At 72.5% G+C, this 57,671-nt stretch carries 26 protein-coding genes (2 of these 26 cut by a window edge); 10 read left to right on the forward strand and 16 right to left on the reverse strand.

The features are described 5' to 3' along the window. Together ACZ6JY_RS25365 and ACZ6JY_RS25370 are read right to left on the reverse strand one after the other, a co-directional pair. A protein-coding gene (locus ACZ6JY_RS25365; protein ID WP_469199131.1) for a non-ribosomal peptide synthetase crosses the window boundary here: on the reverse strand, nt 1-2,268 show its 5' portion. The gene continues 1,692 nt to the left of window position 1, outside the view; 2,268 of the gene's 3,960 nt are visible here — the first part of the coding sequence; its start codon is at nt 2,266-2,268; its stop codon lies off the left edge, out of view. Nucleotides 2,269-2,331: 63 nt separating this feature from the next. Beyond that, nucleotides 2,332-4,947, reverse strand: a complete 2,616-nt coding sequence (locus ACZ6JY_RS25370; RefSeq protein WP_469199133.1) for a non-ribosomal peptide synthetase — start codon at nt 4,945-4,947, stop codon at nt 2,332-2,334. A gap of 349 nt (nt 4,948-5,296) precedes the next feature. On the opposite strand from ACZ6JY_RS25370, the gene ACZ6JY_RS25375 reads away from it, so the two are divergent. Then, on the forward strand, nt 5,297-6,046 hold the full coding sequence (locus ACZ6JY_RS25375; protein WP_469199135.1) for an SAM-dependent methyltransferase: 750 nt from the start codon (nt 5,297-5,299) through the stop codon (nt 6,044-6,046). A gap of 17 nt (nt 6,047-6,063) precedes the next feature. On the opposite strand, the gene ACZ6JY_RS25380 is transcribed toward ACZ6JY_RS25375, so the two are convergent. From ACZ6JY_RS25380 to ACZ6JY_RS25400, 5 genes are all read right to left on the reverse strand, one after another. Continuing rightward, complete coding sequence (locus ACZ6JY_RS25380; protein WP_469199137.1) at nt 6,064-7,266, reverse strand: cytochrome P450; 1,203 nt, start codon at nt 7,264-7,266, stop codon at nt 6,064-6,066. Nucleotides 7,267-7,279: 13 nt separating this feature from the next. Beyond that, nucleotides 7,280-11,137: a non-ribosomal peptide synthetase gene (locus ACZ6JY_RS25385; RefSeq protein WP_469199139.1), complete on the reverse strand. Its 3,858-nt coding sequence runs from the start codon at nt 11,135-11,137 to the stop codon at nt 7,280-7,282. Continuing rightward, nucleotides 11,134-19,233 (reverse strand): amino acid adenylation domain-containing protein, encoded by an 8,100-nt coding sequence (locus tag ACZ6JY_RS25390; protein ID WP_469199141.1) that lies wholly within the window; start codon nt 19,231-19,233, stop codon nt 11,134-11,136. The genes ACZ6JY_RS25385 and ACZ6JY_RS25390 overlap by 4 nt, the downstream gene beginning before the upstream one ends. Nucleotides 19,234-19,296: 63 nt before the next feature. Further along, nucleotides 19,297-20,358 carry a MupA/Atu3671 family FMN-dependent luciferase-like monooxygenase gene (locus ACZ6JY_RS25395; RefSeq protein ID WP_469199143.1) on the reverse strand — a complete coding sequence of 354 codons (1,062 nt, stop codon included), beginning with the start codon at nt 20,356-20,358 and terminating at the stop codon, nt 19,297-19,299. A gap of 109 nt (nt 20,359-20,467) precedes the next feature. After that, on the reverse strand, nt 20,468-26,734 hold the full coding sequence (locus tag ACZ6JY_RS25400; protein WP_469199145.1) for an amino acid adenylation domain-containing protein: 6,267 nt from the start codon (nt 26,732-26,734) through the stop codon (nt 20,468-20,470). 297 nt (nt 26,735-27,031) lie between these two features. Between ACZ6JY_RS25400 and ACZ6JY_RS25405 the strand changes: the two genes are divergently transcribed. Then, nucleotides 27,032-28,357 (forward strand): MFS transporter, encoded by a 1,326-nt coding sequence (locus ACZ6JY_RS25405; protein ID WP_469199147.1) that lies wholly within the window; start codon nt 27,032-27,034, stop codon nt 28,355-28,357. A 50-nt stretch (nt 28,358-28,407) separates the two neighbouring features. On the opposite strand, the gene ACZ6JY_RS25410 is transcribed toward ACZ6JY_RS25405, so the two are convergent. The 4 genes from ACZ6JY_RS25410 to ACZ6JY_RS25425 all read right to left on the reverse strand — a co-directional run bounded on the left by ACZ6JY_RS25410 (nt 28,408) and on the right by ACZ6JY_RS25425 (nt 32,100). Continuing rightward, complete coding sequence (locus ACZ6JY_RS25410) at nt 28,408-29,043, reverse strand: amino acid kinase family protein (protein ID WP_469199150.1); 636 nt, start codon at nt 29,041-29,043, stop codon at nt 28,408-28,410. A 9-nt stretch (nt 29,044-29,052) separates the two neighbouring features. Beyond that, on the reverse strand, nt 29,053-30,744 hold the full coding sequence (locus ACZ6JY_RS25415; RefSeq protein ID WP_469199152.1) for a carbamoyltransferase N-terminal domain-containing protein: 1,692 nt from the start codon (nt 30,742-30,744) through the stop codon (nt 29,053-29,055). 59 nt (nt 30,745-30,803) lie between these two features. Then, nucleotides 30,804-31,232, reverse strand: a complete 429-nt coding sequence (locus tag ACZ6JY_RS25420; RefSeq protein ID WP_469199154.1) for a GNAT family N-acetyltransferase — start codon at nt 31,230-31,232, stop codon at nt 30,804-30,806. Between the two features lie 73 nt (nt 31,233-31,305). Beyond that, on the reverse strand, nt 31,306-32,100 hold the full coding sequence (locus tag ACZ6JY_RS25425) for an SDR family NAD(P)-dependent oxidoreductase (protein WP_469199157.1): 795 nt from the start codon (nt 32,098-32,100) through the stop codon (nt 31,306-31,308). 663 nt (nt 32,101-32,763) lie between these two features. Between ACZ6JY_RS25425 and ACZ6JY_RS25430 the strand changes: the two genes are divergently transcribed. From ACZ6JY_RS25430 to ACZ6JY_RS25450, 5 genes are all read left to right on the forward strand, one after another. Then, nucleotides 32,764-33,576, forward strand: coding sequence for a thioesterase II family protein (locus ACZ6JY_RS25430; RefSeq protein WP_469199159.1), 813 nt, complete (start codon nt 32,764-32,766; stop codon nt 33,574-33,576). 120 nt (nt 33,577-33,696) lie between these two features. After that, entirely contained in the window at nt 33,697-35,388 is a 1,692-nt protein-coding gene (locus ACZ6JY_RS25435) for an ABC transporter transmembrane domain-containing protein (protein ID WP_469199161.1), read from the forward strand. Between the two features lie 49 nt (nt 35,389-35,437). Then, nucleotides 35,438-37,225, forward strand: coding sequence for an ABC transporter ATP-binding protein (locus ACZ6JY_RS25440; protein WP_469199163.1), 1,788 nt, complete (start codon nt 35,438-35,440; stop codon nt 37,223-37,225). A gap of 22 nt (nt 37,226-37,247) precedes the next feature. Further along, complete coding sequence (locus ACZ6JY_RS25445; RefSeq protein WP_469199165.1) at nt 37,248-38,336, forward strand: ornithine cyclodeaminase family protein; 1,089 nt, start codon at nt 37,248-37,250, stop codon at nt 38,334-38,336. After that, entirely contained in the window at nt 38,333-39,943 is a 1,611-nt protein-coding gene (locus ACZ6JY_RS25450) for an amino acid adenylation domain-containing protein (RefSeq protein ID WP_469199167.1), read from the forward strand. Before ACZ6JY_RS25445 ends, ACZ6JY_RS25450 begins: the two co-directional genes overlap by 4 nt. Here ACZ6JY_RS25450 and ACZ6JY_RS25455 read toward each other — a convergent pair. Beyond that, nucleotides 39,919-40,755, reverse strand: a complete 837-nt coding sequence (locus ACZ6JY_RS25455; RefSeq protein WP_469199168.1) for a putative nonproteinogenic amino acid hydroxylase — start codon at nt 40,753-40,755, stop codon at nt 39,919-39,921. The genes ACZ6JY_RS25450 and ACZ6JY_RS25455 overlap by 25 nt on opposite strands. A gap of 198 nt (nt 40,756-40,953) precedes the next feature. On the opposite strand from ACZ6JY_RS25455, the gene ACZ6JY_RS25460 reads away from it, so the two are divergent. The 3 genes from ACZ6JY_RS25460 to gntD are packed head-to-tail and all read left to right on the forward strand — an operon-like array spanning nt 40,954 to nt 50,831. Then, on the forward strand, nt 40,954-48,111 hold the full coding sequence (locus ACZ6JY_RS25460) for an amino acid adenylation domain-containing protein (protein ID WP_469199170.1): 7,158 nt from the start codon (nt 40,954-40,956) through the stop codon (nt 48,109-48,111). A 33-nt stretch (nt 48,112-48,144) separates the two neighbouring features. Beyond that, the gene (locus ACZ6JY_RS25465; RefSeq protein ID WP_469199172.1) at nt 48,145-49,758 is read left to right on the forward strand and encodes a condensation domain-containing protein; all 1,614 of its coding nucleotides are present in this window, start codon (nt 48,145-48,147) and stop codon (nt 49,756-49,758) included. A 35-nt stretch (nt 49,759-49,793) separates the two neighbouring features. Continuing rightward, nucleotides 49,794-50,831, forward strand: coding sequence for a guanitoxin biosynthesis L-enduracididine beta-hydroxylase GntD (gene gntD / locus ACZ6JY_RS25470; RefSeq protein WP_469199174.1), 1,038 nt, complete (start codon nt 49,794-49,796; stop codon nt 50,829-50,831). Between the two features lie 88 nt (nt 50,832-50,919). On the opposite strand, the gene ACZ6JY_RS25475 is transcribed toward gntD, so the two are convergent. The 4 genes from ACZ6JY_RS25475 to ACZ6JY_RS25490 all read right to left on the reverse strand — a co-directional run. Beyond that, the gene (locus ACZ6JY_RS25475; protein ID WP_469199176.1) at nt 50,920-53,412 is read right to left on the reverse strand and encodes a non-ribosomal peptide synthetase; all 2,493 of its coding nucleotides are present in this window, start codon (nt 53,410-53,412) and stop codon (nt 50,920-50,922) included. A 228-nt stretch (nt 53,413-53,640) separates the two neighbouring features. Continuing rightward, nucleotides 53,641-54,696 (reverse strand): ribosome small subunit-dependent GTPase A, encoded by a 1,056-nt coding sequence (gene rsgA, locus ACZ6JY_RS25480; protein ID WP_469199179.1) that lies wholly within the window; start codon nt 54,694-54,696, stop codon nt 53,641-53,643. A gap of 444 nt (nt 54,697-55,140) precedes the next feature. Further along, entirely contained in the window at nt 55,141-56,895 is a 1,755-nt protein-coding gene (locus ACZ6JY_RS25485; RefSeq protein WP_469199181.1) for an NAD(P)/FAD-dependent oxidoreductase, read from the reverse strand. Beyond that, on the reverse strand, nt 56,892-57,671 hold the 3' end of the coding sequence (locus ACZ6JY_RS25490; RefSeq protein WP_469199182.1) for a non-ribosomal peptide synthetase. 1,116 nt of this gene lie beyond the right edge of the window; 780 of the gene's 1,896 nt are visible here — the last part of the coding sequence; its start codon lies off the right edge, out of view; the stop codon is at nt 56,892-56,894. Before ACZ6JY_RS25490 ends, ACZ6JY_RS25485 begins: the two co-directional genes overlap by 4 nt.

The raw sequence follows: 57,671 nt of genomic DNA on the forward strand, positions 1-57,671 counted from the left end.
GTCCCCCCGGCGGAAGAAGTCGGCCAGCCGTTCGGAGAGCGTCAGCGCCTCACCCGCCTGTGCCACATGGCGCAAGGCCGGCACGGTGCTGCCCACCGTTCCCGCGGCCTCGCACAGGGCGTCGATGACGAGGTTGGGGGCGAACAGCGCCTCCACGCGGTGCCGGTCGAGCCAGCGCACGAACTCCTCGGGCCTGACGCGCGTCTCGTCGTCGGGCACGCACAGCGTGCCGCCGGCGGCGAGCGTGCCCAGGATCTCCTGAGCGCAGACGTCGAAGCTGATCGCCGAGTACTGGGCCGTGCGCGTCCCTGGCCGCGCCCATGGGGCGCTCGTGTGCCAGGCCAGCAGGTTGGCCAGGGCGCCGCCGGGCATGACCACGCCCTTGGGGCGCCCGGTCGACCCGGACGTGTAGATGACGTACGCCGGGTGGCCGGGCCGCAGCGGGGTGCGGCGGTCGGCGTCGGTCACCGGCGTCGCGGCCACGGATGCGAGCGGGAGCTCCTCCATCAGCAGCGGCTCGGCCCCCGTGGAGGGCAGCTCCGCCAGCACGTCACGGGTGGTCAGGAGCACCGTGGGCGCGGCGTCGTCGAGCGTGAAGGCGATGCGGTCGGCGGGTGACCCCGTATCGACCGGCAGATAGGCGGCGCCGGACTTCAGGACCGCCACCACCGCGACGACCAGTTCGTGGGAGCGCGGCAGTGCAAGGGCCACCAGGGACTCCGGCCCCGCGCCCCGCGCGATCAGCAGCCGGGCCAGCCGGTTGGACTGCCTTTCCAGCTCCGCGTACGTCAACTCGATGCCGTCGAAGACCACGGCGACGGCGTCGGGGGTACGGGCCGCTCGCGCGCCGAGGATGTCCGGCAGGGTGCGTGCCGGAACCGTGGTGGCCGTACCGGCGGCCTCGTCCAGGAACCGCGCGCGTTCCTCGGCGGTCAGCACCTCGATCCGGTCCAGAGGGATGTCCGGTTCGGCGGCGATCTGGTCGAGGACGCCGACGAAGCGTGCGGTGAGCGCGTCGGCCGTACCGGGGTCGAAGAGGTCGGTGGCGTATTCGAGCGCTCCCGTCATCCCGGCCGGACGGCCGTCCGGGCCGCGGTGGAGTTCGACCGCGAGGAGCAGGTCGAACTTGGCGGTGCCGTTGTCGTCCACCGCCATCTCCTCGCACCGCACCCCGGGCAGCTCGAACCCGTCGGTCCCGCCGCCGTCGCCGACGTTGAGCATGACCTGGAACAGGGGGTGGCGGGCGGGGGAACGGTCGGGCTTCAGGAGCTCCACCACCCGCTCGAAGGGCAGCTCCTGGTGCCGGAAGGCCGCCACGTCCGCCGCCCGCACCCGGCCGAGCAGCTCCCTGAACGTGGGCCGTCCCGACGTGTCGGTGCGCAGCACCAGTGTGTTGGCGAAGAAGCCGACCAGGTCGTGGAGGGCGGGTTCGGCGCGGCCCGCGGTCGGGGTGCCGATCGGGATGTCCGTACCGGCGCCCATCCTGGTGAGCAGCGCCGCGAGGGCGGCCTGAAGCACCATGAACGGCGTCGCGCCGGACTGCCCGGCCAGTTCGGCCAGGCGGGCGTGCACCCGTTCGTCCACCTTGAAGGCCGAGGTCCCGCCGCGGTGGCTCGCCACCGCCGGGCGCGGGTGGTCCGTGGGCAGGGCCAGCTCCTCGGGTGCCCCGGCCAGCGCCGCCGTCCAGAAGGCGGACTGCCGGGCGAGCAGGCTCTCCGGGTCGTTCTCGTCGCCGAGCAGGTCCTGCTGCCAGAGCGCGAAGTCCACGTACTGGATGGGCAGTTCGTCCCAGGTGGGGGCGGTTCCGTCGCGGCGGGCCGTGTACGCGGTGGCCAGGTCACTGCCGACCGGCCCCATGGACCAGCCGTCGCAGGCGATGTGGTGCATGAGCAGGACGAGGACGTGCGTACGGGCCCCCGCCGACAGGAGCTCGGCGCGCAGGGGCAGTTCGGTCTCCAGGTCGAAGGCGTGGCGGCATGCCCCGGCGATCCGTGCGCCGAGTTCGTCGGCGGTCACCGACCGGCGCGTGAAGTCGAGCTTCCATTCGTCCGCCGCCAGGATCTTCTGGAAGGGCTCGCCCTCGCGTACGGGGAAGACCGTGCGCAGGGTCTCGTGGCGCCGCACCAGATCCTCCAGCGCGCACCGCAGCGCGTCCGCGTCGAGGTCACCCGTCAGCCGCAGCACCAGCGGCACGTTGTACGTCGCCGCCGATCCCTCCAGCTGTCCGAGGAACCACAACCGGCGCTGCGCGTACGACAAGGGGAACACCAGGACTCCTCGTATTCGACCATTCGGCGGGACGGGCGGGACCGGCGGACGCGGGGCGACGTGTCACGCCGGGGTCCCGCCGAAACGCTCTCGTCGGCCGGCGTCAAGGCGCGGCCGGGGGGCGGGCGCGGGAGCCGACGTGCGGACGAGTTCGGCGACCTTGCGTACCGTGGCCGTCTCGAAGAAGTCGTCGAGGTCGACGCTGACCCCGAGCCGCTGCTCGATCTCGACCAGGACGGTCATGGCGAGCAGGCTGTGCCCGCCTTCCATGAAGAAGTCGGTGTCGGGCCCGGAGGGGCCCCGGCCGAGGACTTCGTCGAAGATGGCGGCGACCGTCGCCGTCACGTGGTCGGCGCTCTTCAGGGCGACGACCGGGGACGTGGCCGGTGTCTGGACCGTGGACCGTGCGGGCCCTGCGGACCTGGCGGCCAGGGCCGCGCGGTCGGTCTTGCCGCTCACCAGCTCGGGCAGGCTCTCGATCAGCTCGATGCGCGCCGGGACCATCGCGGGCGGCAGCACGTCGGCGGCGCCCGAGCGGATGTCCGCCGCCGTGCGGCCCGGCGCCTCCAGCCAGGCCGCGAGCGCCTGCGCGCCATCGGCCTCCCGTACGGTGACGACCGCTGCCCGGCGGACCCCGGGGAGCTGTCCCAGGGCGCTCTCCACCTCGCCGAGTTCCACGCGGTGGCCGCGGATCTTGACCTGGTCGTCGACCCGGCCGGCGAACTCCAGCATCCCGTCCGGCCGCCACCAGGCCAGGTCGCCGGTCCGGTAGGCGCGGCTGCCGGGCATGCCGGGCGCGTCGACGAACACCGCAGCCGTCAGGTCGGGGCGGTTGCGGTAGCCCGCCGCGAGCCCGTGCCCGGCGAGCCGGAGCTCCCCCACGAAGCCGGGTGGCAGCGCCCGTCCTTCGGCGTCGGCCACCGTCACCATGGTGTTCTCGATGGGGTGGCCGATGGGGAAGCCGGGCCCCGCGTCGGGCCGGTGGGTGAACGCCGTGGCACCGACCGAGTTCTCCGTCGGCCCGTACTCGTTGATGAGCCGGACGTGGCCGAGCACCGCGTGATGGCGGTTCACCAGCTCCGCGGGGACGGCCTCACCGGCCACGGTGACCAGCCGCAACGACTCGGCCGCGCCCGGCAGTTCGCCCAGCAGGACCTGGTACAGGCTCGGTACCGCCATCAGATGGGTGATGCGGTGCCGTGCCACCATCTCGGCGAGCTGACGGGGCAGTGTCCGGTGCGGGTCAGCCAGCACCATGAGGCCACCGGACGCCAGCACCGGGAAGAGGTCGGCCACCGAGCTGTCGAAGGCCAGGGACGGCAGTTGCAGCAGCCTCGTCGCGGTGTCGAGCTCGTCGTAGCGGACCTTCCACCGCAGATAGCTCGCGACGGCACGGTGCTGGACCTCCACACCCTTCGGCGTTCCGGTGGACCCGGAGGTGTACACGATGTAGGCGAGGTCGTCCGGGCGCGGGGCGTACGGGACCGTCTCCGGCCCGGTCGCCGTCTCCGCTCCCGTCGCCGCCGCGGGGGGAGCTGCTTCGTGGCGGACCGCGGCTTCATGGCGGACCGCGGCGTCGATGCCGATCACCGGCGTGGAACTGCCTGCGGGAAGTTCCTCGATGAGGTCGGGTGAGGCGAGCACGGCGGCGCACCCGGCGTCGGCGAGTATCTCGGCGAGCCGGGCGGCCGGTGACCGCGGATCGAGCGGTACGTACGCCGCTCCGGTCAGCAGAACGCCCAGGATCGCGGGCACGGCGTGCGGCGTCTTGCCGGTGAGGAGCGCCACCCGGTCGCCGCGGCCGACGCCCCGGCCGCCCAGCAGGGACGCGACCGCCTCGGCCGCTCGCCACAGCTCGCCGTAGGTCAGGGTTTCCTCACCGGCGACGATCGCCGTGCTGTCGGCGCGCTCCCGGACGGTGCGCTCGATCGCGGCCGTCAGCGTCAGCTCCGCGGGCTCCGGCCGGAAACCGCCGCGCGCGAAGCGGTCCACCGTGGCACGGTCCCGCGCGGCACATACGGGCAGTTCGGCGAGGGCTCGCCCCGGCTCGGCGAAGGCGGCCAGCGTCTCGGCCACGGCCCGCAGCATCACGTCGAGGAACCAGGGCTCCGTCCGCCCCGGGTCACCCTCGGCGTACAGCTCACGTCGGCCGCCGGGATGGGCCTCGCCCAGCGTGAACGTGACGGCGGCGGAACCGGACGGCACGGCGGCGGGATCACTCGCGGGGGTCTGATCGTCCGCCGGGGCCTGATCGTCCGCCGGCGCCGGATCGCCCGCACCGGCCGAGTCGCTCACCCGTACCGACCGAACAAGCACCGCTTCGCGGAAGGGGTGGCCGGTGTCGGCCGCGAGGGGCGCCGACCGCAGCGAGGTGTCGGCCGCGCGGATCAGTTCCGCGACGGTGCGGTGCGCCGTGGTGTCCACCGCGAAGACCACCGGGCCCCGCGGCCCCCGCACCCCGATCACGGGCTCCTCGGTGTGCTCCACCCTGGCGGTCACCAGCGCGGTCGCCGCGGCGAGCACGACCAGTTCCTCCAGTGGCCGGCCGCCGGAAACCCGGGCCAGGCCCCGCTGGGAGTCCTCGGTGAGCTCCAGCCGGGCGCGAGCGGGCCCTGCCGGGGTGAGGCTTGTGCGCCGCGAGCGGACCCGCGTCGGCGATGCAACGGCTCTGACGTTCATCAAGTCCTCGATCCTCAAGGGGTGGGCGGGGTCAGCGCCCGGCGGCTCCGGTGGCGGGCGCCGTGGGCGGGGAGTCCGATGGCCCGGCCGGCCGCTGCGGCGGTGACGAGCGCATGCCTGTCCTTGCGCAGACGCGTGGCCGCGTCGCGTGTCGCGTGTCGTGTGTCGCGTGTCGTGTGTCGCATGTGGTTGACGTGGATGGCCGGGATGACGCTACGACAGGCATCTGTTGCCCCACAACGGGTCCAGCGGTATGCGGCGGCCCCTCCGGCACACCATCGGGTTGTCCGGCCGGGTGTCCCGGAGTGCCTCGGGTTCCGGGAGACTTGTGGCAGGCAGGATGGCGTTCATGCACCGCAGACAGATCAGCTCCATCGCTCACACCCATCACCCCATCGCCGCCCCGCTGAACGACGCTTCCGTGCAGGCGCTCCTCGGCCGGGCCCTGTCGGACGGCGACGCCCGGATCCTCGACCTCGGATGCGGGTCGGGAACCTGGCTGACGCGGGCGCTGGCCGCTCGCCCGGACCTGCGTGCCGACGGCGTCGACAACGACGCCGGGACCGTCGCCGACGCGGCTCGCGCCGCCAAGGCCGCGGGGCTCGGCGACCGGATCGCCTTCCACGCCGCGGACGCCGCCGACTTCAGCTCCCCGCACCGCTACGACCTGGTGCTCAGCATCGGTGCCACCCACGCCTTCGGCGGTCTCCTCGCCACCCTGAAGGCCGCCGACAGCCACCTCGCCCCGGGCGGCCGCGTGCTCGTCGGGGACTGCTTCTGGGAGCGTGAACCCGACCGGCGGACCCTCGACGCCGGGTTCGCCGCGGACGAGTACGACGACCTGGCGACCACCGTCGACAGCGTCATGGCCGACGGCTGGGTGCCGCTCCACGGGCACGTCAGCAGCCTTCAGGAGTGGGACGAGTACGAGTGGTCCTGGACCGGGTCCCTCTCCCGCTGGGCCCTCGACCACCCGGAACACCCGGACCACGGCCAGGCCCTGGAAGCAGCGGCGGACCACCGCGACGCCTGGCTGCACGGCTACCGGGGCACGCTCGGCTTCGTCACCCTGCTGCTGCGCCGGGCACCCCGTACCTGAGCCGCCGGGCCCGGGGGCTAGCACCGGGCCCAGGTGAGCGGCAGTGAACCAAGGCCGCCCAGGAAGTTGGAGTAGATCCGCCGTGCCGGCCCCGCCGGGCCCATCTCGGCGACCAGCTCACGCATGTCGCCGAGTACGGCACCGATCTCCGCCCTGGCCAGGAAGGCTCCCAGACAGAAGTGGGAGCCGTGGGCGAACGTCAGGTGCCGGTTCGGTGTCCGGCCGGCACGGAACAGGTCCGCTTCGTCGAAGGCGGCGTCGTCCCGGTTGGCCGAGGCGTTCCACAGGGTCACGATGTCGCCGGCCTTGATCGCGTGGCCGCGCACGGCGAGTTCCGTGCCGGCCGTGCGTGCGACGTGCATGGTGGGTGAGGTCCAGCGCAGCACCTCCTCCACCGCCGACGCGGTGGTGACGTCGCCGCGCCGGTAGGCCGCCCACTCATCGGGGTTCTCCAGGAACGCGGCCACTCCGCCGACAAGGGCGAGACGGGTGGTCTCGTCGCCGCCCAGGATCAGGCTGTAGCAGTTGAGGATGACTTCCTCGTCGGTGAGGGGCACGCCGCCGACCCGCACCTGCGCGAGAAGGCTGACGATGTCGTCCCCGGGGTCCGCCCTGCGCCGGGCCGCCAAGTCGGAGAAGTAGAACAGGATCTCGCTCCTGGAGACCCAGGAGTCCGTCTCCAGGCCCCGCTCGCTCTCCGAGCCGAGCGCCGACGACGTCATGTCGAGCAGGTGCTGCCGGTCGGCCCGCGGCACGTCCAGGAGGTCGCAGATGGCCCGCAGCGGGAGCTGCCCCGCCACGTCGTGGGCGAAGTCGCACTCACCCTTCGCAAGCGACTCGGTGAGCAGCTCGCGCGCCGCCGCCCGGATACTGCTCACCACTTGTGCCAGGGCGCGGGGCGAGAAGGACTTCATGAGCGCGCCGCGCAGTTCGGCGTGGCGCGCCCCCTCCATGAGCGGCAGCATCTGCCCGGCCGCGGCGTCCCCGCCGCCCAGGAGGGTGTCGAGGACGTTTCCCCGGTCGGAACGGAAGCGGTCCGCGTCGCGGTAGGCGGCGGCCACGTCCTCGTACCGCGTCAGCACCCAGAAGCCGGGGCGGGTGCCCCTGGGCGGCTGCCAGTGCACGGGTTCCTCCGTGCGCAGGCGCCGCCACACCTGTGACAGGTCATCCCGCGCGTGCAGAGCCGGGTCCGCGAGATCGATCTCCGAGAGAAGTCGCACGCCGGGCCCCCTTTCAGTCTTCCGCGATGTGGTCGGACAAGGCGCCGCAGAGGGCGGCGAGCGGCTGCGGGTCCAGCATCCGGAAGTGGCCGCAGTCGATGTCGTACGTCGTCAACCGGCCGCCGCAGTACGCCTTCCAGTCGTCAGGGGCGACGTCGGCGCGCGGGCCGTCGGCCGTGGCGCGGAAGTGCACGACGTCGATGTCCGCGGCGCGCGGGGGCGCCGTCCGCAGGACCTCGACCACGGTCCGGGCCGCCAGCCGCACTCCTTCGACCGCCCGCTCCCCCAGGGTCTCGAGCCCTTCCGACAGTGTCCCGTCGGCCGAGACGCCGACATCGGCAAGGACGCCGTCCAGCATCTCGTGCGGGCCAGGCAGCAGGGCCGGGTCCGGCGGAGGGTACGAGTCCAGAAGTGCCACGAAGTCGACCTGTCCGCCCTCTTCGGCCAGCAGCGCCGCGACGGCGAAGGCGATGTTGCCGCCGACCGACCAGCCGAGCAGCCGGTACGGTCCTTCGGGCTGGACCGAGCGGATCCGGTCGGCGTACTCCCGGACCATGGCGTCGAGCGTCCACACCCCGGTCTCGGGGGCGCCCACGCTGGGCGCCTGGAGTCCGTGGACGGGTATCCCCGCGCCGAGGTGGGGCAGCAGCCGCGCGTACGGCCAGGCGAGGCCACCGGCCGCGTGCACGCAGAACAGCGGGCGCCGCCCGCCATCGCGCCGCAGCGGCAGCAGCACGTCGAGCCCCGCCCCGGGACCGGCGTCGTCGAGCCGGCTCGCAAGCGCGGCCACGGTCGGCGCCTCGAACAGCATACGGACGGTCAGGCCGAGACCCAGCGCCGTCCGGACCCGGCTCACCAGCCGGGTCGCCAGGAGCGAGTGGCCGCCCAGATCGAAGAATCCGTCGTCGACGCCGACGCCGTCCACCCCGAGCACCTCGGCGAACAGGGCGCGCAGCGCCTCCTCCCTGGCGCTGCCCGAGGCCCGGTCCGACCGTTCGTACACGGGAGCGGGCAGTGCCCCGCGGTCCAGCTTGCCGTTGGGCAGCAGCGGCAGGCGGGGCACCGGCACGATCGCCGCCGGAACCATGTACTCCGGCAGCGTCCCGCCGAGCCGCTCGCGCAGCTCCCGGGCGTCCGGAGCGGTGCCGGGCGCGGCGGGCACCACGTAGGCGACCAGCCTCCGGTCGTCGGCCCGGTCCTCCCGTACGACCACTGCGGCCTGGGAGAACTCCTCGTACCGCACGAGGACGGCTTCCACCTCCGCCGGTTCGATCCGGAAGCCCCGTATCTTCACCTGGTCGTCGAGGCGGCCGAGGAAGTCGAGGCTGCCGTCGGGCCGCAGGCGTGCCCCGTCGCCGGTCCGGTACATCCGGTCGCCCGGAGGACCGTACGGGCAGGCCACGAAGCGCTCGGCGGTCGGCCCCGGGCGGTTCAGGTAACCGCGGGCCACGCCCGCGCCCGCGATGTACAGCTCACCCGGCACACCGACGGGCACCGGCCTGAGCCGCCGGTCGAGGACGTACGCCCGGGTGTTGGGCACGGGGCGGCCGATGGGCGGGGGGCCGTCGGCCGGCCCGTCCGAGGAGCGCCAGGACGTGCAGTACGTGGTGGTCTCGGTGGGCCCGTAGCTGTTCGTGACGACGCACCCGGGAACGCGCGCCTGGACGTCGCGCACGAGGTCGCGCGGGAGCGCCTCGCCGCCGATCACCACGTGCCGCGCCGCCAGTTCGACACCGCCGCTCGCCAGCACGCTCGCCACCGCCGAAGGGACGCCGACGATGAAGCTGCCCTCCCAGCGGCCCCGCTCCAGGAGCGAGAAGAAGTCGTCGACGAGTTCCAGGTGCCCGCCGAGCGCCAGGGTCGCGACGATGTCGAGTACGGAGACGTCGAAGCTCAGCGAGGTCGAGGCGAGGACGTCCGACATCCCTTCCTCGCCGAACTGCTCGCGTACCGCGGCGACGAAGTTGACCGTGTTGGCGTGCTCGACGACCACGCCCTTGGGCACACCGGTGGAGCCGGAGGTGTAGATCACGTACGCGGGGTGACGCGGCGACAGCGGGCGCGTCCGGTCGGCGTCCGTGAGCGGGCCGTCGTCACGGTCCATGATGTGCCGCGCCACCGCGTCGTCGTCCATGACGATCCGGTGGGTGCCCTCCGGCAGGACGAAGCCGGCCGTCGCCGTCACGACGGCGATCCCGGGCCGGGCGTCCAGCAGCATGTGGGTGACGCGGTCCACGGGATAGCGCACGTCGAGGGGGACGTAGGCCGCACCGGACTTGAGCACGGCGAGCAGCGCGACGACCATGTCCGGGGTCCTTGGCAGGGCGAGGGCCACGAGCGTGCCGGGCCCGGCGCCGTGCTCGACGAGCAGCCTCGCGACCCGGTTGGACCGCGCGTCGAGTTCGCCGTGGGTGAGCGTGCCGCCTTCGTACGTCACCGCGGGGGCGTCGGGGGTCCGCGCGGCCTGTGCCGCGAACAGGTCCGGGAGCGTCACCGGGTCGACCGGGTGGTGGGTCGCGTTCCACTCCACGAGGATGCGCCGCCGCTCGTCGTCGGTCAGCAGGGAGAGGTCCGCGACCGCCTGGTCCGGGTCGTCGACGATCGCGTCCAGCGTCCGTACGAACCAGTCGCAGAACCGCTCGGCCTCGTCCCTGTCGAACAGATCGGGCCGGTAGTCGAGGCGGATTCCCAGCTCCTGTCCCGGCGTGCAGATCAGCGACAGCGGGTAGTGCGTGGCGTCGAAGCCGCCGACGGCGAGGCAGCGCGCGCCGCCCAGGGAGACCTCGCCGCCGGTCGGGTAGTTCTCGAACGCGGTCGTGGTGTCGAAGAGCCGCCCGATCCCGGCCCGGCGCTGGATCTCGGTCAGTCCCAGATGGTGGTGCTCGAACAGGTCGAGCTGTTCGTCCTGCACCCTTTCGAGGAGGTCGGCCGGCGTGTCGCCGGGCTCGACGCGCACGCGGGCCGGGAGCGTGTTGATGAGCAGCCCCACCATCGACTCGATGCCGTCGACGTCCACGGTGCGGCCCGACACCGTCATGCCGAAGAGCACGTCGTCCCTGCCGGTCAGCCGGCGCAGGACCAGCGCCCAGGCCACCTGTACCAGGGTGTTGAGCGTGACGTCGAAGCGCCGGGCGCACTCGGCGAGCGCCGTGCTGCGGCCGGCCTCCAGCGTCCGCACCACGCGCCGCGGCACCACCGCTTTCCGGCCTGCCGTCTCCGGGGCGACGAGTGTGGGCTCCTCGACGCCGGCCAGCGCCTCGGCCCACGCGTCGCACGCCTCGTCGAGGTCGGTGTCCGCGAGCCATGCGAGGTAGTCGGTGTACGCGGGCGCCGGGTCCATCTCGCTCCGCGCCGGATCGGCGGCGTACAGCCGGACGAGCTCGTCGAGGAGGACCGAGGTGGACCAGCCGTCGAGGATGATGTGATGGTTGGTCAGCACGAACCGCCAGCTCTCCTCGGCCATCCGGATCAGCAGGAAGCGGATCAGCGGCGGCCTGGCCAGGTCGAACCGCCGCAGGCGTTCCTCGCGCGCGATGCGTGCGGCTTCCGCGCGGCCGGCTTCCACGTCGTGGCCGGACAGCTCGACCACGCGCCGGCTCAGCGGCGGGTCGTCCAGCACGAACCGTACGGGCTCTCCGGCCGCGTCGGTGCGGAACCCGGAGCGCAGACTGTCGTGCCGACGCTGCAACACACGACAGGCGTCGAACAGCGCCTCGGGGTCGAGGGGGCCCTCGAAGTCGAGGGTGAGCTGGGTGGTGTAGATGTCCTGCCCGTCCGCGTCGAAGGCGGTATGGAAGAACAGGCCTTGCTGAAGCGGGGCGGGCCGCGCCTGCCACCCGGCGGCGGCCGCGTCGCCGTCCGTGCCCGTCATGTGGGGTCTCCCTGGGCGGTTGTGGGGGTTGTGGGTGCGGTCATCGTGGTCAGGGCCTCTGCCCACAAGTCGGCTAGGTCGGCCACCCGCTCCCGGGGGAGCAAGGCGGTGGGGTATGCCCACGTGACGTGCAGTTCCGGGCCGTCGTCCTGGTCCATCGTGACCGCGGAGACTTCCAGCAGGTGCGTCTGCGGCAGCTCCGGGTCGCCTCCGCCGCCGACGGCTCCGGTCCCCGGGACGAGCCCCCAGTCGGCGCCGTCGGGGCGGGCGAACCTGCCGAGGTAGTTGAACATGACGTGGGCCCGGGGCAGCCGCGCCAGGACCGGAGCCGTCCGCGGGTTGAGGTACCGCAGCAGGCCGTAGCCGAGGCCCTTGTCCGGCATGGCGCTGAGCTGTGCGTCCACGGCTCGCAGAGCACCGGCCGGGTCGCCCCCGCCTTCCCCGACCCGTACGGGGAACATGCTGGTGAACCACCCGACGGTCGCGGACAGATCGAGGTCGTCTGCGATCTCCTCCCGACCGTGGCCCTCCACGTCGACCAGGAACGGTGCGTCCGGGGCGGAGGAGGCGTGCCCGGCGCGCCGCCACCGCCGCAGTGCCTCGCCGAGGGCGGTGAGCAGGACGGCGTTGATACCGGTGCCGAGCGCGGCCGGCACCTGGGTCAGGAGGCGTTCCGTCGTGGCCGCGGGCAGGACACGGGTGACGGTGTCCTGCGTGCTCAGGACGTCGCGTACGGGGTTGAGCGCGACGCCTTCGAGGAGGTCTTGGGCGCCCTCGGCTAGGCCGGTCCAGAAGGGGAGTTCCTCGGTACGTTCGAGCGCGTTCCGCGCCAGGAGGCCGCCCCACTCCGCGAAGGAGATCCCGGACGTGTCCGGGACGGGGGTCTGCGTCGCCTCCCACGCCGTACGCAGGTCTTGGAGCAGGATCCGCCACGAGACGCCGTCGACCACGAGGTGGTTGATCATCAGCAGCAGCCGTCCGGGACGCCGCGGCCCCGCGTCGAACCAGACCGCTTGGAGCATGTTTCCGTGCCCCGGTGCGAGCCGCCGGCGCGCCGCGCCGGTATCCGAGCGGACGATGCGCGCCAGCTCCGCGTCGTCGCGGCCGGCGACGTCGACGCGCACCATGCGCTCGGCGGCACGCACCGCGCCGCGCGGCAGTACGTCGATGCGCCAGTCCGCGCCGCGTGCCAGCCGCATCCGCAGGGCGTCGTGGTGGTCGAGCAGGCCTTGGAGCATTGTCCGCAGCCGCGCCGCACGCAGACCGGCCGGGGTCCGGACGACCACGAACTGATGAAACCCGTCGACCGGACCACCCCGCTCACGCTGCCACCGAATGATCGGCGTCAGGGTGACCGGGGCGGGAGCGCCCGACGCGGAAGCGCTCGGGGTGTCGGCGACCGGAGTGCGCTCGGTCGGCACGTGGGCGCCCGGCTCGTGGGCGCCGGGACGCTCGGGCAGCGCCTCCGGGGGCGAGGTCCGCGTCGGCGGCACGTCCGAAGTCGTGGGCGAAGTCCGCGTGGGCGGCGCGTCTGGGGTGATGGGTGAGCCCTGCGTCAGCGGCGCGTCCGCGGCCGTGGGCGAAGTCTGCGTCGGCGGCACGTCCTGGGCGATGGGCGAGGTCCGTATCGGCCGCTTGGCCGGGGTTGTGGGCGAGGTCCGCGTCGGCGGCCCTGCCGGGGTTGTGGGCGGAGTCCGCGGACCGGGCGGGGTCTCCGTCCGCGAGGGCCGCCCCGTGCTCTTCGGGGCCCGCTCACGGGCATGCTTGGCCAGTTCCGCGACCGTTTTGCGGCGGAACACGTCGCGGGCGGAGATGACCAGGCCGCGGGCGCGGGCCCGGGCCACGAGACGGATGGAGACGATGCTGTCGCCCCCGAGGTCGAAGAAGCTGTCATCCACGCCGACTTCGGGCAGCCCGAGGATGTCTGCGAACAGCTCACACAGCAACTCCTCCGCCGGTGTAGCCGGTTTCCGCTTCTGCCCACTCACCGCCCCCGCCGCGACATCAGGAACCGGCAGAGCCCCACGATCCACCTTGCCATTCACCGACAACGGCAACCTCCGCGGCATCACCACCACAGCCGGAACCATGTAATCCGGCAACACCCCCGCCGCCCAAACCGACAACTCCCCCGCAAACCCCTCCGACACCCGCCCCACCGGCACCACATACGCCACCAACCGCCGATCCCCCGGACGATCCTCCCGCACCACCACAACCACCCGACCCACCGACCCATGCCCCTCCAACACCACCTCCACCTCCCCCAACTCCACCCGAAAACCACGCAACTTCACCTGATCATCAACCCGCCCCACAAACTCCAACACCCCACCCGACAACCACCGCACCACATCCCCCGTCCGATACATCCGCCCACCACCACCAGCACCACCACCATCACCACCCGCAAAGGGATCCGCTACAAAACGCTCCGCCGTCAACCCCGGCCGACCCACATACCCCCGCGCCACCCCCACACCAGCCACATACAACTCCCCCACCACACCCACCGGCACCAACCCCAAACCCCCATCCAGCACATACACCCGCTCACTCCCCAACGGACGCCCGATCGGCGGGCGCGCGGCGTTGGTCGCGTCGATGCGTGCGGCGATGGACCAGATGGTCGTCTCGGTGGGTCCGTAGACGTTGGTGACCTCGGCGGCCAGATTGTTCAGTTCGGTCGCCAGACCGCCGGGCAGGGCCTCGCCGCCGACGAGGATGCGGAGACCTCGTAGGGCCTTCGGGACGTTCTCGACGAGGCCGGCCCAGAGTGACGGCGTCGCCTGCATCGTCGTGATCGCGTGCTTCCGGATCAGTTCGGCCAGCGCGAAGGGGTCCCCGGCCGTCTCGTCCGCCGCGATCACCACGCACGCCCCGTGGCGCAGCGGCAGCAGCAGTTCGAGGTGCGCGATGTCGAAGCTGACGGTGGTCACCGCGAGCAGCCGGTCGGCGGGGCTCATGGGCAGGTGGTCGCGCACGCCGTCCAGCAGCCCGGCGAGATTGCGGTGGCTGACCGTGACGCCCTTCGGCCGGCCCGTCGAACCCGAGGTGTAGATGACGTACGCCGCGCTGTCGGGCAGGACGGGCCCTCGCGTCTCCGCCGGGGAGAGGTCGCCCCACGGCTGTGCCGCGAGGGCCGCGGTGGTGCGGGGGTCGTCGAGGGCGATCCAGTCCGGGGCCCCCGCCTCGCGGCGGGTGGCGAGGTCGCACAGCACCAGGGCGGGCGCGGCGTCCGCGAGGACGGTCCTGATGCGTTCCTTCGGGTGTCCCGGGTCGATGGGCAGGTATGCGGCACCCGCCTTGTGCACGGCCAGCAGAGCGACGGGCAGCTCCGCGGAGCGGGCCATGGCGACGGCGACGAGCCGGTCCGCTCCGGCGCCGCGCGCGATCAGCTCCCTCGCCAACCGGTTGGCGCGGACGTTCAGTTCGGCGTAGCTGAGCGAGGCGCCCGCGCACACGACCGCGGTGGCGTCGGGCGTCTCGGCGACCTGGCGCTCGAACCAGTGCGGCACCGGGTCCGCGGCCGCGTCGCGCGAGGTGCCGTTCCACTCCTCCAGGACCGCGCGGCGCTCCTCCAGAGGCAGGAAGTCCAGTCGGCCGATGGGCAGGGACGGCTGCTGGGCCGCCTGCGTCAGGAACTTCTCGAAGTGGCGTGCGAGGCGCGTGGCCGTGGCCCGGTCGAACAGGTCCTCGGCGTAGACGAGCCACCCTTCCAGGCGGCCCTCGACCTCTCCGACGTCGAAGAGCAGGTCGAAGGCGGTGGATGGGTAGGCGCCGTCGGTCAGGGGCTCCACGTTCAGGTTGGGGAAGGCTGCGGAGGCCTCCGCGTTGTTCTGGAGGCTGAGCATCACCTGGAAGAGCGGGTGGCGTGCCGCGGACCGCTGCGGGTTGACCGCGTCGACGACGCGCTCGAAGGGCACGTCCTGGTGCTCCATCGCGGACAGCACCGCTTCCCGTACCCGCCCTGTCAGCGCGGTAAAGGTGGGGTCGCCTGTCGTGTCGGTGCGGATGACCAGCGTATTGAGGAAGCAGCCGACGAGGTCGTCCATGGCCGCGTCGGTGCGGCCCGCCACCGGGCTGCCCACGGGGATGTCCGTCCCGGCGCCCCAGCGGGTGAGCAGGCCCGCGAGTCCGGCGTGCAGCACCATGAACAGGCTCGCCCCCTCCTGGCGTGCGAGTTCGGCCAGGCGTCGCCGGGTGCGCGGGTCGAGGCTCACCTTGACGGCTCCCGCCCGCCGCGAGGCGACGGCGGGGCGCGTCCGGTCGGCCGGCAGGCTCAGCTCCTCGGGAAGGCCGGCCAGCGCCTCCTTCCAGTGGTCGAGTTGCCGCGAGAAGAGGCTGTCCGGGTCCTTCGGAGCGCCCAAAAGTTCGTGCTGCCAGAGGGTGTAGTCGGCGTACTGGACAGGCAGTTCGGCCCAGCCCGGCGCGCGTCCGGCGGCCCTCGCCCCGTAGGCCGTGGAGAGATCCCGTACGAAGGGCGCCGCCGACCAGCCGTCGTACGCGATGTGGTGCGTGGTCAGCGCGAGGGTGTGGTCATCGGGTCCGGTGGTGATGAGCGCGGCCCGCAGCGGTATCTCGCGCTCCAGGCGGAAGGGGCGGCGCGACAGCTCGGACACCGTCCGCGGGAGGTCGTCAGGCGCGGCCTGCCGCACCTCCAGCTCGAACCCGGTGTCGTCGGCGTCGAGGACCCGCTGCCGCGGCTGCCCGTCGGTCACCGGGAAGGTGGTGCGCAGGCTCTCGTGCCGTACGACGACGTCCCGCAGCGCCGCTCGCAGGGCCACCACGTCCAGTGGCCCGTAGAGGCGCAGGGCCGTCGTGATCGTATGCGTGTCGTCGTCGTCGGCGGCCAGTTCGTCCTGGAACCAGAACCTGAGCTGCGAGAAGGAGAGCGGCAGCCGCTCGGGCCGCTGCCGCGCGGTCAGGGGGGTTCGCCCGGACTCCGGCTCCGTGAACCTGGCGGCCAGCTCGGCGGGGTTCGGCGCCTCGAAGATCGCCCGCATGCCGATCTGCGTGTTCCACACCGCGCGCAGGCGGCTGACCAGGCGGATGGCCAGGAGGGAGTTCCCGCCGAGTTCGAAGAAGCTGTCATCGACGCCGACTTCGGGCAGCCCGAGGATGTCGGCGAACAGCTCACACAGCAACACCTCCGCCGGCGTACCCGGCTTCCGCTTCCGCCCACTCACCGCCCCCGCCGCGACACCAGGAACCGGCAGAGCCCCACGATCCACCTTGCCATTCACCGACAACGGCAACCCCCGCGGCATCACCACCACAGCCGGAACCATGTAATCCGGCAACACCCCCGCCGCCCAAACCGACAACTCCCCCGCAAACCCCTCCGACACCCGCCCCACCGGCACCACATACGCCACCAACCGCCGATCCCCCGGACGATCCTCCCGCACCACCACAACCACCCGACCCACCGACCCATGCCCCTCCAACACCACCTCCACCTCCCGCAACTCCACCCGAAAACCACGCAACTTCACCTGATCATCAACCCGCCCCACAAACTCCAACACCCCACCCGACAACCACCGCACCACATCCCCCGTCCGATACATCCGCCCACCACCAGCACCACCACCACCCGCAAAGGGATCCGCTACAAAACGCTCCGCCGTCAACCCCGGCCGACCCACATACCCCCGCGCCACCCCCACACCAGCCACATACAACTCCCCCACCACACCCACCGGCACCAACCCCAAACCCCCATCCAGCACATACACCCGCCCACTCCCCAACGGACGCCCCATGGGGAGACGGCCGCCCTCGTGCGGGAGCGAATCGAGGCGGTGGCAGGTGGTGAAGGTGGTGTTCTCGGTCGGGCCGTAGGCATTCGTCACCGCTGTATCGGGGAATTCCGCCCGCATCCGGCGTACGGCCGCGGCCGACGGCTCCTCGCCGCCCACGAGTACGTGGCGCAGTGCGCCCAGGAAGGGGCTTCGCTCCTCCACGAGGGAGTGGAAGAGGGAAGCGGTCAGGAAGGCGCCGGTGGCGCCGTGCTCCACCACCGTCCGGTGCCAGGCGTCCGGGGTGGTCTCCCGGGCCAGGGGCATGACGACCGCGCCGCCGTTGAGCAGCGGGACCCAGAGTTCGTAGGTGGAGGCGTCGAAGGAGTGCGGCGCGTGGGCGAACACGCGTGTGTGGGTGCCGTCGGCCCAGTAGGGGTCCACGGCGAGGCCGAGGATGTTGCCGTGGGTCACGACGACGCCCTTGGGGTGCCCCGTGGAGCCCGAGGTGTACATCACGTAGGCCGCGCTTCCGCCCGGGATGTCAGTCAGGTCCGCGAGTTCTTCGGGCGCCTGGTGCGGTTCGGTTCCGACCATGACGGGGGCCGGCAGGCCCGGGGCCGCCAGCTCGGCGGCGCGCGGGCGGGTCGGTGCGTCGGTGAGCATCAGGCAGGGGCGTGCCTCGTCCAGGATGGTGCGCAGTCGGCTGTCCGGGCTGCGCAGGTCGAGCGGGAGGTAGGCCGCGCCGCTCCGCAGCACGGCGAGGAGCGCGACGACCAGGTCGGCGGAGCGTTCCATCGCGACGGCGACGAGCCCGTCCGGACCCGCGCCCCGGTCCCGCAGGTGGTGCGCCAGTCGCCGTGCCCTGGTGTCCAGCTCCTCGTACGTGAGTCGGGCGTCCCCGCAGATCACCGCGGTGTCCCGCGGCGCCTCGGCGACCCGCCGCGCGAAGCGGTCGACCACGGAACCGGTGGGCAGGGGGACGGTGGCGCCGTTCCACGTGCCGAGCAGTTGCCGCCGCTCCGCCGGCGTCACCACCTCCAGCCGCCCGATCGGACGGGAGGGTGCCGCGGCCGCCTGGGTCAGCAGGCTCTCGAAGGAACGGGCGAGGCGTTCCGCCGTCGTCCGGTCGAACAGGTCCTCGGCGAAGACGATCCGTCCCTCCAGGCCGTCCGGCACCTCGATGAGGTCGAAGATCAGGTCGAAGGCGATGGACCGGTCCTGGGGGTCGCCCTGCACACGCGCGGTCAGGCCGGGCATACGGGCCTCGCCCGCGGCGTTGTTCTGAAGGACGAGCATGGTCTGGAACAAGGGGTGCCGCGCGGCGGAGCGCGCCGGGTTCACGGCCTCGACGACCCGTTCGAATGGCACGTCCTGGTGTTCGAACGCGGCCAGCGCCTCGGCCCGCACGCGGCCCAGCAGTTCACTGAAGGACGGGTTCGCCGAGGCGTCCGTACGGACGACCACCGTGTTGAGGAAGCAGCCGACGAGGTCTTCGAGGTTCGCGTCGGTGCGGCCCGCCACCGGGCTGCCCACGGGGATGTCCGTCCCGGCGCCCCAGCGGGTCAGCAGGCTCGCCAACCCGGCATGCAGCACCATGAACATGCTCGCCCCATGCTCCCTGGCGAGCGCCGCGAGCCTGCCGTGGACCTCCGCGTCCAGCCGGAAGGGAACGGAACCGGCCCGGTGCGACGCGGCGGCCGGACGGGGCCTGTCGGTGGGCAGGGTCAGCTCGGCGGGCAGGTCGGCCAGGCGCCGCCGCCAGTGGGAGAGCTGCTGTGCGAAGAGGCTCTCCGGGTCGTCCGGCGCGCCCAGGAGGTCACGCTGCCAGAGGGTGAAGTCGGCGTACTGTACGGGCAGTTCCTCCCACCCCGGCGCGTCACCGGCCACCCGCGCCCGGTAGGCCGCGGACAGGTCCCGTACGAACGGCGCCACCGACCAGCCGTCGATGGCGATGTGGTGGACCGTGATCACCAGCGCGTGGTCGTCGGGCGCCGTGGTGAACAGGACCGCGCGCAGCGGTGTCTCGCATGAGAGGTCGAAGTCGTACTCCATGGCCGCGGCCATAGCCTGTTCGAGCTCCTCGGCCGCGACGTGCCGCACCGGCACGTCGACGCGCGCCGCGCCGGCCTCCGCGTCCAGGATCACCTGCCGTGCCTGGCCGTCGACGGCCGGGAACAGTGTGCGCAGGCTCTCGTGGCGCACCACCACGTCCCGCACCGCGGCCCGCATCGCCGCCTGGTCCAACGCGCCGGACAGGCGCAGCACGAACGGCGCGACGGGTGACTCGCGGCGCCCGCCCATTTCGCCCTGGATCCAGAAGCGCAACTGCGAAAACGACAGAGGGATCATGTGTTTCTCGGCCTCCCAGCCCTGTGCCCAGCCCTGTTCCAAGCTTTGTTCGCAGCCTTGTTCTCAGCCCTGCAACCGGTCCTGTACCGACGCTTCCCGCAGCGCGTTCACGTGGCGCAGTCCGTCCAGTACGGTCTTCGTGTCCACCCCGAAGTCGATGAGGCAGGCGATCTCGTCGACGCCGATGGCGCGCAGGCGCTCCACCATGCGGGCCGCGTCGGACACCGTGCCGAAGAGGCCGCGCTCGTCGAAGTAGGAGTCGAAGGACCGGGCGACGATGAAGTCGATGTCCTCTTCTTCGAGGTCATTGACGTCGAAGTCGGGGTCGGCCTCCCTGAACGAGCGGGTGATGAGCTCGATCGAGCTCCTGAGGTACTCCTGGAACGGCTCGCGCACGGTTTCCCGCGCCTCCTCCCGGTCCTCGGCGAGGAAGGTGTGCACCATCACCACGACATGCCCGTTCCAGCCGTCGTGCGTCTCCTGGGCGTGCCGACGGTACTGGGCGATCTTGTCGGCGAGTCCGTCGACGTCCTGGTGCAGCAGATGGGTCAGTACCCCGGCCCGTGCGGTGGCCGCGGCCCGGAAGGTGCCCGCGTCACCGGCGCTGGTCATCCAGACCGGCAGTTCGCGCTGGACCGGGGGCGGGAAGACGCGTACGGACGTGGTCAGGCCGGTGCCGTCCACCACGTCGAGGGCTTCGCCGCGCCAGAGCGCCCGCACCTGTTCGACGCTGTCGGCCATGACGCGCTTGCGCTCCTCGTAGGGTGCCCGGCTGAGCGCGAAGTCGACCGGGTGCCAGCCGGAGGCGAAGGAGACGCCGACCCTGCCTCCCGAGAGGTTGTCGACCACCGCCCACTCCTCGGCGATCCGCGCGGGGTGGTGCAGCGGTGACACCACGCTGCCCGCCCTGATGTCGATGCGCTCCGTGGCCGTGGCCAGCGCCGCGCCCACGACGGCGGGGTTCGGGTAGAGCCCGCCGAAGGCGTGGAAGTGGCGCTCGGGGGTCCACACCGCGCGGAAGCCGTGCCGGTCGGCGAACCGTGCCCCTTCGAGGAGCAGCTCGTACCGTCCGCCGTCCCCGTCCGGCGTGCTGTCGTCGGCGAAGTAGAAGAGACTGAAGTCCATGGCACGCCCTCGTGGTTCGTGGTCCGTCGCATCGAGTGGTCCGTCGTGGCGAGTGGGTCCGTGGTAGCGAGTGGGGCAGTCGTAGCGAGTGGTCCGTCGTAGCGAGTGGTCAGTCCTCCCGGCGCATTCTGCGCAGCGCCGGGCGTGCCTTGCGCGCTTCGGTCAGCCGCTCGGCGAGCCCGGCCACGCACGGGGCGTCGAAGACCGTACTGATCGGCACCTCGGCCCCGAACTCCACTCTGATGCGGCTGATCAGCCGCGTCACGAGCAGCGAGTGACCGCCGAGGTCGAAGAAGCTGTCGTCGATGCCCACCTCGGCGAGCCCGAGGATCTCCGCGTACATCCGGCACAGCGCCTCTTCCCGCGGGGTGCGCGGCGTACGGCTCCCCGCGCTCCGGCCGACGTCGGGCGCGGGCAGCGCGGCGCGGTCGAGCTTGCCGTTCGGGGTGAGCGGGAAGCTGTCCAGGACGACGACGGCGGACGGCACCATGACGTCGGGCAGAAAGGTCCTGGCGCGCCGTGTGACGGACTGTCCCAGGCGTACGTCGACGGGCTCGGAGCACGGCACGTTGACGTAATGTGCCAGGTCGGTGACGAGGTCGGCGCGGTCTCCGTCGGGCAGCGGTGCCGTCCCTGTCCCGGCGCCGCGCGAGGTGGGAGCGAGCTCCGCGTCGAAACACCCGGGGCCACTCGTCTCGGACCAGCGCAGCACCGCACGCCGACCCAACTCCTCTACGGCCAAAGCAAGTTGCTCCGGGTCGACGCCTTCAGGCGGGTCTTCCCCCAGCGTCCGCAGATCCGGTGTCAGCCGGGCGTTGGGAATGCCCGTGACGGCGAGCACGCGTCGTCCCGAGGCGTCCCCTCGTACGAGGTCCCGGATGTCACCCAGCGTCCGGACTTCCGCGCCCCAGCCGAACCGCGCGACCGGGACATCGGCGTCCGGTACGGGTGTCGTACGCAGCACCACGTCGTACCGGTAGCGGGTCAGCTCGTTGTGGTGGCTGCCGCGTTTCAGCCGGATGTCGCAGGACGTGAAACGGTCGGACGAGGCGATGCGGGCGGGGAAGAAGCCCGGGTCGACCAGCAGTTCCCGCTCTCTGGCCAGGCTCCGTTCCGTGGCCCGCAGGTGGGCCGCGCTGCCGGGCTCGGCCCCGGTGCGGCGCAGTGCGACCGCGGAGTGGAAGCACCGCAGGAGCCCCAGGTTCCGCAGGTCGCCGACGAAGAGGGAGCCGCCGGGGGCCAGGGCCGCGGCGGCGTGCCGCAGGACGCGCTCGAAATACTCCCCGCCGGGGAAGTACTGCGCCACCGAGTTGAGGACCACGACGTCGAAGCGGCCGTCCGGGACGCCGGTCATGTCGTCGGCCGACTGGGTCCTCAGGACGACGCGCTCGGCGAGGTCAGGGCGGTCGGCCACCTGCCGCCGCAGCCTCCCGATGACCTCCGGCGAGTGGTCCAGGCCCCAGTACTCCTCGGTGTCGTGGGCGAGCCGGGAGAGCAACAGGCCGCTCCCCACGCCCAGTTCGAGGACGCGAGGGGACCGTCCCGGCGCTCCCGGCGCTCCCAACGCTCCCAGCGCTCCCAGCGCTCCCAGCGCCCGGATGCTCCGGACCGTCTCGTCCCGCCACTGCCGCATCTCGCCCACAGGGATCTCGGTACCGTCGTAACTGCTGCGCCATCCGGTGAAGTCCTCGCCGAACACGGCCCCGTCGTCCGGCGCGGGCACCGCATCGTGGACCTGCCGCCAGTCGGCCGCGGACGCGCCGCCCGCCTCCGTGGGGGGCGCGGTGGCGTCCGGTACGACGTAGGCGACGATCCTGCGGTCGCCCTGCCGGTCTTCCCGTACCGCCACCGCGACGTCCGCGACCCCAGGGTGCCCGGCGAGCACCGCTGTGATCTCTCCCAGTTCGATGCGGTGCCCCCGCACCTTGACCTGGTCGTCCACGCGGCCGAGGAACTCCAGCTCTCCCTCGGCGTTGCGGCGCGCCAGGTCTCCGGTGCGGTACATCCTCGTACCTGGCGGGCCGAAGGGGTCCGCCGTGAACCGTTCGGCCGTCGTGCCCGGCCGGCCGAGGTAGCCGTGGGCCAGGCCCGCGCCCGATACGTAGAGCTCGCCGGCCACGCCGGTCGGCGCGGGCCGCAGCCGCTCGTCCAGCACATGGACGCGGGTGTTCCGGATCGGCGCGCCGATGGGGACCGTGCGCCCCTCGGCCAGGGGGCGGCTCATGGTCGCGCACACCGTGGTCTCGGTCGGCCCGTAGCCGTTGATCAGGGTCCGGCCGGGGGCCCACCGGCGTACCTGTTCGGCGCCGAGCGCCTCCCCCGCGGAGATCAGCGTGCCCACGCCGGACAGCGCGTCGGGTGGCAGGGCGCTCAGCACCGCGGGCGGCAGGGTGGCATGGGTGATGCCGTGCTCCTCGACGACCCGGCTCAGCTCAGGGCCCGGCAGCAGCCTGCGTGCCGGGGCCGACGCGAGGGCGGCCCCCGCGGACAGGGCCAGGGACAGCTCCCAGAAGAAGGCGTCAAAGCTGGGGGAGGCGAATTGCAGCACCCGGTCGGACGGCCGCAGGCCCAGGGCCGTGAGCTGGTGGGCGGCCATGTTGGCGAGCCCGGAGTGGGCGACGACCACACCCTTGGGGCGGCCGGTGGACCCCGACGTGTAGATCACGTACGCGGGGCGTCCGGCGGGCAGGGGTCCGCCCCGCTCCGCGTCCGACAGCTTCGTCGACGGGCAGGCACGCAGCGACTCGACGAGGTGCGGGTCGTCCAGCGGCATCCGGGGCAGCCCATGGGTGAGCCCTGCCGGCAGGACGGCTTCCCGGCACGTCAGCAGCAGCGCGGGCATGGCGTCGCCGAGCACGTGGGCGATGCGTTCCGGCGGGTACTCCGGGTCCACCGGCAAGTAGGCCGCGCCGGTCTTCATCACCGCGAGGACGGCCACGACCAGCTCCGCCGACCTGGTCAGCGCCGCGGCCACCACGGCGCCGGCGCCGATGCCGCGCCCGGCGAGCAGGCGGGCCAGCCGGTTCGCGCGGGTGTCGAGTTCTCCGTACGTGACCCGGTCCTGCTCGAACAGCACCGCGGGCGCGTCCGGTCGGCGCCCGGCTCTCTCCTCGAACAGGTCGAGGAGCGTCGGGGTCGGCGCGGGGCTCGACGTACCGGGGCGCTCGGCGGCCTGAAGGCCCAGGTCACGTAGGCCACGTAAGTCACGCAGGTAGCGCTCCTCGCTCTCGGTCGCCACGTCGAAGTCGGCGAGGGGCAGGTCCGGGGTGTCGGCAGCCGTCTTCAGCACGCGATGGAGCCGTGTCAGGAAGTCCCGCGCGGTCCGGGCGGTGAAGAGGTCCGCGGAGAATTCGAGGGTCCCCCGCAGGCCGCCGGGCGCGCCGTCCTCCGTCCGCAGCTCGGTGACCGAGAGCCCGAGGTCGAACTTGGCGGTGCCCACCGCGACCGGCTCGGGGCGCGGCTCCGCCTCACCGAAGTCCCATACGGCCTCGGCGGCGTTCTGGAAGGCCAGCAAGACCTGGAAGAGCGGCTGGCGCCCCGCGACGCGTGCCGGATTGAGCGCTTCGACGAGGCGGTCGAACGGCAGGTCCTGATGCTCGGCCGCCGCGAGGTCGGTCTCCCTGACCCGGGCGAGGAGGTCGCGGAACGCCGGGTTGCCGGAGGTGTCGGTCCGCAGGACCAGGGTGTTGGCGAAGAAGCCGACCAGGTCGTCGAGGGCCGGGTCGGCGCGGCCCGCCGTCACCGCGCCGATGGGCAGGTCCTCGCCGGCCCCCAGGCGCGTGAGGAGGACGGCGAGGGCCGCGTGCACCACCATGAAGAGGGTGCATTCGTGCGCACGGGCCAGGGCGAGCAGGCCACCGTGCAGTTCCGCGTCGCACGTGAAGGCCGTGGTCGCGCCCGGGCGGGCGGGCGAGGCGGTGCGGGGCCCGTCGGCCGGCAGGTTCAGGGCCTCGGGCATCCCGTCGAGCACCTTGGTCCAGTAGGTGAGTTGCTGGTTCAGGAGGCTGTCCGGATCGTCCTGGCGGCCCAGGAGGTCTTCCTGCCACTGGCTGTAGTCGGCGTACTGGACGGGGAGTTCGGGCCACGGGGGCCGGTCGCCGGTGCGGCGTGCGCGGTAGGCCATGGCCAGGTCGCGGGCCAGGGGCCGCAGCGACCAGCCGTCGCTGGTGATGTGGTGCATCACGAGGAGGAGTACGTACGTGTCGGGGCCGGTCGTGAACAGGGCGGCGCGGTAAGGTGGTTCGGCCGCGAGGTCGAAGGGGGCCCGTACCGTGTCGCGCAGCGCGTCGGCCAGCTCCTCCTCCGCCAGCGGACGCACGGGGAGGGCGGGGCGGCCCGCGTCCGGGGTGAGGATGTGCTGGTGGGGTTCGCCGTCGCGGTCGGGGAAGACCGTGCGCAGCGCCTCGTGGCGGGCGACGACGTCCGCCAGGGCGGACCGCAGTGCTTCCGTGTCCAGTGCGCCGGTGAACCGGAACGCCACGTGCTCGTTGTAGGTCGGGTTGGGCCCTTCCAGCCGGTCCAGGAACCACAGCCGCCGCTGGGCCGCGGAGAGAGGCAGCGGCTCCGGGCGGGTGCGGCGGCGCAGCACGGGCCGGGTCGGCCGCCGGGCGCCGGTCCGCCGGGCAAGGTCCATGGGTGTCGGGGCCTCGAACACGTCGCGGACGGTCAGCTCCGTGCCCTCCCGGGCGCGGATGCGGCCGACGAGCCGCATGGCCAGGAGCGAGTGACCGCCGGCCGCGAAGAAGTCGCTGTCGGCGTACACGCGGTCCACGCCGAGCACCTCGGCGAACAGCGCGCACAAGGCTTCCTCGGACGCCGACGCGGGTGCACGCCCCCGGCCCGCGCGGGCCGGGGCGGGAGCCGGCAGCGCCGACCGGTCCGTCTTGCCGTTCGGTGTCATGGGGAAGGCGTCGAGGGGCACGACGGCGGACGGCACCATGGGTGCGGGCAGGCGGGCGGCACAGTGCGCGAGCAGTTCCGCGGGGTCCACGGCGTCCTGGCCCGCGGTCGTGACGTACGCGACGAGCCGCCGGTCGTCGGCCCTGTCCTCCCGTACGACGACGACGGCCCTGGCGACCGAGGGGTGTCCGGAAAGGACCCCTTCGATCTCGCCCGGTTCGATCCGGTGGCCGCGCAGTTTCACCTGGTCGTCCGATCTGCCGAGGTACTCCAGCTCACCACCGGGCAGGTGGCGCACCAGATCGCCGGTCCGGTACATGCGGGTCCCGGCCGGGCCCGTGGGGTCCGCGACGAACCGCTCGGCGGTCATGCCCGGCCGCCCGGCATAGCCCTGCGCGACGCCCGCTCCGGAGAGGTAGAGCTCCCCGGTCTCCCCCTCCGCCACGGGCCGCAGTGCGCTGTCGAGTACGTACGTCTTCACTCCCGGCAGCGGTGATCCGATGTGCGGTGCCGGGCCCGTGATCCGGGCCGCGGTCGAGTCCACGGTGCATTCGGTCAGGCCGTACAGGTTGACGGCGGTGACCCGGCCCTGGTCGGCGAGGTCCACCAGGTCCGTCCAGAGGGCGGCGGGCACGGGTTCGCCGCCGAGGAACAGGCGCAGCGGTCCGGCGCTGTCGGCGGCCCGGGTGACGTGGGGACGCAGGAGCTCCCAGTGCGAGGGCGTCGCGTCGAGATCGGTGACGCGTTGGGCACGGAGGAAACCGGCGAACAGCGCGGGGTCGGCGCGCAGTTCGCCGGTGGGCAGGATCAGGGTGTCGCCGCGGCAGACCCTGGTCCACTGCTGGAGCGAGGCGTCGAAACCGAGCCCGGCGTTCCAGGCCACCCGGGCGGGCGCCGGGGGGTAGACACCGGCCTGTTCCAGGGCCCGCATCAGATGGGCGATGCCGCGCCGGGTGACGACGACGCCCTTGGGCAGGCCCGTGGTGCCCGAGGTGTGGATGACGTACGCCGGGCTCTGGCCGGGGACGGGGACGGGGAGCGCGGGCAGTGGGGCGGCCGTGTCGACGGACGGGCACTCGTGGCCGGGCCCGATGTCCGGTACCTCCAAGGTCATGGAACCGGGGAAGCGCCGTCCTTCGGGCGAGCCGGCGGTGAGTATCAGCCGGGCTCCGGCGTCCCGGGCCAGGAAGCGCAACCGCTCGTCGGGGTGGGCGGGATCGAGCGGCACATAGGCCGCGCCCACGTGCCATACGGCGAGCATCGCGGCGACCAGGTCGGCGCACCGCGGCAGGCAGAGCGCCACCGCCGCTCCCGGCCCGGCCCCGGAGGCGGACAGGGCCGCCGCGATCTGTTCCACGCGGGTCCGCAACGCACGGAAGTCCAGCGACTCCGAGGGCGTGGACAGCGCGACGCGACGCGGGTGGCGTGCCACCGTCGCGGAGAATCGCTTCAGGAGATCGATCTCGCCACTGTCCACAAAGGCTCCTTGAACTGAAGCGGGAAAGCTGAGAGGTTCGCGACCGACCGCGGTCCGCGTGATTCAGTGGCCGACGGCTTTCGGTCGCCGGGTTCGCCGGGTTCGCAAGGTTCGCCGGGTTCGCAGGGTGAGGAAGCGGGAGCACGAGAGAGTCGCGGGTATGGGACCGGCTCGCCAACTGGCCGGGCGGCACGGCATGTTAACAAGTCCACATTCCAACGGCACCTGTCGAAAGGCCACCGAGCCATGAATAATCCGGGGCCCGCCGACGACCGAAAGGCGGAGCCGAATACGGGAATGTCCGGGGCCGGGCAGGCCAAGGGGTTCTGGGGCCTGCTCGCCCGGCGCGACTTCCGCCTGCTGCTGATCGGCGAGACGACCAGCAGGCTCGGCACCAGCGTCACCTCGGTCCTGCTGCCGCTCGTGGCCGTCAGCACGCTCGACGCCTCCCCTTTCACGGTCGGCTTGCTGACCGCCGCTCCCTGGCTGCCCTGGCTCGTCATCGGGCTGCCCGCGGGCGCCTGGGTCGACCGCCTGCCCTGCCGCCCGGTGATGCTCGTCTGCAATCTGGTCTCCGCCGCGCTGTTCGCCAGTGTGCCGCTGTCGTGGTGGCTCGGTGCGCTGGGCATCGGGCAGCTCCTCCTGGTGGCGCTCCTGACGGGAGCGGCGTCCGTCTTCTTCTCCACCGCCTACTCCGCGTACCTGCCGTCCCTGGTCGCCCCGGCCGAACTCCTTGAGGGCAACGCGAAGTTGCAGGTCAGCGACCAGGCCACCCGGGTGGCCGGGCCCGGCCTCGGCGGGTTCCTCGCCCAGGCCGTCGGCAGTGTGCCGGGGCTGCTCCTCGATGTCGTGTCCTTTCTGGTCTCCTCCCTGTGCCTCCTGCGCATCCGGGCCGCCGAGCGGCGTCCCGCCCCGCGCCGTCGGCGCCTGCGGCAGGAGATCGCCGACGGCCTCCGCTTCGTCGCGGGCGACCGGTACGTCCGCCCGATCACCGTCCTCGGTGCGTCACTGAACCTGGCGCTCGCCGCCTACCAGGCCGTCCACGTCGTCTTCCTCGTCCGCACGGTGCGGGCCGAGCCGGGTCTCGTCGGGGTCCTGATCTCCTTCGGCGGCCTGGGCGGTGTGCTGGGAGGGCTCGCCGCCGGGGGTCTCGCGCGCCGCTTCGGCTCGGCTCGTGCGCTGCTGCGCATCCAGTTGGCGGCGGCTCCCTTCGCACTGCTCATCCCCCTGGCGGACCCGGGACCGCGGCTCGCCCTGTTCGTGGTGGGGTCCACCGTGGTGCTGGCGGGCGTCGTGGCCTGCAACGTCATCATCGTCAGCTTCCGGCAGGCCTACTGTCCCTCCGACATGCTGGGCCGCGTCACCGCGACCACGCTGGTGCTGAACTACAGCACCATTCCGCTCGGTGCGGTCATCGGCGGAGCGGTGAACACCCTGCTGGGGTCGCGCGCGACCATGTGGATCGTCGTCGTCTCCCTGATCGTCGCGAACGCTCCTCTTCTGGGTTCCGCCCTCCGCCGCCTACGGGACCTCCCCGCCGCGGCACCCGGGGCCGGGGACGTGACAGCGGCGGACGGCCGGTCTACGGGCGCGCGTACGGGAGACCAGCACGGCGCCTCGTGACGGCCTTCCCGCTGCCCGGGTCCGGGTGTCGGCGCGTCCCTGTGCCGTTCTCAGCCGAGGCGGTGGAGATGCCTCAGCACGGCGTGCGGCACGGACATGTCGACGACGCCCGCTCCCACCGCATTCACCTCCCCGGCTGCGGCCGGCAGCACCAGGGTGCCGTGCAGCGCGGCGGCGAGAGCGGCGCCCACCGGTGCCGCCGCCAGGTGGTGGATGCCGTCGTCCTTCCCGTACGCGATGCTCGACACCACCGGGATGCGGCCACTGTCGAGATACACCCGGAGCACCCCCGGATCGACCACCACGTCCGTCCCGTTGCGGACGACCAGAGTGCGGCCGTCCTCGCCCGTCATGCCGACCGCCAGCGTGGTGTGGTCGTTGAGACTCCCGACCAGCCCCCGCTGCACGTACCCGGCGACATGGCCCCGCAGCGCCGCCGGGTCGTGGTCCGACCACGCCGGTACGTGCGGTCCGCCGTCGTGCACCACGACGGTCCGCACGCCGCTGTACCGCAGGAACCCGATGTCCGCGCAGAACGCCTGCCTCAGTTTCTCGTCCGCGAGCACGTGGTCGCCGGCCACCACGACCACGGTCCGGCCGTGCAGCTCCCTGAGCCGCGGCAGGGCGGCGACGAGGAGTTCGGCCGTGCCGAGTCCGGCCGGGTCGGAGTGCGCCTCCTGTCTCACCGCCTCGGCTCAGCCGTCGGCCCGCCGGTACAGCGTCCCGTCGCTCCAGATCCGGGAGACCCTGCCCCACCGGGCGGCGGACGCCACGTCGGGGAAGAAGCCGTGCCCGTTGAGGTTGGCGCTGGTGTTGCAGAGCACGGGGACGCCGCTGAGCCGGTGGTAGGCGGACAGCACGGTGAAGAGCAGCTCGTCGTCGCCCTCGCCGACCGTCTGGAGCCGCGCGGTGCCGTCGAGGTGGATGACCGCGGGGATGCGGTCGACCCAGTCGGCCCGCACCTCGTGGTCGAAGAGCATGTGGGGGTCGGGCGTACCGGGCGAGAAGATCTCCGGCGCCTCGGCCTCCAGGCAGATGGGGGCGACCGGCCGGTACGGCTCCCGGTCCTTGACCCGGTTCAGCTCGTCCTTCATCGACGCGCTGACGGGGGCGGCCAGGATGCTGCGGCCGCCGAGGGCGCGGGGGCCGAGTTCGGCGCGCCCGTGCAGGACCACCACCGGCTCCCCCGACTCGTGGAGGATGCGGGCGAGCTCCTCGGGCGTGCAGTCCGTCGTCGACCAGCCGTCGGGCAGCTCGGGGGACGGGGCCAGCGCCGGGCCGAGGCGGGGGTTCCAGTCGAGCGGCGCCAGGCCGTCGCGCTGCGCCCTGCCGAGTACGGCCGCCCCGATGGCGGACCCCGAGTCGTTGGGGAACGGCGGCACCCATACGTCGCGGAAGTCCGGCGCCTCGCGCAGCGCGCTGTTCCACTTGATGTTCAGCGCGCAGCCGCCGGCGAAGCACAGGTTCCAGGGGCCTTCGCCCTTGACGGCCCGTACCTTGGCGGTGATCCGTTCGACGAGGAGCTCCTCGAAGAAGGCGTGCACGCCCGCCAGGACGTCCTCGTCGCTGACGCCCTGGGGCGACACCCGGTCACGGACCGCGGAGAAGAACTCGTGGATCGGGGGCACGGACCGCTCGAAGAGGCTGCCGTACCCGCCGACCGTCGCGCGGTACTCCACGGCGGCCGGTTCCTCGCTCTCGAAGACCCGGTGGAACTCCTCGCGCAGCACGGTCAGTACGCCCTCGTCCGGCCGGCCGAGCGCGATGTACGCCATGAGCTTGCCTGCGACCGAGAGGTCGTCGACGGTGGGTGACTGGACGGCCTTGCGGAAGGGCCCGAAGTGGTGCCCCGCGATGGCGTACGCGTGGCCGATGACGGGGAACAGCTCGCCGAGGTTCCGCACCCCCTCGCGCGGGTCGGCCCAGTAGAGGCGGGGGAAGAGCCCGCCGTCCCAGACGAGGACGAAGGAGGGCTCGTCGCGCCGGGCGAAGGGACTGGAGACGTAGGCGCTCGCCACGTGCCCCGCCGCGTGCGGGTAGCTGGTGTACGGGTGGGTCCCGCCGTCCATCGGGAACGTGCCCGAGACGCTGGGCGCGTCGAGCGCCGGGCAGGCCGCCGACTCCCGGTAGGGACCCACCACGACCTCGGTCGGTGTCCCCTGGTCCAGCAGGGAGACGGTGCCGGACACATCGCCGTCCCAGCCGTCGATGACCCATTGGTCCACGTCCTCCGGCTTATAGCCGAAGTCGGAGAGGATTCCGGGGATCAGGCTGAAGTCGGCGACCGTGCTGTAGCGCAGGCCGTTTCCCAGCTTCTCCATCTCGACGCTGAAAACGAGGCGGTCGTCGTCGAGCAGGGCGACGGCACCGTCATGCGTGAGTTTCAACCCGCAGATTATCAACTGTGTCACTCCTTGGTCTGCTTGAGCAAGCACACGGACGTGCTTCAGTCCCCCGACTGCTCGGAGGCGAGTCTCAACTGATAGAGGCTGGATCTCCGGCCGGGACGGAAAAGAGTGCGCCATTCCTGACGGGTCTCGCTCACCGGGACTTTCGAGAACCCCAGCTTCCCGAACCATTCCCCGCCACAACGGGTAAGGGCCAGCAGAGAGTAATACCCTTGTTCCCTGCCGATAGTCGCGGCGACGCCGACCAAATGGCGGCCGATTCCCCGGCCCTGCCAGTCGTCCGCAATGCACAGGTTGTAGACGACGAGGCTCCGGCCGGCCGGCGCCATCCCAGCACAGCCGACCAGCCGGTCCCCTTCGCAGGCGACCACGAATTCCTGTGTCTTCGCGGCCAGTTCGGCCGAGGGGCGGGCTATCAGCAGCCCCTCCTCGACGAAGGGCGCGGAGAGCCGGGAGATCTGCTCCACGTCGTCCGGACGCGCGGGTCTTGCGACGAGGCCGTCCCGCGCGCTCAGGCGCCGGGAGTGGGCCCGCACAGACTCACGCGTCATCCGCGCCGCCCGGTGGGGCGGAAGGCCCGCCGGCGAAGCCGAGCCCGAAGGGCTGCTCGGACGGCATCAGCTCGATCATGTTGACGTTGACGTGAGCGGGCCGCGACAGGCACCACTCCACCGCCTCGGCCACGTCGTCGGCGGTGAGCGGCTCCAGACCCTCGTAGAGCGCGTCGGCGCGGTCCTCGTCCCCGTCGTAGCGGACCTTGGCGAACTCGGTCTTCGCCATCCCCGGCGCCACACAGCTCACCCTGACACCGGTGCCCTGGAGGTCGACACGCATGTTCAGGGACAGCTGGTGCACGAACGCCTTGGTGGCGGCGTAGACATTGCCGCCCATGTACGGGTAACTCGCCGCTATGGAGCCGATGTTCACCACGTGCCCGGACCCGCGGTCGATCAGGCGGGGCAGCACGAGGCCGCTGACGTTGAGCAGTCCGGTGATGTTCGTGTCGACCATGTCGCGCCAGGCATCGTCGCTGCCGTGCTGGAGGGGGCCGAATCCCCTGGACAGGCCCGCGTTGTTGACGAGCACCGAGATGTCACGGAAGTCCGGGGGCAGATCGTCGAGGGCCCGCGCCAGGGAGTCCCGGTCGCGGACGTCGGCGACCACCGGAAGAATCGATCCTCTGGAGTCCTGTTCCGCCAGGACCTTCAGCCGGTCCGCCCTGCGGGCCAGTGCGACCACCAAGTAACCCTGCCGGGACAATACTTGTGCAATTCTCTCGCCGAATCCCGACGATGCACCAGAAATCACGGCTACGCCACGTTCGTCCTGCGCCATGCACACATCCCCTCGACCCCGTCGCGCTGTATCGCCACGAAGACTTCATGCGCTCACCCCGCACCCCGGTCGGGGACAGGGTTCTGGACACTTGTTCGGCCGCAATGGGGTCTCCGTGCGCGCCGGTCGGCCGGAGGTACTCCTCCTTACGTCGCACTACCCCCGCCGGCAAGTTCCAGGTCGGCTCGGCCTCTGACCCGTAATTCCTGGCCAGTGAAGCACGTGCCGACACGGCCCAACCATGTGACGTACAGCACAGTTCACGGGCCTTGATGGACAGTCACTGAACGGGAGCATCTTCCTGTTCGGCCTGGACATGGACACAACGGACGGGCCGATATTTGCCTCCTGCCATTCCAAGTCCATTTCGTGGTAGGAATGTTGACGATGGGGGCAGGAAGCATGCGCAATGAGGATTCGCGCCGCACCCGCGGAGCAGCGTCCGCCGACCCTTCCGTCGACTTCCGATACCGCGTCCGCCGTTGATGTCATGTCCGGCCGCCGAGCACGGACCGTCCCCCACCTCTGAACGTCACCTTCGACCGGCAAGGGAAACAGCGTGTCTGCCATTCAGAAGCGTCACACTCGCATGCCGGTCGCGGCCAGGCCCCCGGCGAACCGGCGGTGCCCCGCCGGGCTCCTCTCCGCGCGGACCGAACGCACGTGGTTCTGAACCCCGCCCCCGTGACCGTCTCCCCGGCGCCGACGACGGGCCGTCCCCACGGCCTGCCGTTCGTGGAGTGGAACCCGCCACGCACCGCGAAGGCCCTGCTGGTGTGCCTGCCCCACGCGGGCTCCGGCGCCTTCCAGTTCCGCCCGTGGCAGGAACTGCTCGGCCCCGACGTGGCGTTGCTGGCCGTGCAGCTGCCGGGCCGCGAGAACCGGTGGCGCGAGGAACCCGCGACCGGCATGGCGCAGGTGCTCGACGAACTGGTCCCGGCGCTCGCCGCCCGACTCGACCTGCCCTACGTCGTCTTCGGCCACAGCATGGGGGCCCTGGTCGGGTACGAACTCGCCCGCGCACTCGGCCGTGACCACGGCCGGTGGCCGCTCGGATTCGTGGCATCGGCCTCCCGGGCACCGGACGAGCAGGGAGAGCCCTCCGGCACTCCCCGGCTGACCGATCAGGAGCTCGTCGCCGAACTGGTCGCGGCCGGCGCCGTACCCGAGGCGGCGGCGGCCAACAGCCGGCTGGCCGCGGCGGTGGTGCGACCGCTGCGCGGAGACAGCGCCATCTGCGACTCCTACACTCCGCCCGAGAAGGACACGCTCCTGCCCTGCCCGCTCAGCGCGTGGCGGGGCAGGGACGACGAAGGCGTCACGGACGACCACATCCGCCGGTGGTCCGAGTGGTCCGCCGGACCCGGCACCGTACGGACCTTCCCCGGAGACCACTTCTACCACCTCGCCGACCCCCACCCGGTGACCGCGGCACTTCGGACGTTCATCGCGAGTCGACTGCCGTCACGCAGCTGACCGGGAGGCCCCGGACGTCCCCCACCACAGACGCACCGAGCACCACCGACCGCAGAGCACCACTCCGTCCCCTGACCGCCCCGGCCGGCCCGGGGTGCGACAACCCCGAAGGAATCCGCATTGCCAAGCAATAATCCGCTGCCCGAGCTGGGAGATCCCGATCTCCGCTCGCCCAGGAGCTATCTCCGATGGCTCATCGGCAGGCAGTCGAGCACGCTCACCCTCGGGGTGTTCTGGGGCTGCCTGTGGATGGCCAGCATGGGCCTGACGCCCTTCGCCATCGGCCGGGCCATCGACGCCATCTCGGACAAGGACACCGACCGGCTGCTGGCCTGGACCGGCGTCATCATCGGCCTGGCCCTGGTGACCACCGTCGGCAGCGTGCTGCGGCACCGCTGCGACACCATCGGCCGGCTCAAGGCGAACTACCTGACGTTCCGCCTCGTGGCCGCCAAGGCCGTACGGCTCGGCGCCACGCTGCCCAAGCGGATCTCCACGGGCGAGGTCGTCGCCATCGGCACGGCGGACATCTCCCGCATCGGAGCGCTGCCCGGGGCCGTCGCCCGTGGCATCGGCAGCGCGGTCACCGTCGTACTCGTCGCCGTGGTCCTGCTCTCCACGTCGGTCAGCCTCGGCCTGCTCGTGCTCATCGGCGTCCCCGTCCTGCTCGCGGTCACGGGACCGCTGCTCAGCCCCCTGCACAAGCGGATCGGCGACTACCGCGACCTCCAGGGCGACCTGACGAACCGGGCCGGCGACATCGTGTCCGGTCTGCGCGTCCTGCGCGGCATCGGCGGCGAGGCCGCCTTCGGCGAGCGCTACCGCAAGGACTCCCAGCGGGTGCGGCACGCCGGCGTCCGGGTGGCGAAGGTCGAATCCGTGCTGCCCGCCGCCGAGGTGCTGCTGCCCGGGATCTTCGTGGTGGCGGTCGTCTGGATCGGCGCCCGTCAAGCCGTCGACGGCGGCCTCTCGGCCGGTGAACTCGTCGCGGCCTACGGATACGCCGCGTTCCTCATGCTGCCGATGCGCACGGCGACCTCGGCGGTGCAGTCGTTCGTCGGCGCCGACGTGGCGGCCAAGCGGGTCGTGCGGGTCCTGGCCCTGGAGCCCGACCCCACCGCCGACACCGCGCGGGCCGGCCTCTCCGAGGCCCCCGACCTGTACGACGCGGCATCGGGGCTGCGGGTCAGGCCCGGCCTCATGACCGCGATCGCCGCGTCCACCCCGGAGGAGGGCGCCGAGATCGCCGAACGGCTCGGGCGGTACGCACCGGGCGAGGTGACCGTCGGCGGCGTACCGCTGGAGACCCTGCCGCTGGAACAGGTGCGCGACCTCATCCTGGTCGCCCGCAACGACGACGCCCTCTTCTCCGGAGTCCTCGCCGACGATCTGGGCGGACGCTCGGACCAGGTACGCGCGCAGGCCCTGCACGACGCCAACGCCGAGGACATCATCGAGGCCCTGCCCGACGGCCTGGACACCGTCGTCAGCGAAGGGGGCTCCACCTTCTCGGGCGGCCAGCAGCAGCGGCTGCGGCTGGCCCGCGCCCTGGCAGCGCGGCCCCAGGTGCTCGTCCTCGTCGACCCGACCAGTGCCGTGGACGCGCACACCGAGTCGGTCATCGCCGAACGGCTCCACACGTCGAGGTCGGAGCTGACCACCGTCGTCGTCAGCAACAGCCCGCTGCTGCTCGACAGGGCCGACGAGGTCGCCTACGTGGAGGACGGCAAGGTCGTCGCGACCGGCACACACCGGGAGCTCGCCTCCGGCACGTCCCCGTACGCCGCCGTCGTCATGCGGGAGGAGACGTGACCGTCACCGTCCCCGCCCCTTTTGACAGCCGCCCTCAGAGGAGTGCCCAGTGAGTCTTCCGGTAGCCGACGCGCAGACGGTCCGCCGTCACGTACGAGGGCTAGTGCGCAGCCACACCGGTCTGCTGACGCGCACCGTGCTCTGGTTCGTCCTCGCCACGGTCTGCGGCCTGGTCGTGCCCGCGCTGCTCGGCGATCTCGTCGAGCAGGTGGAGAAGGGCATCACCACCACCCGCGTGGACGTCACCGTGCTGGTGATCGCGGGACTCCTGCTGCTCCAGGGCGTGTTCACCCGCACCGCGCGCCTCGAAGGGGCGCGGCTCGGCGAGATGGTCCTGGCCGACATCCGCGAGGGGTTCATCCGGCGCGTCCTGACCCTTCCCCTGCACACCGTGGAGAAGGCCGGAGCCGGTGACCTGCTGACCCGCAGCACCCGCGACGTGGACTCGCTCTCCCAGGCCGTGCGCATGGGGGCGCCGTCGATCCTGGTGGCGAGCCTGTCGGTGGCGCTGACGCTGGTGGCTCTGATCGTGACCAGCCCGATCATGGTCCTGCCGTGTCTCGTCGCCGTCCCGGTCATCCTCTGGTCGACCCGCTGGTACCTGGCGCGGGCCCGTGAGGCGTACCTGGCAGAAGCGGCCGGCTACTCCGACCTCACCCAGGGACTGAACGAGACGGTGAGCGGTGCCCGCACCGTGGAGTCGCTGCGCCGCTCGGGTCCGCGCGTGCGCCGCACGGACGAGGACGTCGTACGGGCGAACGGCGCGGAGCGGCGCACGCTGTTCCTGCGCAGCGTCTGGTTCCCGCTGATGGACTTCGGCTACATCCTGCCGGTCGCCGCCACCCTGCTGTTCGGCGGCCTCTTCTACATCGAGGGCTGGGTGAGCCTCGGCGAGGTGACCGCCGCGGCGCTGTACACCCGGGCCGTGATCGACCCGCTGGACGAACTCCTCGGCTGGCTGGACGAGTTGCAGGTAGGCGACGCCTCGCTGGCCCGCCTCATCGGCGTCGGGAAGGGTGCCGACAAGGAGAGCGGCTCCGGCCCGCGGCCCGAGGGCGACCGGCTCACCGCGGACGGCATCAGCTACGCCTACCGCCCCGGCCACGACGTGATCGAGAACGTCAGCCTGAGCACCGGCGCGGGTGAGCGGGTCGCCGTCGTCGGCCCGTCGGGGGCAGGCAAGTCCACCCTCGGCCGCATCCTCGCGGGTATCCACGAGCCACGTACCGGATCGGTGACGCTGGGCGGAGTGCCCGTGCACGAACTGCCGTTGGAGGAGCTGCGCCGGCACGTCGCGCTGGTCACCCAGGAACACCATGTCTTCCTCGGCACCGTGCGCGAGAACGTCGCGCTGGCCGCGCCGGACGCCACCGACGAGCAGGTGATGGCGGCTCTGTCGGCCGTCGCCGCCGAGGAGTGGGTCCGGGCACTGCCGGACGGCATCGACACCGAGCTGGGCACCGACGACGTCCCGGTCTCGCCCGGCCAGGCACAGCAACTGGCCCTGGCCCGCCTCGTCCTGGCCGACCCGCACACCCTGGTGCTTGACGAGGCCACGTCGCTGCTCGACCCGCGGGCCGCGCGCGACCTGGAGCGTTCGCTCGCCGGGGTGCTGCGCGGACGCACCGTCATCGCCATCGCCCACCGGCTGCACACCGCCCACGACGCGGACCGTGTCGTGGTGATGGAGGGCGGCCGCATCACCGAGCAGGGACCGCACGACGAGCTGGTCTCGGCGGGCGGTGCCTACGCCGGACTCTGGGAGTCCTGGCACGGGCGCGGCCCCTCGGCCCCTTCGCCTTCCGCCGCCCCTTCGAGCCCCTTGGACAAGCCCTAACACTGAGCGCCAGGAGAGACCCTTGCAAGCTGAGCGCACGCACATAGTCGACGCCGAAGCCATCTCCACCATCGTCGCGAAGGTGGGACTAGGGCAACTCTACGATCTGACGATCTCCCGCATGGCCACCGTTCTCGCCGGTGGCCCGGACGCACCGGTGGAGATGAAGCAGCGGGACGGATTCCTCCTCAAGACACCCGAGTTGGGCCTTCTGGAGTGGATGCCCGCGGTACGGCACGGCGCCACGGTCTCCATCAAGATGGTCGGCTACAACCCGCACAACCCGGTCAAGAACCAACTGCCCACCATCCTGTCGACCTTGTGCGCCTTCGACGCGGACAGCGGCCACCTGCGGGCGGTCGTCGACGGCACCTTCGCCACGGCCATCCGTACGGGCGCGGCTTCGGCGCTTGCCAGCCGGGTGCTCGCGCGTCCGGACGCCGCGGTGCTCGGTCTGGTGGGCTGCGGCGCGCAGGCCGTCACCCAGTTGCACGCCCTGTCGCGGATCTTCTCCTTCTCGGAGGTGCTGGTCTGCGACGAGGACGTGCGGGCGGAGAACTCGTTCGCGGCCCGGGCCCGGCTGCCCGAGGGACTGGTACGGGTCGCGCCGCTGGCGGAGGTGGAGGAGCGGGCCGACGTGCTGTGCACCGCCACCTCGGTCGCGGCGCACCAGGGCCCGGTCATCCGGGGCACCTCCCTCAAGCCGTGGGTGCACATCAACGCCATCGGCTCCGACATGCCGGGCAAGACGGAGCTGCCCCTGCGCCTGCTGCGCGAGGCGGTCGTCTGCCCCGATCACCTGGAGCAGGCCAGGGCCGAGGGCGACTGCCAGCAGCTCGCCCCGGAGGACATCGGGCCGCCGCTCGCCGAGCTCCTCCTCGACCCGGACGCGCACCGGCGGCTGTCGCCGGTCATGACCGTGTACGACTCGACGGGTCTCGCGCTCCAGGACCTCGTCATGGTCGAGGTGTTCGAGGAACTGGCGCGAGAGCTCGACGTCGGTCACCACATCGCCGTCGAGGCCACCGCCGACGACCCGCAGGACCCCTACTCGTTCCTGCCGGAAGCGGTCACCCGGTCCTGGGACGGGCGTCAGGGAGCGCGGCGGTGACCGCGGCCCCGCCCCCTCCGGGGCACGCCGGGCCCGTGGTGGACACCGGCGTGTCCACGGTCCTTGAGCTGATCGACCGCGAGGTGGCGGCGCATCCGGGAGACCCCGCGGTGCGTGAGCCGGGCCGGGAGGTGACGTACGCGGAACTCGACCGTCTCGCGGACACCGTCGCGGGCCGGCTCGTGGGCGAGTTCGGCATCGGCCGGGGCGACGTGGTGCTCCTGGCCGCGCGGGCGGGTGCCGACTTCACCGCCGCGGTCCTCGGCACGCTGCGGGCCGGCGCCGCGTATCTGCCGGTGGACACGGCGTACCCGCCCGAGCGCATCGCGCAGATCCTGGGGGCGAGCAGCGCGGCTCTGCTGGTCCTGGCCGATCCAGGGTCGGCACTGGACACCGGCCCCGCGGGTACACCGACGACCGGTCTGGCGGGTCTGGTGGCCCCGGAGCCGTCCGGGGGCCCGGTCCCGGCGGCGGCCGTCCGGCGCGGGCCCGCGCCGGAGGACCCGGCCTACGTCATCTTCTCCTCGGGCTCCACCGGCGCGCCCAAGGGCATCGTCCAGACGCACCGCTGCCTCGCCAACTTCATCTCCTGGCAGGTGGAGGGCTCCGGTCTGGGGCGCGGGCGGCGGGTCCTCCAGGTGGCTCCGCTCACCTTCGACGTCTCCGTGCAGGAGATGTTCTACACCCTCGCCTCGGGCGGGTGCCTCCATGTGCCGGAGCCCCATGTGCGGCGCGATCCACGGGACCTGATCGACTTCGTCGTCGACGAGCGCATCGAGGTCGTCGACTTCCCGCAGTCGCTCATCGACGTGGTCATGACGCTGCCGACCACCTTCGAGCACGCCGCGGACCTGCGCCACATCATCAGCGCGGGCGAGACGGTCCGGGTGAACGAGGCCCTTGAGGCGCTGCTGACGCGCCGGCCGGAGATCACGCTGCACAACCACTACGGCCCCGCGGAGAACCACATGGTGGCCGCCCACTCCATGAGCGGGGCGGCAGGCAATCTCGAACCGGGGCCGCCGGTCGGCTCGCTGGTGTGGAACACCTACATCTACCTCCTTGACGAGCAGGGTGCGCCCGTACCCGACGGGGAGGTCGGGGAGGTCTACATCGGCGGTGCCGGAGTGGCCATCGGGTACACCGATCCCGACCTGACGCGCAGGGCTTTCGTGCCCGACCCGTTCCGCCCTGGCGCGCGGCTCTACCGCACCCGGGACCGCGGCGTGTGGCGGGCGGACCGGACGCTCCAGTTGCTGGGGCGGATGGACGACCTGATCAAGATCCGGGGCAATGCCGTGGAGCCCCGCGAGGTGGAGGCACGCCTCACGGGGTTCCCGGGGGTCAGGGACGCGGCGGCCTTCGCGGTGGCGCGGGCCGACGGGGCGGTGGAGCTGCACGCGGCTCTCACCGGTGACCCGCCGTCGGCCCCGGAACTGCGCCGGGCGCTGCTCGCGGCCCTGCCCGACTACATGGTGCCGGTGCGCTGGTGGCTCGCGGACGAGCTGCCGGTCTCACCCAACGGAAAGCTGGACCGCAAGGCCCTCCCCGGTCCCGGGGCGGAGCCCCTGTCCCTGATACCTCACCACTCGAACGCCTCGCGGTAGCCGCGCTTCTCGATGCAGTACGTGCGGAACGCCTTGGCCTTCTCGGCCAGCGCGCCGTCCCCGGTGCGCACGGCGGCCTCGATGAACCAGTCGAACGCCGCCGTCGCATCGGCCCGGCGCGCGAAGTGGACCGCCGCGAACCGCCGGAAGGAGGTCCGCAGGGTGGCGGCGCTCATGCCGGCCGCGGAGGACAGCAGCTCCTCCACCTCGGCCTCCGTGACCGAAGGGCGCGAAATGATGCGTACGGGCAGCTCCGGGGGAATGGAGTTCTTGATTTCGATCGGCTCTTCGGCACCGGCGAAATCGAGGCAGAGAGACAGCCTCGCGAAGGGCGAGACGCTCTGGGCCGAGTGCGGGACCGTCGTGTGGATTTTCCAGACCTCACCGCGTCGGAGGTGATAGACGATGTCGTTCTCGGAGTGCAGGGAATCCTCGTCCGTACGCAGCGGAATCTGGAGCCGTGTCCCCGGCTCCGAGAATTCAAGGAAATCGACGTGGGGCGCGAGAATTCCGTCACTCAGGCTGAATACACGTACCCATTGCAGCCTTTCGAGGGGGAAGTTGTCGTTGACGATGGACATGATCTTGGGGAGCTTCCTGCCCAGCTCCGTCAGAGCGAGCCGACCCTCGTAGGGGCGGAAGGAGGTGTCCTCGTCACTTCCCCCGGAATTGGCAAGGACATGCGCGGACCAGGACCCGAACGTGAAGGCGTCATACTCGCCCCGGGCGTCGTTCGAATCGATGATCGAAAGCTCTTCGTCAAAGTCGTAGGAGTCGATCGGAAGGGTGGCCAGCCTCTGCGACTTGAGCATGCGAGATCCCGTCGGTTGGTGAGTGCACCGTGAAACCGGGCGCCGATGGTCAGTAATCGTAACGGCTGAAAGAAGGGAGGGCAATAATCGATCACGTGCGTCGGATTGCTCATTGACAAGATCTCTTTGCCTTGCGCAGGATCTTACGGTGCCGTCATGTTCGTCGTAATCATCGAAGATATTGGGTGAGCGTGCGAAATGCTGAGTGACAATGCCCTGAGTGAATCCTGGCTCGCGCGGTTGGCGGCCGGCCACCAAGTCCCCTTCCTGGATGTCGTGTCCCCGGCGGGAGGCACACCGGAATGCGTCCTCGACCCCTCGGCCACCGAGCGGCTCGACGCCCTGACGGGCGGCGACCCGACCGGCCTCCTGCTGCTGACCGTCGCGGCGGCGCGCCTCGCCCTCGCCGCTCTCGACGAGGAGTCCCGGCACGTCGTCCTGGTCCCCGCACCCGCCACCGCCCCCCGTGGCGGCCCCGGGGCGGACGCGGACACGGCACCGCGTGAACTCGCGCTCTGCGCCCCGCTCGACCGAGCGGCGCCCGCCTCCGTCTTCCTGACGTCGCTGCACGCCGAACTCGAATCCGCGCTGCCCCTCGCCTGGCACGACCGGGAGGAGATCGCCTCCCGGCTGCGGCTCGCCGGGGTGCCCGCGGCGCACGCCCTCGCCCGGCTCGGCGTCGTCTGCGAGGAGGCGGGCGGCAAGCTGTTGCAGCCGGTCGGCCTCTGCCTGACGCTGCGGCGCTCCGCGGGCCGGCTGGTCCTGACCGCCGAGGCGGGCGGTGAGCTGCCGGTGGCGGCGACGGCGCTGCTGCGGTGTGCGGCCGCCGCCCTGGAGGCCCTCGGCCGCTCCCCCCGGCACGCGGTCGCCGAGCTGGACGTCCTCGGCCCGGCCCAGCGCGCCGAGTTGGAGCGGTGGTCGGGCCTGCCCGTCGTGGCGGAGTTCGCCGACGCGACGCTCACCGGCGTCGTCGACGACGCAGCCGCCCGCTTCCCCGACCGCGAGGCGGTCTCCGACGGCACCGTGGTGTGGAGCCACCAGGACCTCGCGGCGCGCTCCTCGCGCGCCGCGCGGACGCTCGCCGTCGGCCACGGCCTGAAGCCCGGCGACCGGGTCGCGCTGCTGCTGCCCAAGGGCCCCGAACTGGTCCTCGCGGTCCTCGCGGTGCTGCGGGCGGGCGCCTCGTTCGTCCCTCTCGACCCCTCCCACCCGCCGGCGCGGGTCGCGCGCCAACTGCGTCTGAGCGGCGCGGTGTGCGTCATCTCCGCGCGGGACGAGCTGCCCGGCGACCTGGCTGTCCCTGTGGTGTCCCCGCGGGCCTTGAGCGCCGCTCCCGACGCCGCCGCCGGCGCGGGGACACCGTCCGGACCGGCCCCCGACGACGAAGCCATCCTCTTCTTCACCTCCGGATCGACCGGGCTCCCCCGCCCGGTGGCGCTCACCCACCGCCAGCTCGCCCACAAGGTCCTCGCCTCGGGACGGCTCGTCGGTTTCGACGAGGAGAGCCGGTGTGCGCTGCTCTCGGCCGTGACCTCCGACGCCCTGACGTACCAGATCTTCACCACGCTCGCCGCGGGCGGCTGCGTGGTCCCCATGGACTCCCCGCAGACGCTGTCGCCGCAGGAGTTCTGGGCGACGACGCGGCGCCTGCGCGTCAACGTCATCAACTGCGTCCCTTCGCTGCTCGCCGTCATGGCCGAAGGGCTGCCCGCGGGAGCCGCCGAGGACGTACGCATCTGCCTTCTCGGCGGCGACGAGATCCCGGCGGGGTTCCTGCCCCGGCTGGCGGAACGGCTGCGTGTGGGCACCTTCGCCAACCTGTACGGGCCCACCGAGGCCACCATCGAGGCGACCACCTTCACCTGCCCCGGGTCCGCCCTGCCCGCACTGACCACCGTCCCCGTCGGCAGGCCCTCGGAAGGGTTCGGCGTGGTCGTGCTCACCCCCCACGGGGACCACGCGCCGCCCGGCGTACCCGGCGAGATCCACGTCCTCGGACCCGGCGTGGCCCGCGGCTACCTCGACGACGAGCCCACGGGCCCCGGCCGGTTCCACGAGCTGCCCGCGCATCCCGGCGTACGCGCCTTCAGGACCGGCGACTTCGGCCGCTGGAACGACCAGGGGGAACTGGTCTTCCTGGGCCGCAGGGACAACCAGATCCAGATCCACGGCAACCGGGTCGAACTGGGCGAGGTGGAGGCCGCCCTCAGCGCCGTCCCCGGCATCGTCGCCGCCACGGTCCTCCCCGTCACGGCCTCCTCGGGGCCGCCCACCATCGCGGCCGTCTACACAGCGGACCAGGAACTCCCACCGGCCGACGTCCGGGGGCAGTTGGAGCTGCGGCTGCCCGGCTACATGGTCCCGGGCCGCATCCTGCGCCTGGACGAGCTGCCCGTCACGCTGCACGGCAAGATCGACCGCGCGGCCATTCTGGCCCGTCTCGCGAGCCTGGACGGGCAGGTGTGGCAGCCCGTCGACCAGGCCGACCGTACCGCCGCGCGCATCTGGGCCGACGTGCTCGGCACCCCGCCCCGCGCCGGGGACCAGGACCTCTTCGCGGCGGGCGGCCACAGCCTCACCGCCGCCGTCCTCGCCGGTCGGCTCGGCGAGGCGGCCGACGGCGGCGTCATCACCGTCCGCGACGTGTTCACCGCCCGCACCCCCAAGGGGCTCGGCGCGCTGCTGCGGCGCGCCGCGGCCGAAGGGCGGCCGGGCCCCGCCGCCCGGGTGCTGTGGCCCGAGACCCCGGGCCCCGTCCCCGCGAGCAACGCCCAGCGCCGGATGTGGTTCCTCGAACAGTACGAGGGCGGGGAGCTGCGCCCGTACAACATGGTGGAGGCCTTCCGGCTGCCCGGCTGCCACGAGGCGGCCGACGTGGCGGCCGCGCTGGAGCGGACGGTGCGCAGGCACCAGGCCCTGCGCACCGTGTTCCGCACCGAGCCCGAAGGGTTGCGGCAGATCGTGCTGCCTCCCGAGGGGGCCCGGCCCGAGCTGCGGGTCCACCGGGCGCGGGGCACGGACATGGCCGGTCTGCTGCGGCGCGTCGCCGACGCCGAGCAGCGCCACGTGTTCGATCCGGCCACCGGCCCCCTGCTGCGCGCCCACTGGCTCGTCGAGGACGAGGACGAGGGCGGGGACGCGGACGCGGGCGGGTACGGAGACGGGGACACCGGCGGCACGCTCCTGCTCTCCGTCCACCACAGCGTCTGCGACGGCTGGTCGTTCGCGGTGATCCTGCGCGACCTGCTGCGGTTCCTCGACGGCACGGAGGAGCTGCCTGCCCCCACCCAGTACGGTGCCTACGCGCTCGGGCAGCACACCCGCCGGGACGACATGGAGAGCCTGGAGTTCTGGCGGCGCACCCTGGACGGCGCGCCCGCCGTCGACCTCCCGCTCGACCGCCGGCGGCCGCAGGAGCGCGGCTCGGCGGCGGGCACGGTGCGGCTGACCGTCGGCGAGGACACGACCCGGGCCGTCCAGGAACTCTGCCGGGAGCTCGGCACCACCTCCTTCACGGCGATGGTGGCCGCCGTCCGTGTGCTGCTGCTGCGCTGGAGCGGGGCCGACGACATCGTCCTCGGCACGGTCGTCTCCGGGCGCGACCAGCCCGAACTGGCCGATTCCGTCGGCCTTTTCGTCAACACCGTGGCGCTGCGCACACCGGTCGAGCCGGAGCGCGGCTTCGCCGAGCTGGTGGCGGCGGTCGCGGCGCACGCGCGGGAGGCCCGCGCCCACGAGGAGTACCCCTTCGAACACCTCGTGGAGGCGTTGGGGGCCGAGCGGGTCATGGGACGCAATCCGCTCTTCGACGTCCTGGTCGAGGCCTCCGTCTCCGGCACCGACCCGTTGGGCTCCGAGGACGGCCCGGCGGCCGAGCACATCCGGCTGGACAGCGGCGCGGAGGGGTTCGACCTCGCCTTCAGTTTCACCGAGCCCGCGCCCGGCCGTCCGATCGAGGTGGCGATCACCTACCGCGAGGACGTCCTGGACGCGGCGACCGTGGACCGCGTCGCCGGACAGTTGCGCCACCTCCTGACCGCGCTGGTGACCGACCCCTCGGTCCCGGTCGGCGGCGCCCCGCTGCTGCCGCCCGACCAGCGCGACGCGCTCCTGGCGGCGGGGACGGGCCCGCGCGGTCCGGCCCCGCGAACGGCGGGCACGCTGCTCGACCTGGTGCTCGCGCAGGTGCGGCGCGCGCCCGAGGGGCGGGCCGTCGTCTGCGGCGACCGCGTCCTGACCTACGGCGAGCTGGACCGCCGGGCCGACGCTCTCGCGGCCCGGATCGCCGCGGTGGCGCCGACGGGTCCCGACCGCGTGGTCGCGGTGGTCTGCGACCGCTCGGAGTGGATGCCGGTCGCGCTGCTCGCCGTCCTCAAGACCGGTTCGGCGTTCCTGCCGCTCGATCCGGAGCAGTCGACGGCCCGGCTGGTGGCTGTGCTCCGCGACAGCGGCGCGGTCGCCGCCGTGGCGTCGGCGGAGTTCGCGGGGACGACGGCCGGGGCGGGACTCCCCACGGTGACCGCCGGCGCGCCCGAGGACGCTGCGGACCAGGACGCTCCGGTCCGTGACCAGCCTCGGGAAGTACGGGCCGCCGCCGGGTACGCCGATCTCGCGTACGTCGTCTACACCTCCGGCTCCACCGGGGCGCCCAAGGGCGTCATGGTGGAACACGGCGGCATCGTCAACTCCGTACGGTTCCGCGTCGACCACTACGGCCTCGGCGCCGACGGGGCCGTCCTCCAGGTCGATCCGATCCATGCCGACGCGGGCATCGTCGACGTGTTCAGCGCCCTCGCCTCAGGGGCACCCATGGTGATCATCACCCGCGACCAGTTGCTCACGCCGGAGGATGTGGCCGCGGTCGTGCGGCAGCACCCGATCCGCCATGTGCTGCTCGTGCCGAGCCTCTACCAGGTGCTGCTCGACGAGGTGGGGCCGGCGTTCCGCGGGGTGCGCGAGATCGTCCTCGGCGGGGAGCGGGTCACCCGGGCGCTCGCCGCCCGCCACGCCGAACTCCTCCCCGGTGTGCGGCTGTACAACGAGTACGGGCCCGCCGAGGACAGCGTGCTGACCACGGTGGAGCTGGTGGAGCCCGCGGGCCCGGACGGCGACCCCGGTACGCCGGACACGCGGTCCCCGACGGCTTCCGGCGACGCCTCGATCGGCCGCCCGCTGCCGGGCAAGTGGGTGGACCTCCTCGACGACCGGGGCGAGCTGGTGCCGCTCGGCGCCCCGGGGGAACTGTGCGTCGGCGGGGCAGGCCTGGCCCGCGGCTACCTCGGCGACGCGGAGCTGACCGCCGCCCGCTTCGTGACCGGCGCGGTGCGTCCCGGGGAGCGCGTGTACCGCACCGGCGACCTGGCCAGGCGGCTGCCCGACGGGCGTCTGGAGTACCTCGGCCGGGCCGACGACCAGCTGAAGATCCGGGGCAACCGCGTCGAGCCGAACGAGGTGGCCGCCGTCCTCGCCGAAGCCCCCGGCCTGCGCAACGCCGCCGTGCTCCCCGCGCCCGGACCCGACGGCGAAGCGCGCCTGGTGGCCTACGTGGTCGGGGATGCGGACCCGGCGGACCTGCGGCGGCACCTCGCCCAGCGGCTGCCCGCGTACATGGTGCCCGCCGCCTTCGTGCGCCTGCCCGCCCTCCCCGTGGCCGCGGGCGGCAAGCTCGACCGCGGGGCGCTCCCGGCACCGGAGGAGGCGCTGTCCGCCGCCGACCCGCCCGCCGGGGCCCAGCCGTTCACGGAGGCCGAGCGGCATGTCGCGGACGTGTGGTCGCGGGTCCTTGAGCGTCCGGTCACGGATCCGGACGCCAACCTGTTCACGCTGGGCGGGCACAGCCTGGCCGCCGCGCGCATCGCCCACGCCCTGCGGGTCAAGGTGCGCACCGTCTTCGCCTTCCCGAGCGTGGCCGCGCTCACCGCGGCGACGGCCGGGCGGCGCGCCGAGCCCGAGGCGGAGCGGCGCCCCGCGGGCGGGTCCGCGGACGACGGGTTCCTGCCGCTGTCCCGGGCCCAGCGCCGCGTCTGGCTGACGTCACGGCGGGCGGGTTCGGAGACCTTCGTCATCTCCGACCTCGTACGGCTGGGCCGCCGGATCGACGCCGACGCGCTCCGCGGCGCCCTCGGTGCGGTCGTCGAGCGGCAGGACATGCTGCGTGCGCAGGTCCGGCCCCGGGGGACGGAGGCGGAGCTGACCGTCCTCGACCGGTTGCCGGACGGTGTGCCGCTGGTCGTCGTGGAGCTGCCGGGTGCGGACCCCTCGGGCCCGGAGGCCGCCGCCGCGCTGCGGGACGCCCGGCGGACCGGCTTCGCCCTCGACCGGGCGCCGCTGTTCGAACTGCGGCTGCTCACGGGAGTCGTCGGCGGTGATCTGCTCACCGTCACCGCGCACCATCTGATCTACGACGGCGCGAGCGTCGACGTGCTGCTGCGCGACCTCTTCACCGCGTACGAGCAGGCGGTGGCGGGTGAACCGCCCCGGCTGCCCCCGCTCACGTACACCTACCAGGAGTGGGTGCGCGAGGAGCGGGAGTGGCTGGCCGGGCCCGAGGCGGAGCGTGAGGTGGCGTTCTGGCGGGAGCGGCTGCGCGGCCTCGCGGAGAGTCCCGATCCGGTGGACCCCGCCCGGCGCCGCAGCCGCAGGGGCCGGACCGCTCTGGTGCACAGGACCGTGCCCGCGGCCCTGCTCCGCGCCACGGCGGCGACGCCGTTCGCGCAGGTGGTGACCGCGTTCGCCCTCACCGTGCGGCACCACACCCGGGCCACCGACCTCGTCCTCGGTTTCGCAGCGGGGCTCCGTGACCGGCCGGAGGCGGACCAGTTGATCGGCTACCTGGTCAACGCGGTGCCGCTACGGGTCACTTTGGACGACACGGTGACCGGCGCGGAGCTGCTGCCCCGGGTGCAGCGCGGGATCGTCGAGGCGTACGAGCACGCGCGGCTGCCGTTCGACGTCCTCGCGGAACGCCTCGCCCTGCGCGCGCGGCCGGGCCGAAGTCTGCTGCTCGACCTGGGCGTGAGCTGGGAGAACGCGGCGCTGCGGCCCGAGAGCCAGATCGTCGAGGACCTTCTGGCGGACGATCTGCCCGCCACCAGCGACCTGTGGCTGTACGCACGCGTCAAGGGCGATGAGCTGCACCTCGACCTCACCTACGACGACAACCTGCTCGACGAGGCGGAGGCCGGTGCCTACGCCGATCACGTGGCCGCCGTGCTGCGCGGACTGACGGCCGGTCCGACCGTACCGCCGACCGAGCCGACCGTACCGCCGCCCTGTCCCCCGCCACCGGCCGCGAGCCCGGCCCCGAACCCGTCCGCCCCCGGCCCCGTCTGGAGTGACACCCGCTATGACTTCTGACACCGCCCATCGGCACACGGGGGTGGCACGGCCGTGACCGACCTCGATCCGACGCAGCGGCTCTGCGTGCTCTTCGCCGAGGCCCTCGAACTCGACCACGTCACCCCGGACACCGACTTCTTCCTCGCCGGCGGGCACAGCCTGTCCGCCCTGGCCCTCGCCGTGGCCGTGGAGGACGCCTTCCCCGTACGGGTCCGTGTGCGGGACATCTTCGAGTCGGCCACGCCCGGACTCCTCGCAATCCGGCTGGCCGAACTCGGCCCCGGGGGCGCGGAACCCGCCGGTCCCGCCGTACCGCGGAAGCGGCCCGCCGACCCGCTCCCCGGCACCGAGGTGTCCGCGGCGACGCGCTGGCTGTGGCTCGAACGGCAGCGCGCTGACGGCGACTCCGGCGCGTACACGGTGCCCTGCCTCCTTGAGGGCGACGGGCCCCTGGACGCCGACAGGCTCGCGGCCGCGCTGGTCGTCCTCGCCCGGCGCCACCGGGCGCTGCGGACCGTCTTCGTCGAGGCCCACGGGGAGCCGCGGGCCGTGGTCACCGATGACGTGCCGGCGTTGGAGGTGGCCGACCTGCGGGGGCAGGACCCGGGCGAGGAGCGCTTCGCCGCGTGCGTGGACGAGCGGGTCGCTGTGCCGTTCGACCCGGCGACGGGGCCGCTCGTACGGGCCACGGTGTTCCTGCGCCCCGGCGACCGCTGGTCGCTGCTGCTGCTCGCGGACCACCTCGTGTGCGACGGGCGCAGCCTGGAGATCCTCGCCGACCAGCTCGTGGCGGCCTACGCGGACCCGGCGTCGGACGCGGGGCGGCCGCCGGGCGGCGAACCCGCGGAGGGGACGCCCGCGGCCCGCCCCGCCGATCCGCGGGCCGCTCTGGACCACTGGCGGAGCGTGCTCCAGCCGCCCCCGGCGCCGCTGCCGCTGCCCGTGCGCGGTCCGCGGACGGAACCGGCCGGCAGCACGACCGGCATCGCGGCGCGGGAGATCGGCCCGGACGTCCTGCGGCGGCTGACTGACCTGGGCAGGCACCACCACGCGGGCCCGTTCGTCCCGCTGGCCGCCGCCGTCGCGCGCACCCTGGCCGGGCTCACCGGCAGCGCGGACATCTGCCTGGGCACAGCCGTGGACCGCAGGGCCAGGCTCGGCGCCCAGGACGCGGTGGGCTTCCACATCGCGACGGTCCCGCTCCGCCTGAACGTGCGGGACGAGATGTCCGCGGACGACCTCGTACAGCACGTCGCGCGGCGCACGATGGACGCCGTGGACCACAGCGACGTGACCTTCGACGGACTCGTCGCGGCGCTCGACCCGCCCCGCTCCCCCGGACGGATGCCGTTCTTCGACGTCTGGGTGGCGCTCTACCCCCGCATCGACACCGGCCCGCGCCCGCCGGACGGCATCGCGCTGCGCGGCGGGCCGACCCCGTTGCGCGTCGGCATGTTCGAGCTGTCCTTCCAGTGCGTGGAGCACGCGCACGGGATGCGGCTGACGCTCCAGTACGACGCCCTTCGCTACGCCGCGGACACCGCCGAGCGGATGGTCCAGCGGCTCGGCGACGAGGTGGCACGCCTGCTGGGGGACCCCACGGAACCCGTACCCGAGACGGCACCGGCGCACCGGTCCTTCGGCGGCTTCCAGTTCGACGCCTGACCCGAACCCTCGCCCCGCCCATGAGGAGATGAACCATGACGACGTCCATCAAGCCCGAGACCGTGACGGAGCTGCGGCTGACCGAGGCCGAGGCCCGGCAGACCGTCGAACTGACGCTGCGGCTGTCCGAGCAGTACGTGGCGGCCGACGACGAACGGCTGCTCCAGGAACTTCCGTTGCTCACCGACGGCCTGCCGGTCCGCGTCCGGCGTTTCCTGCGGGCGTTCTCCCTGGACCAGGCCCGCGGCTTCTGCGCGGTGAGCGGGCACCTGGTGGACGACGAGCGGATCGGCCCCACCCCGGCACACTGGAAGGACGAGGAGCGGGTCCACCACGAGCTGCCCGAGGAGATACTCGTCCTGCTCTACGGTGCGCTGCTCGGCGAACCCTTCGGCTGGGCCACCCAGCAGGACGGGCACCTGGTCAACGACGTCTTCCCGGTGCGCGAGTACGAGCACGAGCTGCTCGGCACGGGCAGCAGGACACCGCTGACCCTGCACACCGAGGACGCCTTCCACCCGTACCGCGCCGACTACATCATCCTCTCGGCGCTCCGCAATCCGGACTCCGTGCCGGTGACCGTCGCGGAGGCGGACTTCTCCGTACTGCCCGCCGACGTCCTCGACGTCCTCTTCCAGAGCCGTTTCCACATCGTCCCCGACAAGTCCCACCTGCCGGAGAACAACACGGTGCGCACCGAGGAGGACCGGATGGTCTTCGAGAACATCGCGCGGCTCATCGACGGGCTCGGCCCGGTGCCCGTGCTGACCGGCTCCCGGGCCCATCCCCTGCTGTGCTTCGACGCGACGCACATGTCGGCGCCGCCGGAGGACCCCGAGGCCGTCCGCGCCTTCGCCGCGGCCTCCGAGCTGCTGGACGCCAACCTGACGGACTGCGCCCTTGAGCCGGGCAGTTGCGTCTTCATGAACAACCACCGGGTGGTGCACAGCCGTACCGCCTTCCAGGCGCGCTACGACGGCACGGACCGCTGGCTCAAGCGTGTCAACGTCACCCACGATCTGCGCAGGTCCGCCGCCATGCGTAGATCCGTCGGCTCCCGTCTGATCGGCTAGCGGACGGCTCCGCGCACCGGGACGGCCCCGGCCCTTGTGGGCCGGGGCCGTAGCCGTGCACGGGCGTGGTGACCGTCCGGGTTCCGGACTACCGTCCGGATTCCGGATCGGCCTTGCGGACCAGTTCGGCGACCTCGCCGACCGTGGGCGTCAGGAAGAAGTCGCCCAGGTCCACGCTCACGCCCAGCCGCTTCTCGATGGCGTCGAGGACCGAGATGGCGAGCAGGCTGTGCCCGCCCTCGTCGAAGAAGTCGACGTCGGGGCCGATGGGGCCGGAGGCGAGGACTTCCTCGAAGATGCTCGCGACCGCCGCCTCCAAGCCCTCGCCACCCGGGGGCACTTGCTCCGGAGCCGGAGCCGTGGCCGAGTCCGAAGCCGGGCTCGTCTCTGCCAGACGGATCAGGGCGCCCCGGTCGATCTTGCCGCTCACCATCCGCGGCAGCTCGTCGACGAGAGTGATGGACGTCGGGACCATCGCGGGCGGCAGTGCGGTACCGGCCCGTGCCCGAATCTCCTCCACGGTGGTGTCCACGGCCTTCATCCAGGCGGCCAGCGCCGGCGCGCCGTCGGGGCCGTTCACCACGGCGACGGCCGCTTGCAGGACTCCCGGCAGCACCCCGAGCACGCTCTCCACTTCGCCCTGCTCCACCCGGTGGCCGCGGATCTTCACCTGGTCGTCGGCCCGCCCGGCGAACTCCAGCATGCCGTCGGGGCGCCACCAGACGAGGTCCCCGGTGCGGTAGCGGCGGCCACCCGGCGCCTCGGGGTCGGCGACGAACGCCCGCGCCGTCAGCTCGGGACGGTCCCGGTATCCGTCCGCCAGGCCGTGCCCCGCCAGCCTGAGCTCCCCGACGAAACCGGCCGGCAGTGCGCGGCCGTCGGCACCGGTCACGGTGGCGACGGTGTTGCTGATGGGCCACCCGATCGGCACGCCTGGCCCGGCGTCGATGCCGTGGTCGAACGCGGTCGCGCCGACCGAGCACTCCGTAGGGCCGTATTCGTTGATCAGCCTGACCCCGGCGAGCAGCTCATGGTGACGGCGCACCAGGTCGGGCGTGGTGGCCTCGCCCGCGACCGTGATGGCGCGCAAGGAGCCCGCGGCGCGCGGAAGTTCGTCCAGCAGGACCCGGTAGAGGCTGGGCACCGTCGTCATATGGGTGATGCGGTGCTGTTCCGCCAGCTCGGCCAGTTGACGCGGCACCAGCCTGTGCGTGTCCGCGAGGACGAGGAGCCCGCCGGAGGCCAGCACCGGGAAGAGGTCGGCCATCGAGCTGTCGAAGGCCAGCGAAGGCAGTTGCAGCACGCGGGTGTCGTGGTCGAGGCCGTGGTTGCGCAGCTTCCAGTGCACGTAGCTCGCGATGGCGCGGTGCCGGATCTCGACGCCCTTGGGCCGGCCTGTCGATCCCGAGGTGTACACCACGTACGCGAGGTCGTCCGGGAGCGGCCCGGTCCGGTCGGTCCGGTCGGTCCGGTCGGTCGGGTCGGTCCGGTCGGTCGGGTCGGCCTGCTCGACGGCCGCGGGAGCGCCCGTGTCACCGCCGGTCACGGCCGCCATGTCGATCACCGGGGCGGTGAGCCCGTCGGGCAGCGCGTGGAGCATGTCGGGCGCGACGAGAACGGCTCCGCACGCGGCGTCGTCGAGGATTTCCGCCAGCCTCGCGGCCGGTGAACGGGGGTCCAGCGGCACATAGGCCGCGCCCGCGAGCAGCGTGCCGGTGATCGCCGGGACGGCGTGGACCGACTTGCCGGTGAGCACGCCCACCCGCTGTCCGCGCCCGATCCCCGAGGCGTGCAGCCGGTTCGCCACGGCCTCGGTGGCCCGCCAGAACTCGCGGTACGTCAGGGTCCGGGCACCGGCGACGACCGCCGTGCGGTCCGGATACGCGTGGACCGCTTCCTCGATGGGGGCGATGAGCGTCGTCGTGACGCCCTCCGGTTCGAAGCCGCGCCGGCCGAAATCGGTCGCCGCGGCCATGTCGTCCGCTGTGGCCCGCGGCAGGTCCGCGACGGCGTCGTGGGGGTCGGTGAATCCGGCCAGTACGCGGTCCACCGACCGCAGCAGGACCTCCAGGAACCATGCCTCGGCGCGCTCGGGACCGGCCTCGGCCACGAGCTCACGGCCACCGTCCGCGCCGGGTTCGCCCAGCGTCAGTTCGATGGTGTCGCGCCGGGCCGCGGGGGCGGCGGCCGTACCGACCCGGGCCGAGCGGACCAGCACGGCGCCCGCGAGCGCCGCGTCCTCGCCGTCCGCCGCGGGTGCCGACCGCAGCGCCGCGTCGACGGCCCTGACCAGGTCGGCGACGGTGGCCGGTGCCGCCGTGCCGATCCCGCAGAGCACCGGCCCCGACGGGCCGGACACGGCCACCACCGGCTCGTCGGTGTGCTCCGCCGAACCGATCACCACCGTGGCCGCCGCGGTGAGGCCGACCAGTTCCTCCAGTGGCCGTCCGCCGGAGACCTTGGCCAGGCCGTCGGCGGCGGCCCCGGTCAGCAGGAGCCGGGCCCGGGCGCGCGCGGAGTGCGCGGGGCCCAGGCGTCGCGGGCGGACAGTGGTGGCGGGCACAGCAGAGTCGGACGTCATGCGCACCTTCCCTTGCTCGGGGATCAATGGAGACAACAGCCCGTGGGCCGCGCGGTGTTCGGCGCGACGTCCGAGGCGCGGCCCTGCTTCGGGCGACGCGTCGTGCGGTTGCGGACATGGCGGAGCCACCCGCTGACACCACGGGGTGCTTATGCACTTGTGTCGTGTCGGATCACGGGTGGCTCGGGTACTCGTCCGCCCGGCTGCCGGCCGGGCCGTCGCGTCGCGTCAGCCGCGCTTCGCGATCATGTTGGCCATGCCTTCCTTGCCCTGCGCCTTCAGCGCCTTGAGCCGGTCCTGACGCAGCCGGGCGTCGCTCCGCGAGGCGATCCACTGGTTCTCGCGGACCAGCTTGCGGTAGCTGTCGAGGCGGCGCTGCTGGAGCATGCCGTCCTCGATGGCCCGGACGACGGCGCAGCCGGGCTCGGCGACGTGCTCGCAGTCGCGGAAGCGGCACTCCTCGGCGAGTTCCTCGATCTCCGAGAACGTCTGCTGAAGGCCGTCGGAGGCGTCGTACATGCCCACACCGCGGATACCGGGCGTGTCGATCAGCACGCCGCCGCCCGGCAGGGGCAGCAGCTCCCGGGTCGTGGTGGTGTGGCGGCCCTTGCCGTCGCTCCTGGTCTTCTGGACCTCCATCACGGAGCCGCCCAGGAGTGCGTTGGCGATGGTGGACTTGCCCGCGCCGGACTGTCCTACCAGGACGCTCGTCCCCGTCAGCATGGCGGCGAGGATGTCCATGCCGTCGTCGGTCGTGGCGCTGACGACCAGGACGTCCACTCCGGGCGCGGCCTGTTCGACCGTCTCGCGGACGCTCTCCGCGTCCGACGAGAGGTCGGACTTGGTCAGGATCATGACCGGCTGTGCGCCGCTCTCCCACGCGAGGGCGAGGAAGCGCTCGATGCGGCCGAGGTCGGGCTCGGTGTCCAGGGCCACGACGACGCCGACGGTGTCGACGTTGGCCGCGAGCACCTGGCCCTCCGAGCGCTGCGACGCGCTGGAGCGGACCATGGCCGTGCGCCGCGGCAGGAGCGCCTTGACGAACGTGCCGGCGGCGCTGATCGAGACGCCCACCCAGTCGCCCGTACAGGGCATCTTCGTCGGGTCGGAGTCGGCGACGGGGCCGGTGTCGGCGTGGACGACGGTGACGTCGGAGTCACCGTCGACGATCACGACGTCGCAGCGGCCCCGGTCGACCCGGGTGACCCGGCCGGGCACGCACGAGGCGTCGGCCAGCGAGGCGAAGTGGTCGTTGAGTTCGGGGGTCCAACCGTAGGCCTCCAACGGCCGCGGGTAGATCGAATCGGCCGATGACGATGAGTGACGCAACGCGATGAGCCCTTCGGGAGGCGTTTCCGGCCGGGTGGACGCAAGTCGGGGTTGCACCGGCTGCTGGACTGGGATGGGGGGATGGGCTGCTCTGGGGAGCGCCGCTGTGCGGTGGCGACATGGGGGCCGCCCCCGCTTCGACCGACTCCGACGCACCAGGCACTGAATGCCGTTGACGCTACGACAGCCATGGGCGGCCCGCAACACCTTTCCTCGGCGTTCGGCTTGAACTCCCTGGTCAGGTGCGCAAGTTCACCCTGTTCGACCGCCGAGAGCCCATACGCCGGTGACGCGGCGGCCGCCGGACGCAGGACACTCCGAGCGGAGGGAGGGCGGCGGGGCCCGGCCCCGACCGCCTTTCCCCGGGCACTGCTCGCGCACTGCCGGGCCGCCCCCTGGCTACCGCGCGACCGCCGCGGGGACCCGGTAGAGCCCGCGCATCTCCTCTTCGAGGGCCTTGACCTCGTCCAGGCGGGGCCGGCTCTTGGGCGTGAACAGGCCGTCCTTCTCCCAGCGTTCGGGTTCCAGGCTCAGAGCCGCCACATTGAGCCAGCCCCGGCCGCGGATCTCCTCAAGGCGCTCGGGCAGCGCGTCCTCCAGCGCCAGGTAGAAGATGACGTGAGCCAGCTCCTCGATCCGCTCCAGACCATCGCGCACACTGGTCAGGACCGTGCCGAAGTCCGGCGTCCCAGCGCTGGGCAGGTTCTGGGTGAACAGCCGCGCCAGCGTCGGCAGATCGTCGTAATAGTCGATGTAGTCGAACGCGAACACCCCGCGATAGCGCCGCGCCCAGCTCTGGAACAGATTCATGATGGTGCCCTGCGTCGCCACCGCGTGCGCGCCCAGCGCGCTCAGCGTCGTACTCGCCGACTCGTCCAGGAACGTCCTGCCGTAGAACTGGGGGTCGGAGAACGCCCAGCCCACGTAGTAGTCCCACACCGTCTTCAGCGACATGATCACCGCGTTGTCGTGGAAGACGTACGAGCCCTGGATGTTCATCGTCAGCCCCTCGGCCAACGACAGGAACCAGCGGTTGGCGTACCGCACGAAGCCCTCGTCGAACGATTCCGCCGAGTCCCGCCCGATCATCTCCGTCACGAAACTGTTCGCGTATCCGATCAGGTTCGAACCGACCGAATAGTAGGGATCGGCGAAGACCGCGGCATCTCCCACACACGCCCAGCGGTCAGCCGAGAACACCTGCTGCGACGAGTGGCTGTAGTTCTTCAGCACCCGGAAATCCAGCACCGGCAGCTCGCGAATGGCCGGATCGAACCCCGGCACCCGCTCCACCACGAAGTCGATGGCCTTCTCGATCCGGTTGAACTTCGTCACCGGGTGCAGGTCATCGCTGACCACGATCCCCACACTGGTGTGATCCGGGGCCAGCGGAATCGCCCACACCCAACCGCCCTCGAACATGAAGTGGTTGGTGGAGTTCCAGCGCGGCTCACTTATCCGCTCGTGCCAGGCCGTGTGCTCCTCGGCGACCACCTCGTCGGTGTCAAGACGCCCCTCCAGACGGAACCACACCGAGTTGTGCGGCCGCGGATACCGCTTCGTCAGGTCCAGCTTGCGCTGCAACAGCCGGTGCCTGCCCGTGGCGTCCACCACCCAGCGGCAGGTCACCGACACCGGTTCCCCCTCGCCCTCGGCCACGGGCTGGTACGTCACCCGGTGCGGTGCCTCCCCCTCCCCCAGCTCGATGTCCGAGACCTTCACACCCTGCGTCAGCTCGGCGCCCGCGCCCTGCGCGACCACCCGCAGATGCTCCTCCAGCGAGCCCCGGTTCAGCTGATAGGACTTCGCCGGCAGGAACCGGTTCACCCCGAACTCCGACTCCTGGTGCAGTGCCTCGCCGTCCCCGTAGAAATAGCGCAGGCCCAGCTTCTCCAGCTGGAACTCCTCCAGGTAGTCGCGCAGACCGATCACCTCGGCGAAGTAGTACGCCCCCACCTCGACCGACGACTCACCCACCTTGAACGCCGACAGCGGGATCGGTGACCGCTCGCGCTCGCACACCAGCACCGACAGCGCCGGATACGCGTCCCTGAGCTGCTTGGCCAGACACAGCCCGGCCAGCCCCCCGCCCGCGATGACCACGTCGTAGTCGACACCGGTGAATGTGGAATCCGTACCACGCTTGCCGCTCAAGATGTACCCGCCTCGTTGATCCGTCGGTTCTGGATGGTGAGGGCCAGACTCCGTATGGTCCGGTCCGTGTAGACAGCCGAGTTGTCCAGCTGGACGCCGAGCCGCTCCTCCACGCCGGATACGAGATCCATCACGCTGAGGGAGTCTCCGCCGAGGTCGAAGAAGTCGTCGTCCAGACCGATGCGCAGGGGTGCGAACAGCTTCTGCCAGATTTCCAGGAGGACGGCCTCCGTCTCCGTCGCCGGTTCGGGACCGGCGCCGCGCCGGCCGGTGGCCTCCTCGTACAGCGCGGCCAGGGCCGCTTCGTCGACCTTGCCGTGGCCGGTGAGCGGCACGGTGTCGACCGGGATGAACGCCGAGGGCACCATGTACTCCGGCAGGTCGTCCTGGGCCAGCGCGGTCAGCCGGTCGAGGTCCCGGGCCGTGGGGCCCTGGACGAAGGCCACCAGGAGCGGTGTGCCGGACTCCGTGCCGTGCCGCATGAGGTGGACGTGGCCGACCGCGGGGTCCTTGGAGAGGACCGTGGCCACATGGCCCAGTTCCACCCGCCGGCCGCGGATCTTCACCTGGCCGTCACGGCGCTCGATGAACTGGAGGTCGCCGCTCTCCAGCAGGCGGACGATGTCCCCGGTCCGGTACACGCGCTTCCCCGCGGCCGGGGGCCCGGACGGCGTGAAGAACCGCTCCGCGGTCAGCTCCGGATTGCCCAGGTACCCGCGGGCCAGGCGCGCTCCGGCGAGGTGGAGCTCCCCGGTCCCGCCCGGTTCCACGGGCGC

Source organism: Streptomyces sp. NPDC046335, assembly GCF_055587985.1.

Coding starts and splice junctions, on each gene's coding strand:
- ACZ6JY_RS25370 (WP_469199133.1), bottom strand. CDS start 4,947: ATGAACGTCAGAGCCGTTGCATCGCCGACGCGGGTCCGCTCGCGGCGC.
- ACZ6JY_RS25375 (WP_469199135.1), top strand. CDS start 5,297: ATGCACCGCAGACAGATCAGCTCCATCGCTCACACCCATCACCCCATC.
- ACZ6JY_RS25385 (WP_469199139.1), bottom strand. CDS start 11,137: ATGACGGGCACGGACGGCGACGCGGCCGCCGCCGGGTGGCAGGCGCGG.
- ACZ6JY_RS25390 (WP_469199141.1), bottom strand. CDS start 19,233: ATGATCCCTCTGTCGTTTTCGCAGTTGCGCTTCTGGATCCAGGGCGAA.
- ACZ6JY_RS25395 (WP_469199143.1), bottom strand. CDS start 20,358: ATGGACTTCAGTCTCTTCTACTTCGCCGACGACAGCACGCCGGACGGG.
- ACZ6JY_RS25405 (WP_469199147.1), top strand. CDS start 27,032: ATGTCCGGGGCCGGGCAGGCCAAGGGGTTCTGGGGCCTGCTCGCCCGG.
- ACZ6JY_RS25425 (WP_469199157.1), bottom strand. CDS start 32,100: ATGGCGCAGGACGAACGTGGCGTAGCCGTGATTTCTGGTGCATCGTCG.
- ACZ6JY_RS25455 (WP_469199168.1), bottom strand. CDS start 40,755: ATGCTCAAGTCGCAGAGGCTGGCCACCCTTCCGATCGACTCCTACGAC.
- ACZ6JY_RS25460 (WP_469199170.1), top strand. CDS start 40,954: ATGCTGAGTGACAATGCCCTGAGTGAATCCTGGCTCGCGCGGTTGGCG.
- gntD (WP_469199174.1), top strand. CDS start 49,794: ATGACGACGTCCATCAAGCCCGAGACCGTGACGGAGCTGCGGCTGACC.
- ACZ6JY_RS25475 (WP_469199176.1), bottom strand. CDS start 53,412: ATGACGTCCGACTCTGCTGTGCCCGCCACCACTGTCCGCCCGCGACGC.